Consider the following 56,565-nt stretch of genomic DNA (forward strand, 5'->3'; position numbering starts at 1 on the left):
ACGACCAGCGTGCATATTTCTTCTTTTTTATTATAAGAAGGCGACACCCAACAAGAACATCACTAGGTCGCTCGCCGGCAGCGTCAGATGTGTATAGAAGACAGGGAGAAAGCCCCCACCCGCCGCGCTCTGACGAGCGCGTCGGCCTCCCCCGCAAGCGGGAGAGGCGGAGTTCGCGGTTAGTTAGGCGCGACCCCTCACACATTCGACCCATGGATCGCGTCGATCACCGCATCCGTCACTTCCTTGGTCGTCGCCTTGCCGCCGACGTCGGGCGTCAGCACGCCGGCCGCGCAGACCTTCTCGACTGCGGTCATCAGGCGCGCCGCGGCGTCCTTCTCGCCGAGATGCTCCAGCATCTGCGCGCCGGTCCAGAAGGTCGCGACCGGGTTGGCAATGCCCTTGCCGGTGATGTCGAAGGCCGAGCCGTGGATCGGCTCGAACATCGAGGGGAAGCGGCGCTGCGGGTCGATGTTGCCGGTCGGCGCGACGCCGAGGCTGCCGGCGAGGGCGCCGGCGAGATCCGACAGGATATCGGCGTGCAGATTGGTCGCGACGATGGTGTCGAGGCTCTTCGGATGGAGTGTCATCCGCACCGTCATGGCATCGACCAGCATCTTGTCCCAGGTGACGTCGGGGAAGTCTTGCGCCACTTCGGCCGCGATTTCGTCCCACATCACCATGCCGTGGCGCTGCGCATTCGACTTGGTCACCACGGTGAGGAATTTGCGCGGCCGCGACTGCGCGAGCTGGAACGCATAGCGCATGATCCGCGTCACGCCGACCCGGGTGAAGACCGCGACTTCGGTGCCGACCTCTTCCGGCAGGCCCTTGTGGGCGCGGCCGCCCATCCCGGCATATTCGCCCTCGGAGTTCTCGCGCACGATCACCCAATCGAGATCGCCGACGCCGACATTGCGCAGCGGCGAGGCGACGCCGGGCAGGATCTTGGTCGGCCGCACATTGGCGTATTGGTCAAAGCCCTGGCAGATCGGCAGGCGAAGGCCCCACAGCGTGATGTGGTCGGGCACGTCGGGTGCGCCGACCGCGCCGAAATAGATCGCGTCGAATTTCCTGAGCTCGGCGAGGCCGTCGGCCGGCATCATCACGCCGTGCTTCTTGTAATAGTCCGAGCCCCAGTCGAAGGTCTTGACGTTGAAGCTGATGTCGCCGGAGCGCTTGGCCAGTGCCTCCAGAACGCGGACGCCCGCCGAGATCACTTCGGGGCCGATGCCGTCGGCAGGGATGGCGGCGATGGAATGGGTACGCATGGGTTGTCTCCGGATGGGTTAGCGGGTTCGCATGGGATCGGGTTGCGGTTCGGCCGCGGCCGGCGCGCCTTGCGCGCGCGACAGCAGCAGCGTGAGTACGGCCGAGAGCACCAGAAGGCCGGCGACGAAATAGAGGCCGCCCTCGAAGCTGCCGGTGCGTTCCTTGATCCAGCCGATCATCGCCGGCCCGACGAAGCCGCCGAGATTGCCGATCGAGTTGATGGTGGCGATGCCGGCCGCGGCGGCCGAGCCCGACAGGAACATGGTCGGCATGCTCCACAGTGGCGGCTTCGAGGAGGAAATGCCGATATTGACCAGCGTCAGCGCGGCGATCACGGCAACGAGCCCGGTCCACAATCCGGCAAGCGCCAATCCCGCCGCGGCCATCAGGCAGGCCAGCACCACGTGCCAGGTGCGCTCACCGGTCCGGTCGGAATGCCGCGCCCACAACACCATCGCGATCACGGCGATGGTTGCCGGCACCGCGTTGAGGAAGCCGACCTGGATCGACGACAGGCCGAACGCCTTGATGATCTGCGGCGCCCACACACCGAGCGTGTAGAGCCCGGCCGAGGTGCCGAAATAGACCAGCGCCAGCGCCAGCACGCGCGGATCGGCGAGGCCGCGCCAGATGCTGTGGCTCGCGGTCGCGGCCTTGCCGTCAGTCTCGGCCTTCATGGTCTTGACCAGCCAGGCGCGCTCGTCGTCGGCGAGCCATTTCGCCTGCTCCGGCCGGTCGGTGAGGAAGCCCAGCACCACGAAGCCGAGCAGCACGGCGGGCACGGCCTCAAGCACGAACAGCCATTGCCAGCCCTTGAAGCCGAGCATTCCGTCCATCTCCAATAGCGCGCCGGAGACAGGCGAGCCGAGCACGGTCGAGAGCGGCGCCGCAGCCATGAACAGCGCGGTGACGGCCGCGCGCTGCCGCGCCGGGAACCAGTAGGAGAGGTAGAGGATGATCCCGGGGAAGAAGCCGGCTTCGGCGGCGCCGAGCAGGAAGCGCAGCACGTAGAAGCTGGTCGCGCCCTGCACCAGCGCCATCGCCGCCGACACGATACCCCAGGTGATCATCACCCGCGCGATCCAGATCCGCGCGCCGACCTTGTGCAGGATGATGTTGGAGGGCACCTCGAACAGGAAGTAGCCCCAGAAGAAGATACCGGCGCCGAAGCCATAGACCGTCGGCGACAGCCCGATGTCCTTGTTCATGGTCAGCGAAGCGAAGCCGATATTGACGCGGTCGATGAAGGCCACGAAGTACAGCAGCATGATGAACGGCACGATGCGCAGTGAGATCTTGCGCAACACGCGCGTGCCAAGCTGGCTTTCCATGGGCTTCCCCGGTGCTTGTCTTGTTGTTGGGACGGCGCGTGTCGCCGCACCACCGCGAAGCCTAGAAGGCCGCGCCCTTCCGGTTCAATCCGTGTGGGTTTATACAAAAAAATGATATAATCGCCGCAGCCGTCGAATGGCGGATGAGAACGCACAGGAACACGCCTTGGAACTGCACCAGCTTCGCTGCTTCGTGGCGGCTGCCGAGGAACTGCATTTCGGCCGCGCCGCGCAACGTCTGCAGATGATGCCGTCGGCGCTGGGCCGTCACATCAAGCTGCTGGAAGAGGACCTCGGGGTGCGGTTGTTCGCGCGCACCACGCGTGCGGTGTCGCTGACCGAGGACGGCGCAACGTTGCTGCGCGAGGCACGCGCACTGCTCGGCCGCGCCGAGGCGATCGAGGATGGCTTTCGCCGCCGGCTGCGCAAGCCGCAGGCGCGGCGCTTCCGGATCGGCGCGATCGACAGCGCCGCGGCCGGCCTGCTGCCGCCGCTGCTGCGCGACGTCCGTGCCATCCATCCCGACGTTGCCGTGCAACTGCTCGAGGAGAAGACGATCCGGCTGCTGCCGAAGCTATTGTCCGGTGCGCTCGATCTCGCGTTCGTGCGCCCGCCGGAGCGGCCCGACCGCCGCATCGAGTTTTTTCCTCTGCTGCAGGAGACCGCCGTGGTGGCGCTGTCGCACAAGCATACGCTGGCGCGGCGCAAGCAGATCGTGTTGCCCGATATCGCGGATCAGCCCCTGATCGTGCCCGAGCGGCGCTCACGGCCGCATAGTCACGATCTCACGACCAAACTGTTCGACGAGGCCGGGCTGACGCCGCGCATCCAGGAGATCGCCGACGAGAAGCAGACCATCGTCAACATGGTCGCGGCAAGGCTCGGGGTCGCCATCGTGCCGCGCTGGACCGCGCGGATGGCGATCCCGGGCGTGCGTTTCGTTCCCCTGAGGCTCAAGCGCGGAAGCGCCGCCGGCCGCCTGCCGCTCGCCGCCGCCTGGCTGAAAGGCTCCCGCGATCCGGTCCGCGACCAGGTGATCGCGGTGCTCGAGGCGCGACTGAAGAGTTACGCGCGAGACGCCTGAAGTGGAACCGAACCTGGTGACGTCTCGCCTGCACAAAGACTCGCAGGGCCTGCTCGGATACCTGCGAACGGACGAGACCGCCATGGATGCCTGGACGAAATCCCTGCTTGGCGCGACGGTGGTCGCGATCGTCGGCTATTTCGCGATCGTCTATGGCGGCTGTGCGCTGGATCCAGGATGCCATCTGCGCACCTGCTACGGGCATCGCGCTTGCGGTGTGATCTATGACAAGACCAATGCCGCGTCGGCGCATTGACGCGGCGGTTGGTCCCCTAACGCTCCCGGCGTTCTGACGCCCCGGTTTCCGGTGCAGGATAGAGGGCAGCCGCTGCGATCGCGCCGGCGACCGCGCCAATGGCCGCGAGGACGAATGGAGCCGCAAACGCCGATGCCACCTCCGTTGTCACGAGCATCGCCCCCAGCGCGGCGATGCTGATGGCAAAACCGGCCTGGCGGACGATCATTGTCATCGCGGAGGTCATGCCGGCCTGCGCCGGCGGCGCGAGCGCCAGCGCGACGCTCCCCAGTTGCGGGTTCGCCAGCGCCGCCCCAACGCCGATCGTCAGCATGCCGGCGACCGTTGCGATGCCGCGCATCGCTGTTTCGGCGGACAACGCCGCGATCACCAGCAACACATCTCCGGAAGCGATGATGCCGAAGGCGGCCATGAAGAAACGCCGCCAGCCCCATTGGGTGACGAAGCGGCCACCCAGCAGCGGGACCAGCAGCATCGGCAATGTCGCCGCGAGCAAGGCCATGCCGGCCACTTCCATGCTGACATGCAGGCCCGTGCTCAGGAACAGCGGCAGATAGACCAACACCGCCCAGTAGCCGAACTGAATCGAAGTCAAGGACGCGCCGACCCCGATCATCGGCGCGGCCGCGAACACGCGCGGGTCGAGCACCGGATTGCGGCTGCGCCACTGCTGCCGGACGAATGCGAATGCTGCCGCTGCGCTCGCGATCAGGCCGGCCGCCCTGACGGTCGGCGGCGCGTCGTGCCTCAACAGCGCGTCGATCGCGAGACCCAGCGACAGTGTCAGCAGCGCGATACCCCAGGGATCGAGCGGGCGTCCGCCGGGCTCGCGCGTCTCCGTGACGACCCGAGGCACAGCGAAGGCCAGCGTCAGGCAAAAAGGGATGTTGGCATAGAAGATCCAGCGCCAGCCGAACCAGGCGGCAAGCAATCCACCCAGCGTAGGGCCCAGAGCCATGGCAACGCCCGAGATCGTCCCAATGGTGGCGAAGGCTTGCGCCCGCCGATGCTGGTGCGGGAATGCGCCGGCGACCAGCGCGAGCGCGCCTGTACCCAGGAAGGCGGCACCCACGCCTTGCAGCGCACGTGCCGTGAGCAGCAACGGACCGCTCGTCGCCGCGCCGCAGCCGATCGAGGCCAGCAGAAACACGATGTTGCCGCCAAGCATCGCGCGGCGGCGGCCGAAGCGATCCGCAAGCGCGCCTGATGCCAGCAGCGCGCCGGTGAAGGCAAGGCTGTAGGCGTCGATGACCCAGGCGGAGCCGGCGACGGCAAATCCGAGATCGCCGGCAATGCCCGGCATCGCGACCACGACCGCGGTCACATCGAACAGGATCAGGAATGCGCCCAGGCCAAGAACGAAGGTGATCAGATTCGATCGCTCGCGGGCGACCTCGGTCGAGCGATCGTGCATGTCACGCTGCCTCCCAATCCCTGCCCGGGGTTGCACCCGCACGAGGTCTCCGTACGCCCGTCCTGCTGCCAGCATGGTGTCAGCAGGGCCGGCTGCCTGAACCTGTTTGCGATCGGGGCGCACCAACTTGCAAAGCGAGTGTCATATTGGCCTGCTAGTTGCGCCTTGCCCTTGCGCATCCTGCGCCGGAAGTCGCCCGACGCTTCGCAGGGATTTTTTGACCGGAGGGATCATGCTCCGCATCGTCACGTGTCTGACGCTTTTGATTTCCCTTCATGCGGCCGCGGCCCAAGACAGGGCGCCGGGCGCCCCACCGCAACCCTATCTTGGCGGCTCCACAACGCCGCCGACTGATTTGCCGTCCGGGATCGGCAGTTATTGCATCTACGACAACCTCATCTACTCGATTGGCTCGCCCATCTGCGTCGGCAAGACGAGCTACGTCTGTGCTCCTGCGACAAACGAAGCGGAGCTCAATCAGCGGGCGTATTGGTCAGCAAGACCAGCTGACCCAAAACTGACCGCGCCGGTGTGCCAGTAGCACGCGAAGCTGCATCCTCATCCTCACGTGTCATCGCCCGGCTCGGCCGGCGATCCAGTACGCGGCGGCCTCTCGGCTCAAGCACAGTCGTCTCTGGAATACTGGATCACCCGCTTTCGCGTGTGATGACACCGCGTGTTTGACATCTTGCAGCGAGAACCATCCGCATCGTCGTCCTGGCGAAAGCCAGGACCCATTTCCCAAACTGCGAATTGTTGCTCCGCGCTGGGGCCGCTGTCCCGCTCATCACCGACGGCGGTGGTTATGGGTGCTGGCTTTCGCCAGGACGACGTCGGAGAGCTGTATATGGCCCACCGGCGGTTCCTCCCGGTGGATCCGGTGCCGACGCAGCTCAAATCTCCCCCGGTTTTGCGGATCGGCCATGAGTTCCCTGTCGGTAGACTCGCGTTATGTTATAATATAACAGTCTGTCTAATGGCGCATACGCACACCCACGACCACCACCATCACGGCCACGCCCATCCCCATGGGCACAGCCATGGCCCGGCCGCGCATCCGGCCCAGACCGCGCACTGGTCGATCCTGCGCATGCCCGTGCCGGCCCGGCTGCTCGCCGCCCTCGCGGTCTCTGCCGGCCTGTGGGCCGTGGTCTGGCTGGCGATGAGGTGAGACCCGTGGCTGCTCTTGTCACCTTCCGCGACGTCACCCTCGGCTATGACCGCCACCCGGCGGTGCACCATCTCAACGGCACCGTCGAGGCGGGCGCGCTGCTGGCCGTGATCGGACCGAACGGCGCCGGTAAGTCGACGCTGCTGCGCGGCATTGCCGGCGTGCTCAAGCCGCTGTCGGGCGTGATCGATCTCGACGGGCTTGAGCACCGCGACATCGCCTATCTGCCGCAATCCGCCGACATCGACCGGACGTTTCCGATCTCGGTGTTTGATTTCGTCGGCACCGGGCTGTGGCGCTCGACCGGCTTCTTCGGCGGTATCGGCAAGGCCTCGCGCGGCAAGATTTTGGCGGCGCTCGCCGCGGTCGGCCTCAACGGCTTCGAGAACCGGCCGATCGGCACGCTGTCCGGCGGCCAGATGCAGCGCATGCTGTTCGCGCGCGTGCTGCTGCAGGACGCCCGCCTGATCGTGCTCGACGAACCGTTCAACGCCATCGATGCCAAGACCACCGCCGATCTGCTTGATCTGGTGAAGCGCTGGAACGGCGAGGGCCGCACCGTGCTGGCGGCGCTGCACGACCTCGACATGGTGCGCAATAACTTCCCGGAAACGCTGCTCCTGGCGCGCGGCCCGGTGGAATGGGGCCCGACCGCGCAGACGTTGACGGCTGACAATCTGACGGTCGCGATGCGGATGTGCGAGGCCTTCGACGACAGTGCCGCGGCCTGCGCCGCCGATCCGCGCTCGAGGGCTGCCTGACGCCGATGCTGACCGACGCACTGATCTCGCCCTTCACCGAATTCGAGTTCATGCGCCGCGCGCTGGCGGCCGTGATCGCGCTGTCGCTCGGCGGCGCGCCGATCGGCGTATTCCTGATGCTGCGGCGGATGAGCCTGGTCGGCGACGCCATGGCGCATGCGATCCTGCCGGGCGCCGCGATCGGCTTCCTGATCTCAGGGCTCAATCTGTTCGCGATGACGACCGGCGGCCTGATCGCGGGCTTCACCGTCGCGCTGCTCGCGGGCCTCGTCGCCCGCACCACCGAGCTGAAGGAAGACGCCTCGCTCGCGACCTTCTATCTGGTCTCGCTCGCGCTCGGTGTCACCATCGTCTCGATCAAGGGCACCAATATCGACCTGCTGCACGTGCTGTTCGGCAACATCCTCGCGATGGACGACCAGACGCTGCTGGTGATCGCGTTCAATGCCACGCTCACGCTGCTGGTGCTCGCGGTGATCTATCGGCCGCTGGTGATCGAATGCGTCGATCCGGTGTTCCTGCGCACCGTGAGTCGGGCCGGCGCGCCGGCGCATCTCGCCTTCCTCGCGCTGGTCGTGGTCAACCTCGTCAACGGCTTCCACGCGCTCGGCACGCTGCTCGGCGTCGGGTTGATGATCCTGCCCGCGGGCATCGCGCGGTTCTGGTCGCGCGACATCACCACCATGATCTGCATCGCGGTCGCGAGCGGGATGCTGTCGGGCTATGCCGGGCTGGTGCTGTCGTATCAGACCCGGATTCCCTCCGGTCCCGCGATCATCCTGGTTGCGGCGGGGCTCTATATCGTGTCGCTGCTGTTCGGCAATGTCAGCGGCCTGGTGCGGCAGCTGTTTCCTGGTCGCCATCTCGAGGCATGATCATGCGCCGTCTGTTTGGGCTGATTTGTCTGGCGCTGGTGCTGGCGAGCGGCACGGCGCGCGCTGCCGACCGCATCAATGTGGTGGCGAGCTTCTCGATCCTCGCCGACATGGTGCGCAATGTCGGAGGCAATGACGTCGACGTGGCAGCGCTGGTCGGGCCCGATGGCGACGCACATGTCTATGCGCCGACGCCGGCGGACGCCAAGAAAGTCGCCGATGCCAAGCTTCTCGTGATCAACGGCCTTGGCTTCGAGGGCTGGCTGCCGCGGCTGCTGCAGGCGTCCGGCAGCAAGGCACCGGTCGCGGTGGCGACCAAGGGGATCATGCCACGGAAAATGGGCGGCCATGACGATCCGCATGCCTGGCAATCCGTCGCCAATGCCAAGATCTACGTGGTCAATATTCGCGACGGGCTGATCGCCGTGGCGCCGGACCGGGCGGCCACCTTCAAGGCCAACGCCGACGCCTATCTGGCCAGGCTGGAGGCGCTCGACCGCGACGTGCACGAGGCGGTGGCGAAAATACCGGAGGCGCGGCGCAAGGTGATCTCGACCCACGGTGCATTCGGCTATTTCGCCGACGCCTACGGGATCACGTTCTTCTCGCCGCTCTCGGTCTCCACGGATTCCGAGCCCAGCGCGCGCGACATCGCCGCCATCATCGCCCAGATCAAGGTTGCGAAAATTCCGGCAGTTTTTCTCGAAAACATCAGCGATCCGCGCCTGATCGAGCGGATCGCGGCCGAGACCGGCGCCCGGGTCGGCGGCACCCTGTATTCGGACAGTTTGACGGGCGAAAAGGGCCAGGCACCCACTTACATTGATATGGTCAGGCACAATATAAAGGCCCTGACCAGCGCGCTCGCCGAGTAGGGGCAGGGGCCTCCCTGCCGGGGTTGAGCGCGAACCCAAGTTCCCGGAGTTGTTATGGCTGAAGCTTCGCAAAAAATTCCTGTGACCGTGCTGACGGGCTATCTCGGCGCCGGCAAGACCACGCTGTTGAACCGCATCCTGTCGGAAAACCACGGCAAGAAATACGCCGTCATCGTCAACGAGTTCGGCGAGATCGGCATCGACAACGACCTCATCATCGGCGCCGATGAGGAAGTGTTCGAGATGAACAATGGCTGCGTCTGCTGCACGGTGCGCGGCGACCTCGTCCGTATCATGGACGGCCTGATGAAGCGCAAGGGCAAGTTCGACGCCATCATCGTCGAGACCACCGGCCTTGCCGATCCGGCGCCGGTCGCACAGACCTTCTTCGTCGACGAGGACGTGCAGAAGAACGCCCGGCTCGATGCAGTGGTGACCGTCGCCGACGCCAAGTGGCTGAGCGACCGCCTCAAGGATGCGCCGGAAGCCAAGAACCAGATCGCGTTCGCCGACGTGATCGTGCTGAACAAGACCGATCTGGTCTCGAAGCCCGAGCTCGCCGAGGTCGAGGCCCGCATCCGCGGCATCAATCCGTACGCAAAACTGCACCGCACCGAGCGTTGCCAGGTCGGGCTGACCGACGTGCTGGAGCGCGGCGCGTTCGACCTCGACCGCATCCTGGAGATCGAACCGGATTTCCTCGAGGCCGGCGACGATCACGACCATGATCACGATCATCATCACCACGACCACGATCATCACCACCATCACCATGATCACGACCATGGCCATGGCGGGCTGAAGCACTATCACGACGAGGACATGCAATCGCTGTCGCTGCGCTCGGAGAAGCCGCTCGATCCGACCAAGTTCATGCCCTGGCTGCAGAACCTCGTTGCCACCGAAGGCCAGAAGATCCTGCGCTCGAAGGGCATCCTCGCCTTCACCGGCGATGATGACCGCTATGTGTTCCAGGGCGTCCACATGATGCTGGAGGGCGACCACCAGCGCAAATGGAAGGACGGCGAGAAGCGCGAGAGCCGCGTCGTGTTCATCGGTCGCGAACTGCCGGAGCAGGCGATCCGCGACGGCTTCGAGCAGTGCATCACCACGTGATGAAAGAGTTCGATCCGGGCGAGGCCCCTTCTTCCATCGTTTCGATCACCGACCGCGTCAAGCCGCTTCCGCTCGGCGCGGCGGTTGGCTCCGTGCATTTCCTCGGCGACCGCGCGTTCTTCGTCGGCGCCGAGGAGAGTGTCGCGATCGCGACCGCCGACGGCGAGATCACGCGGACCGAGACGCATTTCGGCGCCATCCTGTGCGCGGCCTCCGACGGCAAGCGGCTCGTCACCGGTGGTGACGACGGCAAGCTGATCGCGATCGATGCCAAGGGCGAGACCTCGACGGTCGCAACCGACGCCAAGCGGCGCTGGATCGACAATGTCGCGCTGCATGGCGACGGCACCGTGGCGTGGTCGGCGGGCAAGACCGCCTTCGTGCGCAATCCCAAGGGCGAGGAGAAGACCTTCGAGGTGCCGTCGACCGTCGGCGGGCTGGCGTTCGCGCCGAAGGGGCTGCGGCTCGCGATCGCGCATTACAACGGCGTGACCTTGTGGTTTCCCAACATGGCCGCCAATCCGGAATTCCTGGAATGGGCCGGCTCGCATCTCGCGGTCACCTTCAGCCCGGACAACAAGTTTCTCGTCACGGCGATGCACGAGGCCGCGATGCACGGCTGGCGGCTCGCCGACAACCGGCACATGCGGATGAGCGGCTATCCCGGCCGGGTGCGCTCGATGTCGTGGAGCGTCGGCGGCAAGGGTCTTGCGACCTCGGGCGCCGATACCGTGATCGTCTGGCCGTTCACCAGCAAGGACGGGCCGATGGGCAAGGAGCCGGCGATGCTGGCGCCGATGCCGGCGCGGGTCGCCGTGGTCGCCTGCCATCCGAAGAACGACATCATGGCGGTCGGCTATGCCGACGGCACCGTGCTGATGGTCCGGCTCGAGGACGGCGCCGAGATCCTGGTGCGGCGGAATACCGGCACGGCGGTGTCGGCGCTGGGCTGGAATGCCAAGGGCACGCTGCTCGCCTTCGGCACGGAAGATGGTGACGCGGGCATCCTGGAAATGTAAGAGATCGCTGCATCCGAGGCGTATTCGAGCGAACTGGGTACCGGCAGCGTCATGCGATTCCTCACGACATTCCAGCTCGCCGACTTCCTCGACACGCTGGTCAGCCTGACGTCAGCCTTCGTGCTCGGCACCCTGATCGGCGCCGAGCGGCAGTACCGGCAGCGCACCGCGGGCCTGCGCACCAACGTGCTGGTCGCGGTCGGCGCGGCCGCCTTCGTCGACCTCGCGATGCATCTGGCGGGCGCCGACGGCGCGGTGCGGGTGATCGCCTATGTGGTGTCGGGGATCGGCTTCCTCGGCGCCGGCGTCATCATGAAGCAGGGCATGGACGTGCGCGGTCTCAACACCGCGGCGACGCTGTGGGCTTCCGCCGCGGTCGGCTCCTGCGCCGGCGCCGACCTCGTGGCGCAGGCAGCCGCGCTGACCGTGTTCGTGATCGCCGGCAATACGCTGCTGCGTCCGCTGGTCAACGCCATCAACCGCATCCCGCTCAACGAGAAGGCGCTGGAGGCGACCTACTACTTCAAGGTCGTGGTCACCGCGGAGGTGCTACCTGATGTGCGCGACGCCGTCGTGGAGAAGCTCGAGGCCGCGAACTATCCGGTCGCCGATGTCAACGTGGTCGAGGCCGGCGACGACTTCCTCGAGATCGTGGCGGAGCTGGTCTCGACCGCGGTCGAACCCAACGAGCTGAACGCGGTGGTGGTCGACATGCAGCATCAGCCCGGCGTGCGCCACGCGACCTGGGAAATCAGCACCACGGATTGAGGCGGTTCCCCGCAGGCGGCGCCCAGGAACCATGCGGTGGCCGGATCGTTGACCTCGCTGACACGACGCGGGGTGAACGAGATGGCTGCGGATCGAAGCAAGTTGCGGGCGGACGTGGTGATCGCCTCCACGCTGGTGGCGGCAGGCGTCGCGATCGCGGTGCTGTCGCTGCACGCAATCAACGCATCGTCGCCGCAAGAGCTGGCGCAGGCGACCCAGCCGCTACAGGCATCGCCGACGCCGGAGCCGCCGAAGACCGCGCCGCCGGCCGAGTCAAAACCCGGCGGCGAGCGGCCGACCACGCCGGCGCCGGAGCCGGCGCGTCCCGATGCCGAGGCGCAGAAGGCCGGCGCCAAGCCGGTGCTGCCGCCGGCGCCCGCCGAGAAGACCGCACCACCGATCGAGAAGAAATAGGCTCTCCGGTCAGCGCATGTGACGCGCATTTGACTGACGCTGCCGATTATACGGTCTCGCCTCCGTCATCCCCGCCCGCCATAATCCGTCGTCTTGCCAACGACAGATGGGGCTATCCATGAAGATCGAAGACGTCCGGCGCACCGCCTATTCGATGCCGCTCACCAACCCGTCGTTTCCGCCGGGGCCGTACCGGTTCTTCGACCGCGAATATTTCATCATCACCTACAAGACCGACCCGGAAGCCCTCGCGGCCGTGGTGCCGGAACCGCTCGAGGTTGCCGAGCCCGTGGTGAGGTATGAATTCATCCGCATGCCGGACTCGACCGGCTTCGGCGACTACACCGAGACCGGGCAGGTGATCCCGGTCCGCTACAAGGGCGAATTGGGCGCCTACACCCACGCGATGTATCTCGACGACGAGGGCCCGATCGCCGGCGGCCGCGAGCTGTGGGGATTTCCGAAGAAACTGGCAAAGCCGAAGATCGAGGTCGAGAGCGACGTCCTGGTCGGCTCGCTGCATTATGGCTCGGTGCTGTGCGCCTCCGCCACCATGGGCTACAAGCATCGCAAGGTCGACCACGACACCGTGCTGAAATCGATGACGGCGCCGAACTTTATTCTCAAGATCATCCCGCATGTCGACGGCAGCCCGCGGATCTGCGAGCTGGTGCGGTTTCATCTCGAGGACATCACCTTGAAGGAGGCATGGACCGGCCCCGCCGCGCTCGGCCTGTTTCCTCACGCACTGTGCGACGTCGCCCGTCTGCCGGTGCGCGAGGTGGTCTCGGCGCTGCACTACAAGGCCGATCTGACGCTCGGCCTCGGCTCGGTGGCGTTCGACTACATGGCGAGATGACGAGGTGACGGGGTGCGCCATGGCGCACCCCAATGTGTTGCGGCTAGTGCGCGTTGTCCTTTGGCAACAGCGCCGCGAAACTCTGATCGAGTGCGGCGTCGGCCTTCGCAAGCTTGTCGCGCTGCGCGGCAAGCCAGGCCTTGTCGGCATCGAGGCGCTGCTGCGCTTGCTTGAGCATGCGCGCGGTCTCGGCCGGCTGCGGTCCGCCCACGCCCTTGGTGTGCGTCACGATCCATTCCGGAGACATCACCTCCCTGAATTCGGCTTCGCTCATCGGGAACGGCTGCGCGGGCATGTTGAACTTGGCGAGCGTCTTGGCGAACAGGTCGGTCACTTCGCTGAACGGAATGGTCTTGGGCGTGAGGTCCAGTGGCCGTGCGTAGCTGACCATCTGCGAGGCGAAGCCGTGTCCGACGCGGAACGGAATCTTGTGCGCTTCGAGCAGTAGCTCGGCGAGGTTCATCGTCGAGGTCCAGTCGCTCTCCAGCTCCTCCTTGGCGCGCGCCTTGTTGACCACGATCGCATCGAACACCCGGTCGGTGGCGGTGACCATCTTGATGGCACGCGGGAACAGGCCGATATCCTCGAACTCGGCCTTGGAGTCGACCATGCCCGACATGACGTTGTGCGCGCGGATCGACACCGCACCCGACAATCCCACCACGTCCGAAGCGGCGATCCTCGCCTGCATGATCAGGCCTGGATTGCGTTTCTGCGGCATCGAGCTGCTGGTGTAGGTCGAGCCCTCCTGCAGCAATAGCCACGGTCGCACCTCGGCGTATTGCGTATGCAGGTCCTGCATCATCACGCCGATACGAATGGCGGCTGAATTGGCGATCGCGGTGGCCTCGAGCTGGTTGTCGAAAGGGATCACCTGGTTGGCATCCATCGAATTCTCGGCGATGCCGTCGAAGCCCAGCAGCTGGGCGAGCCGCGCGCGATTCAGCGGCCAGATCGAATCGGACATCACGCCGACTCCCATCGGGCTGAGGTTGAGCCGGCGATAGGCCTCGCTGACGCGCTGCTGGTCGCGCTCGAACGATTCCTCATAGGCCAACAGGTAGTGACCGTAGGTGACCGGCACCGCCTGCACGCCGTTGGTATAGCCAGGCATCAGCGCATCGAGATTGTCGGCCGCCCTGGCGAGCAGCTTGCCACGCAAGCCGAGCAAAGCATCGGCAAAATCGAGCGTCTGGTTGCGCAGCTTGGCGGCGCGGAAGGTCGCGTACATATCCTGGCGGCTGCGTCCGGCATGGATGACGGAGGCTTGCTCGCCGACCTTGTCGGTCATGATCTTCTCGATCTGGAGCACGTCGCTCGGGCGTTTGCCGTCCGGCTGCTGGGCCTGCTTGATCGTATAGTCCACGCCCTTGGCGATCAGCTGGCCGACGTCCTTCGGGAAGATGTTCTCTTCCACCAGCATGACGGTGGAAGCCTTGTTGATCTTGTTGAGCCAGTAGAACTGGTCCTCGGCGGCGTCCGCCTTGCTGGTCGAGGGCAGCGCGCCGCTCGGCGCGTTGGCGCCGATCTTGGCGGCGTTTTCGTTGCACTCCTGCGTGGTCTTGCAGGGCAACTGCCCGGTGTCCGCGGCCAGAGCGCTGGACGCGATCAGGAGGCCAGCGGCTCCCGCGATGCAGGCAAGTTTCTTCATGCGATCCTCCCAGATGGCTTGCGGCCGGCCGGTTCGCTAGCACCGCGGCCGGCCGAAGGCCATACGCCGAAAGGCAATCGTGGGAGGCGAAAGGTGCGCTTGTCAGCGCACCAGGATGTTCTTGAACTGCCAGGGATCGCTGGTGTCGATGTCTTCCGGGAACAGGCCCGGACGATCCGTCAGCGGGGTCCAGTCGGTGTAGAAACCCTTCACCGGGCCGAGATACGGCAGCTGGATTTCCAATAGACGATCGAAATCCATCTCGTCGGCCTCGACGATGCCTTCGTTCGGATTTTCCAGCGCCCACACCATGCCGCCGAGCACGGCGGAGGTGACCTGCAGGCCGGTCGCGTTCTGATAGGGCGCGAGCTCGCGGGTCTCCTCGATCGAGAGCTGCGAGCCGTACCAGTAGGCGTTGTTGTCATGGCCGAACAGCAGCACGCCGAGCTCGTCGATGCCGTCGACGATCTCGTTTTCATCGAGGATGTGGTGCTTCTCCTGCATCTTCGCGGCGCGGCCGAACATCTCATGCAGCGACAGCACGGCATCATCGCATGGATGATAGGCATAGTGGCAGGTCGGCCGGTAGACTGCCTTGCCCGATGCGTCCCGCACCGTGAAGTAGTCGGAGATCGAGATCGACTCATTGTGGGTGACGAGAAAGCCGTACTGCGCGCCGCGGGTCGGGCACCAGGTGCGCACCCGCGTGTTGGCGCCGGGCTGCATCAGGTAGATCGCGGCGCCGCAGCCGGCTTCGTGGGTATGGGCATTCTCGGGCATCCATTTTTCATGGGTACCCCAGCCGAGCTCGGACGGCTGCACGCCTTCCGACAGGAAGCCTTCCACCGACCAGGTGTTGACGAAGACATCGGGCTCTTTCGGCGACTTGGCGCGCTGGGTGTCGCGCTCGGCGATGTGGATGCCCTTGATGCCGGCCTGCCGCATCAGGTCCGCCCATTCGGCCTTGGTCTTCGGCCTCGGCGCGTTGAGCTTCAGATCGGCGGCGACATTGAGCAGCGCCTGCTTGACGAAGAACGAGACCATGCCGGGATTGGCGCCGCAGCAGGAGACGGCCGTGGTCGAGCCCGCCGGGCGCGCCTTCTTGGCGGCCAGCGTCACTTCGCGAAGCGCGTAGTTGGAGCGCGCTTCCGGCCCCTTCGACGCATCGAAATAGAAGCCGAGCCAAGGCTCGTTGACGGTGTCGATATAGAGCGCGCCGAGCTCGTTGCAGAGCTCCATGATGTCGGTCGAGCCGGTATCGACCGAGAGATTGACGCAAAAGCCCTGGCCGCCGCCTTCGGTGAGCAGCGGGGTCAGCAGCTCGCGATAATTGTCCTTGGTGACGGCCTTCTGGATGAACTTGACGTTGTGCTTCTCGCAATGGGCCTTGCGGCCCTCGTCCTTGGGATCAATCACGGTGATGCGCGACTTGTCGTAGTCGAGATGCCGCTCGATCATCGGCAGCGTGCCTTTGCCGATGGAGCCGAAGCCGACCATGACGATCGGGCCGGTGATCTTCGCGTAGATCTGCGAGGAGGAACTCATCATTTTCTCCAGGAGAGCGCCTAGCGGCGGGTAGAGTGGATCAGGGGTTACGTCGCTTTGCGGTGACTTCGATTTCGACCTTCATCTCGGGCTTGTAGAGCCCTGCGACGATCAGCAGCGTTGCGGCCGGGCGGATGTCGCCGAGAACCTCGCCGCAGACCGCGAAATGGGCATCCACATCACGGGCGTCGGTGAGGTAGTAGGTCGCACGGACGATGTCGGCCATCGTGAAGCCACCCTCCTTGAGGGCGGCCTCGATGGTCTTGAAGCAGTTCCGTGACTGGCTCGTGACATCTGCCGGCATGGTCATCGTGGTGTAGTCGTAGCCGGTGGTTCCGGCGACGAAGGCGAAATCGCCGTCGATCACGGCACGGCTGTAGCCGGCGGTCTTCTCGAAGGGCGAGCCGGTGGAAATCAGGCGGCGGGGCATGCTGGACCTCGACGGAAAAAGGCGTTTCGCGGGGTTTACGGGGATTTTCGCTGCCCGCGCAACCCCTCGAATTCCGACCTTGGATTCTGGCCTGACGGCCGGCGGTTAACGGGACTGCTGCGTGGCGTCCGGCGGTGACGGCGGCGAGCCGGCCCAGCGTCGGATCAGGATGTCCCTGACGATCATCACCGAGATCAGGACCAGCATGACCGTGGTGACGAGGCCGCGCCAACGCGGGCGCGCGCCGTCGATTGCGGGAAGGTTCTCTGCCATGGCGCCCGCCTTACGCCGCGTGCGGCACGGCGAGCGGTGCCTTCCGGGTCCGGGTTGCCTTGCCTTCGGGCAGCGCCGCGCCGGTTGGCGTGATCATGCCCCAGGCGCCGTCCAGCGCCCCCTCGACCAGCTCGAGGCCGAGCAGCCGCTCGCGCGCGAAGGCGCCCGGCAGCGACAGTTCGCCGGTCTTGGCGGCCGTGAAGCCGAAACGGGCATAATAGGGCGCGTCGCCAAGCAGGATCACCGCGCCATGGCCGCGGGTCTTGGCGACAGCCAGCGCGCGCCGCACGAGCGCGGCGCCGACGCTGAGGCCGCGGCAGTCGTCGTCGACTGCCAGCGGCCCCAGCATCAGCGCGCTGCGGCCCCCCGCGCTGACGTGCCACAGCCGCACGGTTCCAACCAACCGGCCGTCCTGGCGCACGGCCGCAAGGCTCAGGCCTTGGGCGGGCGCGCGTCCGTCACGCAGGCGCTGGCAGGTGCGCGTATGGCGGTCCTCGCCAAAGCAGGCATCCAGCAACGCTTCGCGCGCGACGACGTCCGAGGCACGCTCCGCACGGATCGCGAACGGAGCGGCTTTTCGGATGAAGGCAACGGGGTCGTTCCGTTTTGCAGTCATGGCACGTCAGTCCCCGCTTGCAACGGCATGGCGCACGCCGCGGCAAGCGTCGTTCAGAAAAATCAAAAATGATCGGGAAGGAGCCGGCTGGGCCGGCTCCCGGTTCATCAGGCCTCGATCGGGAGGCGGCTTAGATGTGGTAGGTCTTCAGCGGCGGAATGCCGTTGAACGCCACCGACGAGTAGGTCGACGTATAGGCGCCGGTGCCTTCGATCAGCAGCTTGTCGCCGATCTCGAGCGTCACCGGGAGCGGATACGGCAGCTTCTCGTACAGCACGTCGGCGCTATCGCAGGTCGGGCCCGCGAGCACGCACGGCGTCATGTCCGCCCCGTCATGCGGGGTGCGGATGGCGTAGCGGATCGACTCGTCCATCGTCTCGGCGAGACCGCCGAACTTGCCGATGTCGAGATAGACCCAGCGCACCTCGTCCTCGTCGCTCTTCTTCGAGATCAGCACGACCTCGGTCTCGATCACGCCCGCATTGCCGACCATGCCGCGGCCCGGTTCGATGATCGTCTCCGGGATCTGGTTGCCGAAATGCTTGCGCAGCGCGCGGAAGATCGACCGGCCATATTGCAGGACCGGCGGAACGTCCTTGAGATACTTGGTCGGGAAGCCGCCGCCCATGTTGACCATGGTGAGGTTGATCCCGCGCTCGGCGCAGTCACGGAACACGGTCGACGCCATCGCCAGCGCGCGGTCCCACGCCTTCACCTTGCGCTGCTGAGAGCCGACATGGAACGAGATGCCGCACGGCTCGAGCCCGAGGCGCTTGGCGAGGTCGAGCACCTCGACCGCCATCTCCGGGTCGCAGCCGAACTTGCGCGACAGCGGCCACTCGGCGCCGGCGCAGTCATAGAGGATGCGGCAGAACACCTTGGCGCCGGGAGCGGCGCGGGCGACCTTCTCGACCTCGGCGGCGCAATCGACCGCGAACAGGCGAATGCCGAGCGCGAAGGCGCGCGCGATGTCGCGCTCCTTCTTGATCGTGTTGCCATAGGAAATGCGGTCCGGCGTCGCACCGGCGGCCAGCGCCATCTCGATCTCCGCGACGGTCGCGGTGTCGAAGCAGGAGCCGAGCGAGGCGAGCAGGGACAGCACTTCGGGCGCCGGATTGGCCTTGACCGCGTAGAACACGCGGCTGTCCGGCAGCGCCTTCGCAAACGTCTGGTAGTTGTCGCGCACGACTTCGAGGTCGACGACGAGGCACGGCTCGGTGTCGAGTCCATCCTGGCGGCGGTTGCGCAGGAATTCCTGGATACGTTCAGTCATGGCACTCTCCAACGGTCCCAGCGACGGGATCCGCATCAACGTGACGTCGGGTGAGAGCGCTCCGGCCACATCGCGCGATGGAGGCGCAACGAAGCCACGAGACTCAAACCAGACTGTGCTGCCGTGGATTGGTTGGGAGAGTTTCCCGCCCGCTCACCTGGCAATGAAGGACAAGCCTTTTCAGTAGCCCGCGCCGGCGTTGGACCGCCGGTAGAGACCAAAAAAGCCCGATCCGTCGTTGCTTTAAGTCGCGTCCCCCGTGGAGAGCGGGGTGCGCCGGTTCGCCTCCGGCTGCCAGTCACGGTTGCAAAGAGTGGCGAGACCTTCAACAAGGCATCTCTGGAGAGAGATGCTGGCCGCCTCGTGTCCTCTCGGACGTAAGCGACCCTCGGTTCTTCCACCCCTTGGCGGCTGTCCGGCCTCTTGTCCGGATACCTACCGACTGACACACGACCACAGGCACGTGCGAAATTGGGCAAGGCAGGAAATAAGTCTTTTGACTTCGCGGCGCAAGAATTTTTTTGCGATAGCGACAAATTTCCCTAACGCGTGCTTGCGATCTCGCGCGCAGCACGCGTTGGACGCGCTGAAGATGAATGGCTGTTAAGAATGTCTAACGAAGCGTGTGCGTTTTAGCCCTGTGCCGCAGCGCTTTCTTGAATCGCGTCAAGTTCACGCGCGACGCGTGAACGGCTCGACGCGCTGCGCGGCGCGGATGAAGGCGATCATGATCAGGACGCCGAGGCCGAACAGTACGGCCTGCAGGATGTGCGTGCCGGTGTCGTTGAGCCCGAACAGGATCGCCAGCGCCCAGCCGCCGGCGAACGCCGCGCCGAACACTTCGGCGCCGATCAGGATCGCCGCCGAGATGACGGTGATGACGCTCGGCCAGGCAATGCTGCGGTTGCCGGAGGTGGAGGGCTGCATGGTCATGGAATAGGTCCTGTTCAGGGGGCGCAATCTCTCCGAAAAGGGCCCATCTATCAAGCGCAAAAGGCCCAAAAATGCCGTATCGCGTGATATAGATTGGGCCGTATTTTCAAGGCGAAAAACGGGACATTCGATGTCAGAAACCAGCGCAGAGGCTATTGCCAACCCCCTCCTGAAGGCGTGGCAGACGCCGCTCGAGACACCGCCCTTCGCCGAGATCAAGCCGGAGCATTTCCTGCCCGCCTTCGAGCAGGCCTTCGCCGACCATTCGGCGGAAGTGGCTGCGATCACCCATGATCCGGCGCTGCCCGACTTTGACAACACCATCACGGCGCTGGAGCGCTCCGGCAAGCTGCTGTCGAAGATCTCGGCCGTGTTCTACGACCTGGTCTCGGCCCACTCCAATCCGGCGATCCTGGAGATCGACAAGGAGGTGTCGCCGAGGATGGCGCGGCACTGGAATCCGATCATGATGAACGCTGTGCTGTTTGGCCGCATCGCCATGCTGCACGAAAAGCGCGCCTCGCTCGGCCTGACCGGCGAGCAGATGCGGCTCTTGGAGCGCACCTATACCCGCTTCCACCGCTCCGGCGCCGGGCTCGACGAGGCCGCCAAGGCGCGCATGGCCGAGATCAACGAGCGGCTCGCCCATCTCGGCACTTCGTTCAGCCACCACCTCCTCGGTGACGAGCAGGAGTGGTTCATGGAGCTCGGCGAGGGCGACCGCGCCGGCCTCTCCGACACATTTGTGGCGGCCGCCAAGGCTGCGGCGGAAGAGCGCGGCATGGCCGGCAAGGCGATCGTGACGCTGTCGCGTTCCTCGGTCGAGCCGTTCCTGCAGAGCTCGCAGCGGCGCGACCTCCGCGAGAAGGTCTACAAGGCCTTCACCGCCCGCGGCGACAATGGCAACGCCAACGACAACAACGCGACCATCGTGGAGATCCTCAGGCTCCGCGAGGAGACCGCGAAGATCCTGGGCTTCCCGACCTACGCGGCCTACCGCCTCGAGGATTCCATGGCCAAGACGCCGGAGGCGGTGCGCGGCCTGCTGGAGCGGGTCTGGAAGCCGGCACGGGCGCGCGCGCTCGCCGACCGCGACGCGCTGCAGGCGCTGATCACTGAAGAAGGCGGCAATTTCACTCTGGCGGCCTGGGACTGGCGCTACTACGCCGAGAAGCTCCGGCAGGCCAAAGCCAATTTCGACGATTCCGCGATCAAGCCGTATCTGGTGCTCGACCATATGATCGAGGCCGCCTTCGACTGCGCCACCCGCCTGTTCGGCGTCACCTTCGCGGAGCGCAAGGACATCCCGGCCTGGCACCCGGACGTCCGGGTCTGGGAGGTCAAGGGCCGCGACGGCCAGCACAAGGCGCTGTTCTATGGCGACTACTTTGCGCGGCCCTCCAAGCGCTCCGGCGCCTGGATGACCTCGCTGCGCGACCAGCAGAAGCTCGACGGCGATGTCGCGCCGCTGGTCATCAATGTCTGTAACTTCGCCAAGGGCGCCGACGGCGCGCCGTCGCTGCTGTCGCCCGACGATGCGCGGACCCTGTTCCACGAGTTCGGCCACGGCCTGCACGGCATGCTGTCGAATGTGACGTATCCGTCACTGTCGGGCACATCCGTGTTCACCGACTTCGTCGAGCTGCCCTCGCAGCTCTACGAGCACTGGCAGGAGCGGCCCGAGGTGCTGCAGCGCTTCGCCCGCCACTACCAGACCGGGGAGGCGCTGCCGGACGATTTGCTCAAGCGCTTCCTCGCCGCGCGCAAGTTCAACCAGGGCTTTGCCACCGTCGAGTTCGTCTCCTCGGCGCTGGTCGACCTCGAATTCCATACCCAGCCGGCGGCGGCGAGCTGGGACGTCCGCGCCTTCGAACAGAAGGAGCTGGAGAAGATCGGCATGCCCGCCGAGATCTCGCTGCGGCACCGGCCGACCCAGTTCGGCCATATCTTCTCCGGCGATCACTATGCCTCCGGCTATTACAGCTACATGTGGTCGGAGGTGATGGACGCCGACGCGTTCGGCGCCTTCGAGGAGGCCGGCGACATCTTCGATCCCGCCACCGCCAAGCGGCTGCATGACGACATCTACTCGTCGGGCGGCTCGCGCGATCCGGAGGAGGCCTATGTGGCCTTCCGCGGCCGCGAACCCGAGCCGGACGCCCTGCTGCGCCGGCGCGGCCTGCTCGAGACGCCAGAGGCGGCCTGAAGGTGAGGCTGTCCCTCAGCCGGCCGATCGCCTGGCTCGTGCTCGTGGTGTCCGCCGTGCTCGGCACGGCGGAGGCCTCGGCCCATCCGCATGTCTGGATCGTCGCCAGGAGCGAAGTGATCTACGCGCCTGACGGCACCATCACCGGCGTCCGCCACGCCTGGACCTTCGACGACATGTTCTCGACCTACGCGCTGCAGGGCATCGAGACCAAGGTGAAGGGCGCCTACAGCCGGGAGGAGCTGGCGCCGCTGGCGCAGACCAATGTCGAGTCGCTGAAGGAATACGCCTACTTCACCTTCGCCAAGGGCGACGGCAAGAAGCAGAAGTTCACCGAACCGGTCGACTACTTCCTCGAATACAAGGATTCGGCGCTGACGCTGCACTTCACCCTGCCGGTCAAGACGCCGTTCAAGGCCAGCAAGCTCTCGCTCGAAGTGTTCGACCCGACCTATTTCATCGACTTCCAGTTCGCCGACAAGGAGCCGGTCAAGCTGGTCGGCGCCGCGGCCGACTGCAAGATGCAGTTCGAGCGGCCGAACAGTGACGGCACTGCGGCCGCGCAGAAGCTCGGCGAGCAGAACTTCCTCGACGGCGGCAACGCCAATTTCGGCATGATGTTCGCCAACAAGATCACGGTGGATTGCCCATGACGCCGATCGCCTCCCGCCTGATGCGGGGCTTCGCCGTATCGGCCGCGGTGCTGGCAGCAGTCGTGGTGCTCGACGGTGCGGTCCATGCGCTGCTGGCGCAAAATCCGTTCGGCGCGCCGCGCGCGGCGGAGCCGCAGGGCGGCATCGTCGGCTGGCTACTGGCAAAGCAGTCGGAATTCTACCGCGAGATGTCGCAGACCATCCGCGCCGCGAAGTCCGACGGCTCGGCGGTCTGGACGCTGCTTGCGATCTCGTTTGCCTACGGGATTTTCCACGCCGCAGGTCCCGGCCACGGCAAGGCGGTGATCTCGTCCTACATGGTCGCCAACCGCGAGACCGCGCGGCGCGGCATCGTGCTGTCGTTCGCCTCGGCGCTGATGCAGTCGCTGGTCGCCGTTCTGATCGTCGGCGTCTGCGCCTGGCTGCTCAATGCGACGGCGAAGACGATGTGCGGGGCGGAGAAGGCGATCGAGATCGCCAGCTACGCGTTGATCGCAGCGTTCGGCGCCCGGCTGGTCTGGGTCAAGGGCGGTGGCTTTCTCCGCGCGCTCCGGCTGCCGCGTCCGGCGCTGGCGATGGCCGGCGCGCAGCCGCACGGTCACGACCATGATCACGCCCACCACGACCATGGCCATGATCACCATCGCCACGCGCATGACGATCACGATCACCATCATGACCACGATCACGATCAGGGTCATGACGCTGGGCACGTCCATGACGAGCATTGCGGCCATTCACACGGACCGACGCCGGCCGAGCTTGGCGGGCCCGGCGGCTGGCGGCGCGGCCTCAGTGCCATCCTCACGGTCGGGATCCGGCCGTGCTCGGGCGCCATTCTGGTGCTGGTGTTCGCGCTGGCCCAGGGCCTGTTCTGGGCCGGTGTTGCCGCGACCTTCGTGATGGGCCTCGGCACCGCGATCACGGTGGCGGCGATCGCGCTGGTTGCGGTGTCGGCGCGCGGTGTGGCGGAGCGCTTGAGCGGCGCGCGCGACGGCGGCAGCCTGGTGATCATGCGCGGCCTGGAGTTCGCCGCTGCGGCGCTCGTCCTGCTGTTCGGGCTCGGGCTGCTGTTCGGCTATGTCGCAGCCGAACGCGCGACGTGTCTGTGAGGTCACCTCGCGTGCTTGCGAGGAGAGGGAGCCTGACCGGCGTACTCACCTCACGTGAGAACGGAGGCGGGGAGAGAGGCAAATCACCGCGTCAGATATCCCCTGATGGCCGGCAACAGGAAGATCGCGATGTTGATCGCGAAACCGATGCTCCAGAGGATCGAGCGCAGCGTCGGGCGGTTGCCGATATAGGTGAAGACGTAGGCGATCCGCACGATCAGGAACAGCACCGCGAGCTCGTCGATCAGCCGCAACGGGCCGACGCGGAATTCGGCGAGCAAGACGGCGAAGGCGAAGAACGGGAAGGCTTCGATGCCGTTCTGGTGGGCGCCGAGCGCCCGCGAGCGGATCGGGTCGTCGTAGAAACCGGGATCGCGAGGTTTCGAATTGTCGAAGCCGCGGATGCCGGTCCATTTCACCGATACGATCGTCAGCAGTGAGAGCAGCAGCGTCCCGAGGACGCACCATTCGGCGATCGTCATGGTTCCTCCCGTATTCCGGCCGGGAACGTAGCCAACCCGCACTCGGCTTGACAAGGTTGGAGCAACGCGCGAAGCCCAAAGCCCCCAAGCGAAGGACTTTTGAGCGCAAGGCCATCATGAGCACGGTGATCCCGTTCGAGAGCGCGAAGCCCGCCGCGGCGCCGAAGCCGGAGCGCGTCGGCGTGCTTTTGGTCAATCTCGGCACGCCGGATACGGCTGATGCCGCGGGCGTGCGGGTCTATCTCAGAGAATTCCTGTCCGATCCGCGGGTGATCGAGGACCAGGGGCTGGTCTGGAAGCTGATCCTCAACGGCATCATCCTGCGCGTCCGTCCGGCCCGCAAGGCGCGCGACTATCTGAAGATCTGGAACACCGAGAAGAACGAGTCGCCGCTGAAGACCATCACGCGGTCGCAGGCCGACAAGCTGGCGGAGGCGATCGCCGATCACGACCACGTCGTGGTCGACTGGGCGATGCGCTACGGCAATCCGTCGATCAAGGAGCGCATCGAGGCGCTGGCGGCGCAAGGCTGCGGCCGGCTGCTGGTGGTGCCGCTCTATCCGCAATACTCCGCGGCGACGTCGGCAACCGTCTGCGACGAGGCATTTCGCGTGCTGGCCGGCATGCGCGCGCAGCCGATCCTGCGGGTAACGCCGCCCTACTACGACGACCCCGATTACATCGAGGCGCTCGCGGTCTCGATTAACCAACATCTCGCGACGCTGCCGTTCCAGCCGGAGGTCATCCTCGCCTCGTTCCACGGCATGCCTAAGGAGTATGTCGACAAGGGAGATCCCTATCAGGCGCAGTGCATCGCCACCACCAACGCGCTGCGCAGGCGGCTCGGGCTCGATGCCTCACGGTTGCTTCTCACCTTCCAGTCGCGCTTCGGCAATGCCGAGTGGCTGCAGCCCTATACCGACAAGACGGTCGAGAAACTCGCCAAGGACGGCGTGAAGCGAATGGCCGTGGTCACGCCGGGCTTTTCTGCCGACTGCCTCGAGACGCTGGAGGAGATCGCGCAGGAGAACGCCGAGATCTTCCGGCACAATGGCGGCGAGCAGTTCGCGGCCATTCCCTGCCTCAACGACAGCGACGGCGGCATGGACGTGATCCGCCAGCTCGTGCTGCGCGAGCTTCAGGGCTGGATCTAAGGCGCTGAAGCCCTTTGTTAACGATCCGTGACAACGGACACAGCGGTTCGCTGGGTCTTCGTGCATCTGGCAGTCCGACAACCGCTTCCTATGTGCTAGGGAGAACAACAGCCGGCTGAACCGGCGAAGCGGTCCTGCCGACCAATGCACGACCGTGCCTGGAGGACTTCATGACTGGCTTCGATATTTTCGCGATCGCGTTTGTTCTTCTCGTCATCGTCACGCTGTTCGCCGGGATCAAGACCGTTCCGCAGGGCTATGACTGGACCATCGAGCGGTTCGGCAAATACACCCGCACGCTGTCGCCCGGCCTCAATCTGATTGTGCCCTATTTCGATCGCATCGGGCGCAAGATCAACATGATGGAGCAGGTGATCAACATCCCCGAGCAGGAGGTGATCACCAAGGACAACGCCACCGTGACGGTCGATGGCGTCGCGTTCTACCAGGTGTTCGACGCGGCGAAGGCGAGCTACGAGGTCGCCAACCTCAACCAGGCGATCACGGTCCTGACCATGACCAACATCCGCTCGGTGATGGGCTCGATGGATCTCGACCAGGTGCTGTCGCATCGCGACGAGATCAACGAGCGGCTGCTGCGCGTGGTGGATGCTGCGGTGTCGCCGTGGGGCGTCAAGGTCAACCGCATCGAGATCAAGGACATCGTGCCGCCGGCCGACCTCGTCGAGGCGATGGGCCGGCAGATGAAGGCCGAGCGCGTCAAGCGCGCCGACATATTGCAGGCGGAAGGCCAGCGGCAGTCGGAGATCCTGCGCGCCGAGGGCGCCAAGCAGGGTCAGATCCTGCAGGCCGAGGGCCGCCGCGAGGCCGCCTTCCGCGACGCCGAGGCGCGCGAGCGGCTTGCCGAAGCCGAGGCCAAGGCGACCCAGATGGTGTCGGAGTCGATCGCCAAGGGCGACGTCGCGGCGCTGAACTATTTCATCGCCGACAAATACATCAAGGCGTTCGGCCAGCTTGCGGAGTCGCCGAACCAGAAGGTCCTGATGCTGCCGATCGAGACGTCGAGTGTGCTGGGCTCGCTGGCCGGCATCGGCGAGATCGCCCGCGCCACCTTCGGCGAGAGCGCTGCATCCGCCACCGCCGCAGCGCGGCGCGGCGGCTCGGTGCCGTCGGCTGGTCCGACGCCACCACCGCCGGTGCCGCCGCAGCGGTAGAGATCCAAAGATGATTGGCTCCGCATACGCTTTACACCTCTCCCCTTGTGGGAGAGGTCGGATCGCGTCAGCGATCCGAGTGAGGGGTCTCTCTCCGCGGAGAAACCGTCACCCCTCATCCCAACCTCCCTCCCACAAGGGGAGCGGGGCTTTTGATTGTTGAGAGGTCACGTCATGGCCGAGATGTTTTCGACACTGGGTACCTGGAACTGGCTGATCTTCGGCTTCATCCTGATGGCGCTGGAACTCGCGGCGCCCGGGGTGTTCCTGTTCTGGCTCGGGCTCGCGGCGCTGCTGGTGGGCCTGTTGTCGTTCGTGTTCACGCCGTCCTGGCAGATGCAGCTCCTGATGTTCGCGGTGTTCGCCGCGCTGGCGGTGCCGGCATGGCGGCATTTTGCCAGGGGCGCGACCGAGGCCAGCAAGAGCAACCCGTTCCTCAACCGCCGCAATGAAGCCCTGGTCGGCCGCGAATTCACGCTGGAGAAGCCGATCATCGACGGATCGGGCACGGTGCGGATCGACGACACGGTCTGGCGCGTCGCCGGCCCCGATGCGCCGGCCGGCAGCCGCGTGAAGGTGGTGCGCGCCGACGGCGCCAGCCTGACGGTGGCCGCAGTCTAGCTGCCAGCCTGCCTGCTCCAGCGCTCGGCGAAACGGTTGAGCGGTGTGAAGGTCGCAAACAACTCGCGGCCGAGCGCAGTGAGGCCGTAACCATCATCCGTCAGCTCGACGAAGCCGGCCTCGCGCAGCTCGGTCAACCGCGTCTGCAGGATCGTCGGCGAGACTTCGTCGCAGGCGGCGCGCAGCGCACGCGAGGTCAGTGCGCCCTCGCGCAGCTCCCAGACGATGCGCAAGGTCCAGCGCCGCCCCAACAGATCGAGCAGCGCCATGATCGGGCGGCCGCTCCGCGAGCCGCGGACGCCGGGTCTTGCAGTCGCAGCCTGCTTCGGCATGTCGCGAATCCCTCTCGAATCTCTCTTGCGCATCGCTACAAATATTGTAGCGTGTTGCTACATTAAATGTAGCAACTGGACCAACCCATGTCACGCATTGCGCCGCTCGATCCGCCCTATGCGGCGGACGTTCAACAGCATTTCGACCGCATCATGCGCGGCAAGCCGCCGTTGGTGCTGTTCCGCATGATGGCCGGCCACCCGCGCGCCTGGGAGAAGTTTCGCGGCGGCAGCCTGCTCGACCGCGGGCCGCTCTCCTTGCGGGACCGCGAGATCGTCATCGACCGCACCTGCGCGCTCAACGCTTGCGAATATGAATGGGGCGTCCATGTCACGGCGTTCGGCGCCGCCGCCGGGCTGTCGGAAGAGCAAGTCCACGCCACCGTGCATGGGGCGACCGATGCCGGCTGCTGGTCGCCGGTCGAGCAGGCGATGATCGCGGCGGTCGACGCGCTGCACGCGCGGGCGACGCTCAATGACGCGGAATTCGCGGCACTTTCGGCGCATTATGATGCGGATCAGGTGCTGGAGATCATCCTGCTGTGCGGCTTCTACCGCACCGTGTCCTACCTCGCCAACGCGCTGGCCCTGCCGCTGGAAGCGACGGCAGCGCGGTTTCCGAAGTGAGCGTCATTCCGGGGCGACGCGAAGCGGCGAGCCCGGAATCCATGACCACCATCGTGAGTATGGATTCCGGGCTCGCGCCAAGAGACGCGCCCCGGAATGACGAATTGAAAGAGTTCTGATTACGCCACGCCGGCGCGCAGCAGATCGTGCAGATGGATGATGCCGACCGGTTTCTTGGCATCGGTCACGATCAGCGTCGTGATCTTCGAGGCATTGAGCAGCTCCAGCGCTTCGCCGGCGAGCGTATCGCGGCCGATCGTCTTCGGGGTCCTGGTCATGACCTCGTCGACCGACAGCGTCAGCAGGTCGGGGCGCGTCAGCTGCCGGCGCAGATCGCCGTCGGTGACGATGCCGGCGAGATGGCCGTGGCTGTCGACGATGCCGACGCAGCCGAAGCCCTTCGACGTCATCTCGACCAGCGCGTCCGACATCTTGGTGCCGAGCGGCTTCAGCGGCAGCGCGTCGCCGCTGTGCATCAGGTCGCGGGCATATTTCAACAGTGCGCCGAGCTTGCCGCCCGGATGCAGCACGCTGAAATCGGTCGAAGTGAAGCCGCGGCCTTCGAGCAGCGCGATCGCCAAGGCGTCGCCGAGCGCCAGCATCATCAGCGAGGACGTGGTCGGCGCCAGATTGTGCGGGCAGGCCTCGCGGGCCTTCGGCAGCGTCAGCTGCACGTCGGCGGCCTTGCTCAGCGTCGAATCCTTGTCGGCGGTCATCGCAATCAGCGGGATGCCGAAGCGCGCCGCATAGGCAATCAGGTTGCGCATCTCCGGCTGCTCGCCGGACCATGACAGCGCGAGGATCACGTCCTCGACAGTGATCATGCCGAGGTCGCCATGGCTGGCTTCGGCCGCATGCACGAAGAACGCCGGCGTGCCGGTCGAAGCGAAGGTCGCCGCGATCTTGCGGCCGATATGGCCCGACTTGCCGAGCCCGGTCACGATCAGCCGTCCCTTGGCCTTGCAGATCAGCTCGGCTGCTGCCGTGAACGGCGCGCCGAGGTCGGACTTGAGTGCCGCGGAGATTGCCGCGACGCCGCTCGCCTCGGCATCGAGGGTGCGGAGCGCCGACTGAACGGCGCCGTCATCGGGGCCGGATGATTTGGTCATCAGCGGTTTCGGTTTGGCCATTACGGATTCCAGGGGAGGGGTTTTGCACCCGGGCGTCTCCCTTAGCACGTTCGATTCCGCGATGCGACGCGCGGCGGCGGATCCTCAACGGCTCATTAACCATAATTGTTTTAACTCCATTAACGACGTTTTTCGCCGCCCGGCGAGATGCGTACGTCAAGTACATGAATTCGTTGGAGTATTTCCATCGTGTGGCGGCGGCCAGTAAGCGGCCCAAATCGGCGCGGACGCCCCGTTCGCGTGGTTTCGCCGTGTCTTTTGCTGACCGTTCTTGCGGTAACTGCGACGACCGGGCTCGCCAACGCCCAGACCGTGACGCCGGATCTGTTCAGCCCGAACCGGCAGAGCCAGGTGATCACCCCGGATTCTCCGCTGCGCCGGACCACCGCAGACGCCATGGATCCGCTCAACGGCCTGAAGCTGCCGGACGCCGATCCCAGCCGGCGCGCATCGTCGTCGGCGACAACGCGGGAGCGCGTCGGACAGATCCCGACCTACGGTCTTCCGGCTGCCAACGGCGCTTCGACATCAGGCTATGACTCGCTCAATCGAAAACGGCTGAAGCCGAAATATTATCCGGGCCAGGCCAAGCCGAAGCCGCCGCCGGGACCCGGCTCGCCGGTGCCGACGCCACCGCCGCTGACTGCGGCCGGGCAGTTGCGGCTGTCGATCCCGCCGTCGGAGACCGCCAGCAAGCCGCCGGTGCCGCCAGCGATGGCCGGCACCGTCGTCGGCCAGCCGGCGCGCAGGCGGCTCAAGCTCGACGACGATCCGTTCGGCGCGGTCGGCGACTACGCCGGCTCGTTCATGGTCAAGACCGCGGTCGAGGTGATGGCCGGCTACGATACCAATCCGGGCCGCTTGTATCAGCCGCAGGGCAAGGCGTTCTACATGGTCGCACCGGAATTCGTCGCGATGTCGGACTGGGAGCGCCACGCCGTCGTCGCCGATCTGCGCGGCTCGTTCACCGGCTACGGCTCGCAGCTCACGCCGATTGACGGCACGCCGCTGTCGGCGCCGCTCGACGTCGATCGTCCGAGCTTCACCGGCCATGTCGACGGCCGTCTCGATGTCTCGAGGGACACGCATCTTACGGCGCAGGCCCGCCTGCTGGTCTCGACCGACAATCCCGGCAGCCCGAACGTGCAGGCCGGCCTTGCCAAGTATCCGCTCTACTCTACGGTCGGCGGCACCTTCGGCATCGACCAGCATTTCAACCGCATGCAGGTCTCGCTCGGCGCCACCGTCGACCGCACCGACTACCAATGGTCGAAGCTGACCGACGGCACTTCGTCGTCGAACGACGACCGCAACTTCACCCAATATGGCGGCATCGGCCGCGTCAGCTACGAGCTCAATCCCGCGGTGAAGCCCTTCGTCGAGGTGCAGGGCGACAGCCGCGTCCACGATCTCTTCCTCGACCGCGCCGGCTATGCGCGCGATTCATCGGGCGGCTATGCCAAGGCCGGCACCTCGTTCGAGTTCACGCGACTGCTGTTCGGCGAGGTCTCGATCGGCTACGCGATGCGCGACTACGCCGACACAAGGCTCAACCGGCTCGAGGGCCTGCTCACGACGGCCTCGCTGACCTGGACCGCGACGCCGCTGACCACGGCCAAATTCTATTCCGACACCCAGCTCGGCGAGACCACGCTGCCGGGCACCTCGGGCGTGCTGTCCCGCACCTACACCGTCGAAGTCGACCACGACTTCCGCCGCTGGTTGACGGGCATCGGCAAGTTCACCTACGGCACGCTCGAGTACAAGGGCGACAACCGCAACGACACCACCTACTCGGTGTCGGCCGATTTGATCTACAAGATGACCCGCAGCCTCTGGATCAAGGGCACCCTGCGCCGCGACTGGCTGGATTCGAACCTCGCCGGACAGAGCTCGGCGTCGACGGTCGTCATGCTGGGCGTGCGGGTGCAGAACTAGCGGTGAGGATGCGCAAGTCGCGCCGCGTGAAGCGTCATGCCCCGCGCAGGCGGGGCATCCAGTACGCCGCGGCCTATCGGCTCAATCTCTAACGTCTCTGGAATACTGGATCGCCCGCTTTCGCGGGCGATGACGACTGAGTTTGTGAGATGCAGTTCGGCGTGACTGCCGGGGTACCTACCCCGGCAGATCCGTTTTCCCCATCAGGAAGCTGTCGATCGAACGCGCGCACTGGCGGCCTTCGCGGATCGCCCAGACCACGAGCGACTGGCCGCGGCGCATGTCGCCGGCCGAGAAGATCTTGGCGCGCGAAGTCTGGTAGTCCTGCAGGGAGGCGCGGACGTTGCCGCGCTGGTCGAGCTCGACACCAAGCGTCTTGAGCAGGCCCTCGTGCACCGGATGGACGAAGCCCATCGCCAGCAGCACCAGTTCGGCGTCGAGCGTGAACTCGGTGCCGGGCAGCGGCTTGAACTTGTCGTCGACCTTGACGCAATGCAGCTTTGTAACCTTGCCGTCCTTGCCTTCGAACTTGGTCGTCAGCACGGCGAATTCGCGCACCGCGCCTTCGGCCTGGCTCGACGAGGTCCGCATCTTCAGCGGCCAGTTCGGCCAGGTCACGCCCTTGTTCTCGTGCTCGGGCGGCGCCGGCATGATCTCGAGCTGGGTCACCGACTTGGCGCCCTGCCGGAACGAGGTGCCGATGCAGTCCGAACCGGTGTCGCCGCCGCCGATCACGACGACATGCTTGCCGCCGGCGAGGATGTCGGCTGCGCCGTTCAGCGGTTCGCCGGAGACGCGGCGGTTCTGCTGCGGCAGGAAGTCCATCGCGAAGTGGATGCCGGAAAGGTCGCGGCCCGGGATCGGCAGATCGCGCGGGGCTTCCGCACCGCCGGTCAGCGCCACGGCGTCATACTGCTTGGCGAGCTCCTGCGGGTCGATCGCGCCCGGTGTGCTTCCACCGACGGCCTTGCCGTAGTGGAAGGTGACGCCCTCGGCCTCCATCTGCGCCACGCGGCGGTCGATGATGCCCTTCTCCATCTTGAAGTCGGGAATGCCATAGCGCAGCAGGCCGCCGGCCTTGGCGAACTTCTCGTAGACATGCACCTCGTGGCCGGCGCGCGCGAGCTGTTGAGCTGCGGCGAGGCCCGCGGGGCCGGAGCCGATCACGGCGACCTTCTTGCCGGTCTTCTCTGCGGCGATCTCTGGCTTCAGCCAGCCATTGTCCCAGGCGCGGTCGACGATCGCGCATTCGATGGTCTTGATGGTGACCGGGTTGTCGTCGATGTTCAGCGTGCAGGACGCCTCACACGGCGCCGGGCAGATCCGGCCGGTGAATTCGGGGAAGTTATTGGTCGAGTGCAGGTTGCGCGAGGCCTCTTCCCAGTTGCCCTGATAGACGAGGTCGTTGAAATCGGGGATCTGGTTGTTGACCGGGCAGCCCGGCGTGCCCGGCGCCGTCGAGCCGGTGCCGTGGCAATAGGGGATGCCGCAATTCATGCAGCGTGCGGCCTGGTCGCGCGTGTCCTTCTCGCTCAGCGGAATGACGAACTCGCTGAAGTTCTTGAGTCGATCGGCGACCGGCTCGTACTTGCGGTCATGCCGCTCGATCTCGAGAAAACCTGTGATCTTACCCATTGAAACCCGATGCCCCTGCATCTCAGTTGTCCGTCGTTCCGGGCTGCGCTGAGGGGCGCAGACCCGAAGTCCCGAAGTGGCTTTGCGAGATTCCGGGTCGCGCCTGGCGCACCCCGGAATGACGCGCGGTAATACTACGCGCCGATCGCGATTTTCGGCTCGGCGTCGGCGTTGGCCTTCATTTCCTTCAGCGCGCGGCGGTACTCCACCGGCATCACCTTGCGGAATTTCGGCAGCCAGGCCTTCCAGTTGGCGAGGATTTCCGCCGCCTTCTTCGAGCCGGTCAGCTTGCCGTGACGCGTGATCAGGACATGCAGCCGCTCCACGTCGGAGTCGAGCAGGTTCTGGAACACGTCGACCCGGCCATGCGCCTCGAGATCGCCGGAGTGATGGTAGGTGTCGGCGTTGATCATCTCCTCCGACAGCACCGGCTCGAGCTCGACCATCGAGAGGTTGCAGAGCTTGTCGAAGTCACCGCTCTCGTCCAGCACATAGGCGATGCCGCCCGACATGCCGGCCGCGAAGTTGCGCCCGGTCTTGCCGAGCACCACCACGATGCCGCCGGTCATGTATTCGCAGCAATGGTCGCCGGCGCCTTCGACGACCGCGACCGCGCCGGAGTTGCGCACCGCGAAGCGCTCGCCGGCGATGCCGCGGAAGTAGCACTCGCCCGCGATCGCGCCGTACATCACGGTGTTGCCGACGATGATCGATTCTTCCGGCACGATGCCGGAGATCTTCGGCGGCTTGACGATGATGCAGCCGCCCGAGAGGCCCTTGCCGACATAGTCGTTGCCTTCACCCTCGAGCTCGAAGGTGACGCCCTTGGCGAGCCAGGCGCCGAACGCCTGTCCGGCGGTGCCCTTCAGGCCGACATGGATGGTGTCGAGCGGCAGGCCGGCATGGCCGTAGATCTTGGCCACCGCGCCCGACAGCATCGCGCCGGCGGAACGGTCGGTGTTGTTGATCTCTTCCTCGATCTTGACCGGCGCACCGCGGTCGAGCGCGGCCTGCGCCTGCTCGATCAGCCGGCGATCGAGCACGGCTTCCAAATGATGGTTCTGGCTCTCCGAGTGATAGATCGTCTGGCCCTTCTCCTCCTTCTGCCGCACGAACAGCTTGGAGAAGTCGAGACCCTTGGCCTTCCAGTGCGAGACCAGCGCGGTCTGGTCCAGCATCTGGACCTGGCCGACCATCTCGTCGAACGTCTTGTAGCCGAGTTGCGCCATGATCTCGCGGACTTCCTCGGCGACGAAGAAGAAGTAGTTGATGACGTGCTCGGGCTGGCCGGTGAAGCGCTTGCGCAGCACCGGGTCCTGGGTCGCCACGCCGACCGGGCAGGTGTTGAGGTGGCACTTGCGCATCATGATGCAGCCTGCCGCGATCAGGGGCGCGGTGGCGAAGCCGAATTCGTCGGCGCCGAGCAGCGCGCCGATCACGACGTCACGGCCGGTGCGGAAGCCGCCGTCGACCTGCACCGCGATGCGGCTGCGCAGCTGCTGGCGCACCAGCGTCTGGTGGGTTTCGGCAAGGCCGATCTCCCAGGGCGAGCCGGCATGCTTGATCGAGGTCAGCGGCGAGGCACCAGTGCCGCCCTCGAAGCCCGCGATGGTGACATGGTCGGCGCGCGCCTTGGCGACGCCGGCGGCAACCGTGCCGACGCCGACCTCGGACACCAGCTTGACCGAGACCTGGCCGTCCGGATTGACGTTCTTGAGGTCGTAGATCAGCTGGGCGAGGTCTTCGATCGAGTAGATGTCGTGATGCGGCGGCGGCGAGATCAGGCCGACGCCCGGCGTCGAATGCCGGACGCGCGCGATCGTCGCGTCGACCTTGTGGCCGGGCAGCTGGCCGCCTTCGCCGGGCTTGGCACCCTGCGCCATCTTGATCTGCATCATGTCGGAGTTGACGAGGTATTCCGTCGTCACGCCGAACCGGCCCGAGGCGACCTGCTTGATCGCCGAGCGCATGCTGTCGCCGTTCGGCATCGGCTTGAAGCGGTCGGACTCCTCGCCGCCTTCGCCGGTGTTCGACTTGCCGCCGATCCGGTTCATCGCGATCGCGAGCGTAGTGTGCGCCTCGCGCGAGATCGAGCCGAACGACATCGCGCCGGTCGAGAACCGCTTGACGATGTCCTTGGCCGGCTCGACGTCCTCGAGCTTGACCGGCTTGCGCTTGTCGTCCTCGGCACTCTTGATCCGGAACAGGCCGCGCAGCGTCAGAAGACGCTCGGACTGCTCGTTGAGGATCTTGGCGAACGCCCGGTAACGTTCCAGCGAGTTGCCACGCACGGCATGCTGCAATGTCGAGACCGATTCCGCGGTCCAGGCATGGTCCTCGCCGCGGGTGCGGTAGGCATATTCGCCGCCGACATCGAGCGCTGTCTTGTAGATCTGGCCCTCACCGAACGCGTCGGTGTGGCGCCGCACGGTCTCTTCGGCGATTTCTCCGAGGCCGACGCCCTCGATCCTGGTGTGGGTGCCGGCGAAATACTTGGCGACGAAGTCCGCCTTCAGGCCGACCGCGTCGAAGATCTGCGCGCCGCAATAGGACTGGTAGGTCGAGATGCCCATCTTGGACATCACCTTGAGCAGGCCCTTGCCGATCGACTTGATGTAGCGCTTGACGATCTCGTAGTCGTCGAGCGCGCCGGGCAGCCGGTCCTTCATCGCGAGGATGGTTTCGAACGCGAGATAGGGGTTGATCGCCTCGGCGCCGTAGCCGGCGAGGCAGGCGAAGTGATGCACTTCGCGCGGCTCACCGGATTCCACGACCAGGCCGACCGAGGTACGCAGGCCGGTGCGGATCAGATGATGATGCACGGCGGCGCAGGCCAACAGCGACGGGATCGGGATCCGGTCGGTGCCGGTCATGCGGTCCGACAGGATGATGATGTTGATGCCCTCGCGCACCGCGCCCTCGGCGCGCGCGCAGAGCTCGTCGAGCACCTGCTCCATGCCCGCCGCGCCGAAGCCGGCGTGGAAGGTGGTGTCGAGCGTGCGCGACTTGAAGTGGGTCTCGGCGACGTCGGAGATCGAGCGGATCTTTTCCAGGTCGGTGTCGGTCAGGATCGGTTGCCGCACTTCGAGGCGCTGGGTCGAGGCGACGCCCTGCAGATCGAACAGGTTCGGCCGCGGCCCGATGATCGAGACGAGGCTCATGACGATTTCCTCGCGGATCGGATCGATCGGCGGGTTGGTCACCTGCGCGAAGTTCTGCTTGAAGTAGGTGAACAGCTGCTTCGGCTTGTCCGACAGCGCCGAGATCGGCGTGTCGTTGCCCATCGAGCCGGCAGCTTCCTCGCCGGTCGACGCCATCGGCGTCATCAGGATGTTGATGTCTTCCTGGCTGTAGCCGAACGCCTGCTGGCGATCGAGCAACGGCAGGTTGGAGCGCACGCCCTTGGCCGGCGCGTCCGGCAGCTCCTCGAGCTGGATCTGGGTGCGATGCAGCCAGTCGGCGTAGGGGTGGCTCTTGGCGAGATCGGCCTTGATCTCGTCGTCGGGAATCAGGCGGCCCTGCTCGAGGTCGACGAGCAGCATCTTGCCGGGCTGCAGCCGCCACTTGGTGACGATCTGGTCCTCCGGAATCTTCAAGACGCCCATTTCGGACGCCATCACGATGCGGTCGTCCTTGGTGACGAGGTAGCGCGCCGGGCGGAGGCCGTTGCGGTCGAGCGTGGCGCCGATCTTGCGGCCGTCGGTGAAGGCGATCGCCGCCGGGCCGTCCCACGGCTCCATCAGCGCGGCATGATATTCGTAGAAGGCGCGGCGCTGCTCATCCATCAGCGGATTGCCGGCCCACGCTTCCGGAATCATCATCATCACGGCGTGGGGCAGCGAGTAACCGCCCTGCACCAGGAATTCGAGCGCGTTGTCGAAGCAGGCGGTGTCGCTCTGGCCTTCATAGGAGATCGGCCACAGCCGGCTGATGTCCTTGCCGTAGAGCTCCGAATGCACCGAGGCCTGCCGCGCCGCCATCCAGTTGACGTTGCCGCGCAGCGTGTTGATTTCGCCGTTATGGGCGATCATTCGGTAGGGATGCGCCAGCGACCAGGTCGGGAAGGTGTTGGTCGAGAAGCGCTGATGCACCAGCGCGAGCGCGCTGTCGAAATCGGCTTCGTGCAGGTCGGGATAGTACTTGCCGAGCTGGTCGGCGAGGAACATGCCCTTGTAGATCACGGTGCGGCACGAGAACGAGCACGGATAGTAGCCCGCCATGCCGCGGTCGCGGCGCTGGTAGATCGCCTGCGAGATCGACTTGCGCAGGATGTAGAGCCGGCGCTCGAAATCGTCCTCGTTCTTCGCCGCACCATTGCGGCCGATGAAGACCTGCATGTGGTAGGGCTCGGTCGGCTTCACGGTGACGCCGAGCGAGGAATTGTCTGACGGCACGTCGCGCCAGCCGAGCAGCTTGAAGCCCTCGTTCTTGATCTCGTCGGCGATGATGCTCTTGATCACGTTCCGCCACGCGGCGTCGCGCGGCATGAACAGCGCGCCGATGGCGTATTCGCCGGGCTGCGGCAGCTTGAAGCCGAGCTCGGAGGTCTTGCGCGCGAAGAAGGTGTGGGGAATCTGCACCAGGATGCCGGCGCCGTCACCGGCGCGCGGGTCGGCGCCGACGGCGCCGCGATGCTCGAGGTTGCACAGGATGCTCAGCGCGTCGGAGACGATCTGATGCGACTTCTGGCCCTTGATGTTGGCGATGAAGCCGACGCCGCAGGAGTCCTTCTCCAGGCTCGGATCAAACAGGCCTTCGGCTTCAGGACGCCATGTGTGCAGCTCACGCGCGGGTTCGGCGGCTTTCGAGTCCGCGGTCGCCGACAGCGTACCTGCCACGATGATTTCGCGCTCGAATTCCGACCCGCTCATGTGTCCTCTCCCTTTCGTAAGGGGCCTCACCGTATTTGGCGCACCTTGGACGTTGCGGCACCCACCGGGCCACCGCTCGTCCGCCGCGAGCCGCATTTTCCTAAATTCAGACGACGGGCGTTTCAACGTCCCCTGCGGGACGGCCCTGCCTGCAGCATTCTCGGAGCCCGGGGCGCCGAGGCCCTCCTTACGGAGGTTCTCGTTGCAATCCCCATGCCGGGATGGCCTCGAAATTGAGACAGCCTTGCTGTCCTAACCTCGACCTTGCCAAATTTTTGTCTATCACACAAGCGCGAGGAAGTCCTTGCCCGCATGCTCGGAACGAACGGCTCGGCGGGCCCGCCGCGCCCCCGATTCGAAGCAAACACGCCGTGATCTGGCCCAAGGAGCGACCAAGGACTGCCGGATTTCAAACTGAAATTTTGCCCCCGGGCAAGCCAGCAAGAGAGCGGGAACGCTCCCAGGGCGGGGCAGACAGGAGTAACGGCGATGAAGTTGTTCACAGGTTCGGTTGCGGCCGCTGCCCTCGCGCTCAGCGCAGCCTCGGCCGAGGCGCAGCTGGTGACATCAGTCCGGATCGGCAGTCCGGCTTTCGTCAGGGTCTCCGACATGGACGGGCCCTATGCCGCGATGCCCGAGGTTCCGCCGCCGCCGCGGTTTGGCCGGGTCCCGAGCCTGTTGCCGCCGGTCGAGGTCTACACCGTGCTGCGCGAGAACGGCTATTTGCCGCTCGGCGCCCCGCAGCAGCGCGGCTTCGTCTACACGATCTCGGTGATCGACCAGGGCGGCGATGACGGCCGCCTGGTGATCGACGCCCGCGACGGGCACATCATCCGCTTCACCCCGGCCTACCGGCTCGGCGACAATTACGAGGAGGAGATGAGCGCGACCTACGGCCCGGTCGGCCCGGTGCCGCGGGCGATCCAGGCGAGGGTGCCACGGCCGCCGCTCCCGATCCCGCATGTCGCAAGCCGCGTGCCGAAGCGCAGCCCGCTCAACGCCAAAGCCCAGGCTCCCGCTGCTGCTCCGGCGACCCGGCCTCCCGCGGCCCAGGCCGCAACGCCGCAGCCTGCGCCTGTCCAGGCCGCCGCACCCGCGCCGGCCGAGCAGGCCGCGGCTGCGCCGAAACCGGCCGAGATCCAGGCCGCCGCGGCGCCGAAGCCGGTCCAGCAAGCCGAGGTCCCGACCGTCGGTCAGACCGCGCCGGCGCCGCCCGCGCCCGCGATCCTGCCGACCCAGGAGATGCCGAAGGTACAGGGGTTGGAATAGCGGCAGCCGGCAACAAAAAAACGCCCCGGTTTCCCGGGGCGTTTTCGCGTTCAGCCAATATCTGCTGACGCGGGGGGCATTCCTTAGGCTGCGACCTTCGCCGAGCCGTCGACGACCTGCGGGGCCTTCTCGCCGCCGCCGATCGGAATGTTGCGGGGCTTCTTGGCTTCGGGAATCTCGCGAACGAGATCGACGTGGAGCAGCCCGTTCTCGAGCGAGGCGTTCTTCACCTGCACGAAGTCGGCAAGCTGGAAGACGCGCTCGAAGGCACGCGAGGCGATGCCGCGATAGAGCACTTCCGAGCCGTTGCCGGCGTTCTCGTTGGCGGATTTCTCGCCCTTGATCGTCAGCGTGTTCTCCTTCGCGACGATCGAAAGCTCGGCCTGCGAGAAGCCGGAGACCGCGACGCTGATCCGGTAAGCATTCTCGCCGGTGCGCTCGATGTTGTAGGGGGGATAGCCGGGGCTGCCGTCGGAGGTCACCTGATCGAGCAGGTTGAAGAGGCGGTCGAAGCCGACGGTGGAACGATAGAACGGAGTGAGGTCGTAGCTACGCATAGAATAGTCCTCCAGTGAGCGACTGTTTCAGTTACCCGCCCGCCATCGGGCCGGGCTTAGATGTGTGCAGCCTGATGTTTCGGGTCCGAAACACTGGTAGCGGCCTGCACTAGGGTGATATGGGAGGGGTCACGTCGCGTTCAAGAGGCGGAAACCGCGTCGCTTTTCTGGCGCTGGCGTCCTTGATTTCCACCCTGTCTCACCACGTCGGTTTCCCGCATGACGCTCGTCTCGATTCCCGCCAACCCGGTTCCGGACGACGTGGTCAGCGGCACTATCAAAACATCAGACGGAGCCGAGCTGCGCTTTGCGCGCTGGGCGCCGCCGCCCGGCCGCAAGGGCACGGTCTGCGTGTTTGGCGGGCGCGGCGAGATGATCGAGAAATATTTCGAGACCGTGCGCGACCTGCGCGACCGCGGCTTTGCGGTGGCGATGATCGACTGGCGCGGGCAGGGCCATTCGTCGCGGCGGCTGCGCGATCCACGCAAGGGTTATGTGCGCAACTTCGCCGACTACGAGACCGACGTCGAAGCTTTCGTGCAGCAGGTGGTGCTGCCGGATTGCCCGCCGCCCTATTTCGCGCTGGCGCATTCGATGGGCGGCGCGGTGATGCTGCGCATCGCGCATGCCGGCAAGCGCTGGTTCGACCGCATGGTGCTGTCGGCGCCGATGATCGACCTGCCGGGCCGTCGCGTTTCCTTCTTCCCGAGCGCGCTGCTTCGGATCATGCGCCTCACCGGACAGGGCAGCAATTACATCCCGGGCGGCAGCAGCGAACTGGTCGGCCTCGCGCCCTTCATTGGCAATCCCGTAACCAGCGATCCGGTGCGCCACGCCCGCAACGCGGCGATCCTGGAAGAAGACCCGACGCTCGGCATCGCCGCACCGACGATCGCATGGGCCGACACTGCGTTCACCGCGATGCGCACCTTCCGCGGCATGTCGTATCCCTCCGAAATCCGCCAGCCGATCCTGATGCTGGCGGCGAGCAATGACGAGGTGGTGTCGACGGCGGCGATTGAGGAGTTCGCCTATCATCTGCGCGCCGGCTCGCACCTCGTGATCGCGGGCTCCAAGCACGAGATCCTGCAGGAGCAGGATCGTTACCGCGCGCAGTTCTGGGCGGCGTTCGACGCCTTCGTGCCGGGCACGCCGCTGTTCAAGTGAGCGGTCAATCGGTGTGGAGCTCGCGGCTCAGCCGTTGAGCAGCGCGACGATGCGGTCCGGAAAGCGCTTCTCGACGAACAGGGTCCTGACCTCGGCGACGCTGAGATAGCGGTCCTTGCCTTCGCCCTTGCCCATGATGTCGAGCAGCACCGGCCATTCGCCGAGCATCAGGAGCGGATAGTAGCAGTGCAGGATGGCGTAGGATGGCGGATGCACGTCCTTGGCGCGCTGGAAGTTCGCAGCCATGAAGGTCTTGATCTCGGCGGCCGACAGCCCGCGTTCGACGCTGCCGTCAGGGGCCTTGTAGTCCGATCCGAAGGTGGCGAGCCGCGCGATCTCGTCCTCATGCACGACGGCATGCTGATCGAGGATGCGGGAGCCGGCGCCGTGCTTGTCGAGCGGGCCGTTGCGCAATTGGTCGAGGATCGCGCCCTGCAACAGGCTGCGCACCTGGCTGAACGGTCCGACGCCGTTGGCCATCTGCGCGACCATGAATATCTTGGCGCCGGCGCTGAGCGCCGGAAGGCCGGTCTTGCCGGTGGCGCGGTCGATGGTCTCGGTCAGCTCTCGCAGTGGCACGATGTGGCCGCCGACATAATTGCCGGCGACCAGCGCGCGCAGGAACGGGCAGGGATTGTCAGGAGAGATCTGCGGGGCAGGCGCCGCGCTTGCAGCCGTATCGGACATCAAACCACATCCTGAAAAGCATCAGCCTAAAAAGCATCCATTACCGGTGGATGAATTCGCTCAGGAATCGACGGCGAACTTCGATGCGGATGCAACCAGAGCGATTTTGCCGAACGGGAGGCCGGCTTTCAAGAGGCCGTCGCGATAATGCGCGATGTCGGCCGGATTCTTCCAGTGGAAATTGCGCAAGTGACGTTCGACCGTCAGCTTGGGATGGTTGGCGAGCAGCGCCTCGGCCGCCTGCGCGGCCTCCTCAGTGCGGCCGAGCTGGGCGAGCGCCGCGGCGCGCACCGCAAGGCCCTGCAGATGGTTCGGGTTGAGGTAGAGCGTTTCGCGCGACCACGACAGCGATGCGTCATACTGTCCGAGCAGGTAATGGCTGAACGCGTTCAAGGCGCCCCATTGATAGCGCGGGTCGCTGTTGCCGCGCTGGACCGCCGTCGAGAACAGTTCGACCGCCTGGCGATGGTCGCCGATCACCATGTGGCAGATACCGAGCACGCCGCGCGCGCCCATGTCGTAGGGGTTGAGTTCGATCGCCCGCTTGATCGCGTCCATCGCCGCTTCGTAGTGACCCTGCATCGCATGCAGATAGGCCAGCAGCGAAAATGCGAATGAGGAGCGCGGGTCGAGCCGGACGCTGCTCTCGGCCAGGCTGACCGACGACGCCCACATTTCGCGCGTGCTCGGAATCCAGCCGAACTGGATGCTCTGGATCTGGATCAGCGCGAGATAGGCGCGCGCGATCGACAGCGCGGGATCGAGCTCGATCGCCTCCTTGAAGAGCGCGATCGCGGTCTCGCAGTCGGACTGGGTCTGCTGATAGTAGTGCGACAGGCCCTTCAGGAAGCGATCCCACGCGGTCAGCTCGGAGTTCGGCGAGCGTGCCGGCGCCGAAGCCTCGGCGCGATAGATCTCCTGCGCGACCGCGGCGGAGAGATTGGCGGTGATCTCGTCCTGCATCGCGAACAGGTCGCCCATGTCGCGGTCGTAGCGGCCGGTCCACAGCTGCTCGCCCTTCTCGGGTGCGATCAGCTCGGCGGTGACGCGGATCTTGTTGCCGGCGCGCCGCACCGAACCCTGGATCAGATAGGTGGCGTCGATCTCGCGCGCGATCAGGCGGGTCGAGACGTTCTTGCCCTTGTAGGCGAAGGTCGAGTTGCGGCTCAGCACGCGATAGAAGGATTGCAGCGACAGCGCGTGGATCAGATCCTCGGTCAGGCCGTCCGAAAAATACTCGTCGGCGCTGCCGCTCAGATTGTCGAACGGCAGCACGCCGACGATCGCGGTGCGGTATTGCCCCGGCAGATGCGGCCCATCCTCCGGAGCCTGCTCCTGCGCGTCGGTCCCGGCCGGCGCCCAGGTCCAGACATTGACCGGTTCGGCGATGTTCTTGAAGCGATGCGGGCCGGCATCGACCAGGCTGACGGCAAGCCGCCGTCCCGCCTCGGTGCGGGCCTTGTCCGACACCGCGATGCCGCCGGGCGTAGCGACCGTCTCGAGACGGACTGCGATGTTGACGTCGTCGCCGAACACCTCGTCCTCGTCGGCCATGACGTCGCCCATGTGGACGCCCATCCGGAAATGCATAGCACGGTCGGCCGGCAGATGTTCGTTGCGCTCGGCCATCAGGGTCTGCATCGCGACGGCGGCCTCAATCGCGCCGATGATGCTCGGGAATTCCAGCAGGAAGCCATCGCCGGTGTTTTTGACGATTCGGCCGCCATGGTTGAGGATAATCGGGTAGATCGCACTGCGGTGTGCCTTGAACGAGGCATGCGTCCCCGCCTCGTCGACACCCATCATGCGGGAATAGCCGGCGATGTCAGCGCAAAGAATGGCAGCGAGCCGTCTTTCCATGTCTCCTGTGCCCTGGAATGGCCACTTAGCCGAGGTGACCGAATCCGATACTTACAAGACAGGCCGGGTCCGGCGGAAGCTCGGTTTGTGGGCACCTATAATGCATAGTAGCAGGAATTGGCATGCGACCAACGGATCGTACAGTCCGTTTCTCTACTGAATTCGTGTGTCGCTGGGATGGCGCAGCTTGGCTGACCGTCCTTTCCGGTTCGTTACTTACATGGGTTAATCTCGCCGCATGCTGGGAATTCACGAACTTTGGCTGTTTGTCCTGTCCGGGCTGCTGCTCAACGTCACGCCGGGGCCGGATACCGCTTATATCATTGGGCGCACAATTCAGCTCGGGTGGCGCGGCGGCGCCGCTGCGGCAATCGGTATCAGCTGCGGCTGCCTGGTCCATGTGCTGGGCGCGGCGATCGGGCTGTCGGCGCTGCTGATGGCGTCGTCGACGGCGTTCCTGGCCGTCAAGCTGATCGGCGCCGCCTATCTGGTGCTCACCGGCCTGCAGATGCTGTTGTCGCGCGCCAAGCCGATCGCCGAGATCGCGGGGCAGGCCGGCGAGACCTCGATCTCGCGCGTGTTCTGGCAAGGCGCCCTGACCAACATCCTCAACCCGAAGGTGGCGCTGTTCTTCCTCGCCTTCCTGCCGCAATTCGTAGCGGCGGACTCGGCCCACAAGACGCTCGCCTTCCTGGTACTCGGGCTGATCTTCATCACCGGCGGCACGCTGTGGTGCTTTGGCCTTGCGGCCTTTGCGGCGAAGGCCGCCGGCCGCATCCGGCAATCGGCGGGCGTGATCGCCTGGATCAACCGCTCGCTCGGCGCGCTCTTCATCTATCTCGGCGTCCGCGTCGCCATGCTGGAGTCGCGCTAGCCGTCGCCAGAGCGTTTTCGAGCGAAGTGGCTTACCGGTTCGCGTGAAGAAAACGCGTCAAACAAGAATCTAGCCGTGGATCTTGAGCAGCGCGCTACCGGCGAGATAGATGCCGAGCAGGATCATCGAGATCAGGAACCAGCGGCGGAACACGTCCGGCTGCATCCGTGTGCGGACCGCCTGGCCGATGAACATGCCGATGAACGACGCCACCATCGCCACCGCACCGGGCAGCGCGGTCGCCGCGGTCAGCAGGCCTGAGGCCGTGAGGTTGAACGCGAGCGCCAGGGTCGCGGTGGTGAAGAAGACGCCGAGCGCCTGCACCAGCTCGTCCTTGTCCATGCCGATCGCCTGCATGAACGGCATCGAGGGGATGACCTGGACGCCGGTCGCGGCCGAGATCAGCCCGGTGATGACGCCGACGATGCCGCCGACCCATTTCTCATGGCGCCGCGCGACCTTGAAGTTGAAACGGCTCAAGCCGACGATCGCGTAGATCACCAGCAGGACACCAAGCACGACGGTGCCGTACGCTGCGTACGGCCCGGTCAACAGCCCGGCATTGATCCAGATTCCGGCCACAGTGCCGAGCATCAGCGGCCATAACCGCTTGAGGATATCGCGCAGATAGGGGCCGACGAAGGTCTGCCAGATATTGGTCACGATCGCCGGCACGATCACGATCGCGATCGCTTGGCCCGGCGCCATCGTGGTTGCCAACAGCCCCATCGCGACCGTCGGCAGGCCGAGGCCGAGCGTGCCTTTGACGAAGCCGGCGAGCAGGAAGGCGAAAGCGATGAAGATCAGCAGATGGTCGACCATGGCGGGACATTGACCGATAGACGCGATCGGCACAATCTGGAGGTTACGGAGTTAGCCTTCGGGTAGCCCGAAGGGCGAGGGCGGGAAAATCATGCGGTTCGACCTGATCGACTTGCAATTGTTCATTGCGGTTGCCGACGCGCGAAGTATCACGCAGGGCGCGGTGCGCGCAAACCTCGCGCTAGCGTCCGCCAGCGAGCGGATCAAAGGCCTCGAGGAGGCGCTCGGCGTCGCACTGCTCAAGCGCGGCCGCCGCGGCGTCGAACTGACGGCGGCGGGTGAAAGCCTGCTCGGCCATGCCCGCATCGTGATTCACAATGTCGAGGCGCTGCAAAGCGATCTCGCCGCCTATGCCAGCGGGGTGCGCGCCAACGTGCTGCTGCTCGCCAACACCTCGGGCCTGTCGGAGCATCTGCCGCGCGCGCTCGCGGCCTTCCTGCACGAACATCCCGATATCAGCGTCGATGTCGAGGAGCGCGAGAGCACCGATATCGCGACCGCGATCGCCAGCGGCGCCGCTGATCTCGGTTTCGCCGCCGAGCACGCGCTGCCCGACAGCGTCGAGCGCTTCCTGTTCAGCGAGGACCGCCTGATGTTGGTGGCGTCGCGGCGCAGCGATCTCGGCAACCGCCGCCAGATCGATTTTCAGGAGGTGGTCGGGCGCGATTTCGTCGGCCTCACGGCGACGTCGGCGTTGCAGGTCCATATTTCCCGCCACGCGGCAAAGCTCGGTGCGCGGCTGCGCTTTCGCGCCCGCCTGCGCGGCTTCGACGCCATCTGCCAGATGGTTGCAGCCGATGTCGGCATTGCCGTTGTCCCGGAAACCGCGGCCCGGCGCTGCGCCGCGGCGATGCCGATCACGACGATAAGGATCCGCGACGGCTGGGCCAATCGCCGGCTCACGATCTGCGCCCGCAGCTTCAAGGCGCTGCCGCGCGCCGCCAAGCAGCTCGTGGAATATTTGCGGGCCGAAGCGCAACGCTGACGGAAGCAAGGAAAGCACCATGCTCAAGGTCTGGGGACGGCGCAGCTCGTTCAACGTGCAGAAGGTGATGTGGCTGATCGGTGAGCTCGATCTGGCGCATCAGCACATCGATGCCGGCGGCGCCTTCGGCGGGCTCGATGCGCCGGCCTTCCTGGCGATGAACCCGCATGGCCGCGTGCCTGTCATCAGGGATGACGAGGCAACCGTCTGGGAATCCCACGCCATCCTGCGCTACCTCGCCGCGCGCCATGGCAACGGCTGCTTCTGGTCCGACGATCCCGTCGTCCGGGCGCGGGTCGACGGTTGGATGGACTGGTCGCAGACCGCCCTGCAGCCGGATTTTCTCGGCGGCGTGTTTTGGGGGTTCTTCCGCACGCCTGAAGCGCAGCGCAATTGGCCGGCGATTAAGACGGCGCTCGCCCGCTGCGAGCAGCATTTCGCCAAGCTGGAGCGCCTCCTTGAAGGCAATCCGTTCCTGCTCGGCGAGAACCTGTCGCTCGCCGACATCACCGCCGGAACCTCGCTCTATCGCTATTTCGAGCTCGAGATCACGCGCCCGCCGCTGCCGGCGGTCGAGCGCTGGTATCGGACGCTGCAACAACGCCCGCCGTTTCGTAAGCACGTCATGATTCCGTTCGAGGAGCTGCGCGGCCGGCTCGACTATTAGCCCTACTTCGTCGTCACCACGCCTGCATCCGCGATCACCTTCGCCCATCGCTTGATGTCGTTGGCGATGAAGTCGCGGAAATGCTCCGGCGTGTCGCCGGCCAATGTCAGGCCTTGCTCGGCGAGCTTTGCCTTGACCGCCGGATCAGCCATCGCCTCTGCGGCGAGTTTGTTCAGCCTTGCGACGATCGCCGGCGGCGTTCCGGCGGGCGCGACCATGCCGTACCAGTTCTCGATGATCAGGTCGGGCATGCCGGCTTCCGTCGTGGTCGGCACGTCGGGCGCGGTCGGGGCGCGCTCGCGGCCGCCGAGCGCGATCGGCCGCAGCGTGCCCGCCTTGATCTGCGGCAGGATCACGGGGAGGTCGAGGAAGGTCATCTGCACCTGCTGGCCCAGCAGATCGTTCACCGCCGGCGCAGCGCCGCGATACGGCACGTGCACGATGTCGATCTTCGCGGTCAGCTTGAACAATTCGCAGGCCAGATGCGGCAGGCTGCCGGGGCCGGAGGAGGCGAAGTTGAGCTTGCCCGGCTGCGCCTTGGCGAGCGCGACCAGTTCGCTCACGTTGTTCGCCGGCACGTTGGTGGCGACCACCAGCATCTCCGGCACGGTCGCGACCAGCGTCACCGGCGCGAGATCCTTCAGCGTGTCGTAGGCGACCTTCTCCATGCTCGGGCTGATCGCCAGCGCGCCGGCGCTCGCGATCGCAACCGTGTAGCCGTCGGGCGCGGCCTTCGCGACCGCGTCGGTGCCGAGCACGCCGCCCTGGCCGGCGCGGTTGTCGACGATGATCGGCTGCTTCACCTGTTCCGACATCTTCTGCCCGATCACGCGCGCGATGATGTCGTTCGGCCCGCCCGGCGGGAACGGCACGATCAGCCGGATCGGCTTGGTCGGGAACTCCTGGGCCGAAGCCGCAACGGGCGCGAGAAGCAGGAACAATGCCGCCAGCAGCCTGCCGCAAATCGTCATGTGCGCCGATCCCTGACTTTTCTCGTTGCGGTCAGGATGGGCGTAGATCAATCGCCGGGCAACTCAAGAAATCAGGCGAAGAGAGGCTCAGGCGTTGAGCAGCTTCATCGCGGCTTCATGCACGCGCGGATCGCCGGCTGCGATGATGCGGCCGCCGCCTTGCGCCGGCTTGCCGTCCCAGGTGGTGACGACGCCGCCGGCGCCGGTGACGATCGGGATCAGACCGGCAATGTCGTAGGGCTTCAGCTCGGTCTCGATCACGAGGTCGAGGTGGCCGGCCGCGAGCATGCAATAGGAGTAGCAGTCGCCGCCGTAGCGCGACAGGCGCGCCGCTTGCTCGACCCGGCCGAACCGGGCGCGGTCATCCGGATTCATCAGGAGCGGGCTGGTGGTGAAGGTGGTCGCCTCCTTCAGCGAGGCGCAGCGCCGCACCGAGAGCCGCCGCTCGCCCGACGGCCCGGAATAATTCGCCGAGCCGTTGTCGCCGGAGAAGCGCTCGCCGATATAGGGCTGGTGCATCATGCCGAATACCGGCGTACCTTTGTGCAGCAGCGCGATCAGCGTGCCCCAGATCGGAAAGCCGGCGATGAAGGACTTGGTGCCGTCGATCGGGTCGAGCACCCAGACATAGTCGGCGTCCTCGCGCTCATTGCCGAACTCCTCGCCGACGATGCCATGCTGGGGGAAGTTCGCCTTGATCAGCCGCCGCATCACCGCCTCGGCGGCCCGGTCGGCTTCGGTGACCGGATCGAAATCGTTCGAGCTCTTGTTGTCGACCGAGAGCGAGGTGCGGAAGAAGGGCAGGATGGTTTCGCCGGATGCGGTCGCGAGGCGGCCGATGAAGGCGGTAAAGTCGATGACCGTCACGGCTTGTCCCCGAAATGCGCAACCGACGTGGAAGAGGTCGGATGCGCTCTTGCCTAGCTCAATCCAATGCGGCGCGCACGATTAACGGAGTGTTATCCCAGCCTGATGATTGATTCCGGACTTTCGATTTGGCTTCGGATTCGAAAGCCTCCCTGGCTGCGGACCGGATCACGAACTCGCGAGTTCTGGTATACAAGCTATGCGCAAACCGCCGTCCGATCGGGATTTATCCTGTAAGCCGCTGATATTGAATAATAAAAATTGCGGCCTTGGGCCTGTGACAATTTCGACAGCCTACTAACAAATACGCAGGAAATGTTTCGAAAGTTCTTGCGTTTTGTGCAGCGCGGTCGCATATTGTTGCGGTGCGGTAGCGCCTCGCGCTATCGCTGCCCTCCTTGGGCGTTTCCTCCCTAGACTTGGGCCGCTTGTTCATTCAAGCGGCCCTTTTTTCTTGGCTCGACGCTTTCCGGCATGAATGCGGAATCCAATTTCGCATCCGGTCACGCCACCAACTGAATTCCCGGTTCACGACTTCGTCGATCACCGCAGCTCGATTCAAGGACGCCGCTACTCCGCTGCCGCCTGGAACGGGCCGAGATCTCCGAACGGGATCCTTGCGAGCGCATCGGCGAGTGTCGCGAAGTCGGCGGCCACCTGGGCGAAGCGCGGTCCGCGTTCACGGTGCCGCTCATCCATATAGACCGCGCGGTTGAGCTCGATCTGCACGGTGTGCAGGCCGCTCGCTGGGTTGCCGTAATGCTCGGTGATGAAGCCGCCGGCATAGGGCTTGTTGCGGCCGATCGAATAGCCGAGCGAGCTCATGATCTCCTCGACCAGATCGGGCAGCAGTGGCGCGCAGCTCGTGCCGTAGCGGTCGCCGATCACGACATCGGGCCGGCGCGGCTCGTCGCGCGACACGCCGATCGATGGCATCGAATGGCAGTCGACCACGATCACGGTGCCGAACGCCTGGTGCGCCTTGTTGATCAGCCGGCGCAGCGCGCGGTGATAGGGCTTGTAGAGCACCTCGATCCGCCGCAGCGCGTCGTCGACGTCGAGCCGCTCGCGGTAGATCTCCTGCCCGTCGCCGACCACGCGCGGGATGGTGCCGAGGCCGCCGGCCACCCGCATCGAGCGCGTGTTGGCAAAGCTCGGCAGCCGCCCGGTGAACATCCGCGGGTCGAGCTCATAGGGCTCGCGGTTCACATCGACATAGGAACGCGGGAAATTGACCCGGACGATCGGAAAGCCGCGATCGTTCACGCCGGCGATCAACTCGTCCATGAAGCTGTCTTCGGAGCGGCGCAGCGCCGCCACATCTATACGCGACGCCTCGAGGAATTCGGCCGGGTAGACCGAACCCGAATGCGGGGAATTAAAGATGATCGGCGCGCGCCAGGCCTGCGGCTCAACGATCTCGAACGGGGGCGACAACTCGCCAGCAAATTCGGTCATTCCCTTGGCGCCGTCCCTTGCGTCCGCCTCGCCCCGCAAGAACTGATTCTGCCGGAAAAGCGGAGATTTATGGGCAGTCATTGTCGGTAATCGCGATCATTCTGCCAAGTGAAAAGAGTGTGGTGCGCCTTGGAACGCGTCTTAAAAGCGGGAAATGCCGCAGATGGTTGATTCGACGCGTGGTTCGGTCCACAAATTGGTGGTGCGCATTTGCCACTGGCTTGACGCAAATTTCACCCGAAATTTACCGTCTGTCGGGCTTACTGTTCGGACTGCTCCTCAAGCCGGATTCGACGATTCCTGCCATGCCGAAAATACTTCTCGCCGAAGACGACACCGATATGCGCCGCTTCCTGGTCAAGGCGCTCGAAAATGCGGGTTTCAAGGTCTCGCCGCACGATAACGGCATGTCGGCCTATCAGCGGCTGCGCGAGGAGCCGTTCGAAATGCTGCTGACCGACATCGTGATGCCCGAGATGGACGGCATCGAGCTGGCGCGCCGTGCCTCGGAACTCGATCCCGATATCAAGATCATGTTCATCACCGGCTTCGCCGCAGTGGCCCTCAATTCCGATTCGGAGGCACCGAAAAACGCCAAGGTGCTGGCCAAGCCCGTGCACCTCAGGGAATTGGTCAGCGAAGTGAACAAGTTGCTGGCGGCCTGATTCGCCAAAAAACCTTCACTTTGCATCCTTGCCTGCCCCGCCGCGGTCCGTTATAGGGACCCGATCCAAACATGGCTTTGGGTGCGTAGCTCAGCGGGAGAGCACTACCTTGACATGGTAGGGGTCACAGGTTCGATCCCTGTCGCACCCACCATCCTTCGCTCGCGAAGCGAGAGAAGGATGCAACGCCGAAGCCCAACGGGCGTAGGCGGGCCTTTGGCCGCGAGCTACGGCTCGGCAAGCCACGCTTTGCAATAGAGACGCTGATGCTTGAGCCGAGAAGCCGCGGCGTACTGGATCGCCCCGTCGAGCCGGGCGATGACAGCTGTGGTGGGGCACGATTCCTTCCACACGTCGTCCCTGCGAAAGCAGGGACCGATACTCCGCGGCCGGTGTTGTGAACGGGACTTGTCGTCCAGCATCGCGCAACAATAGGCATCGGTGGTTATGGGTCCCGGCCTGCGCCGGGACGACACCGCGCTTGTTGAGCGACCGGTGAATCACAGGTCTGCATTCTCGCGACGTCTGGCTGCGGGGCTTGTGCCGTCGGGCGCAGTGATCGCGAATGCATCGGCTTGCTTGATGAAAACCTTCAGCCCGTTCGCCGTCCGGTGATGTCCCGTAGAATTACGCCCCGGGCTACTACGCGTCGAATTTCGGCTTTGGTGCTGATACGTCGTGGCATCGCGATCGATCCATCGACGCCTGCCGTTCCATCGGAAATCACCGTGCACACCGCGCTGAGCCTGCTTTCGATCTGGGTGCTGATCAACATGCTGTTCGTCGTGGTGATGACGCCTGCAGACGATTCTCGTCGGCCCGAACCGGGCGCGCGTGACTGATCTCGCGTCCACCATGCGACGACCATCGCCAACCGAAGACGGCCGCTCAATGCGGCACGCCGCCGCCGCTCCACGGTGAGGGCCGCGCCGGCGCTGCCGCGGCGCCGACCAGCGGACGCCGATTCCAGTCCAGCACGGAGTCGCTGTGCAGCTGCTCGACGACCCACAGGAAATACACCGAGGCGGGAATGCCGATCAGGTCGAAGACGAGCATCGAGCCGCTGCCGTGGGTCGTGGCATCGATGAGGTGGATCAGGGCGCAGCTGAAGAACACGCCGGTCAGCGCCGCTCCGGACAGCGACCACACGCCGGTCGCAAGATAGCGGCGCACCTGATGATCACCCAGATACCAACCGACCAGGCCGTAGGTCACGGTCACGAACACATTGGCAAAGAACGTGGCTGACGCAACGTCGATCCAGCTGCCTGGCGTCGACACGCGCGCGGCAAGCTCGGCCGACGTGCAAAGGAACGGGACGTATGCACCGGGCTGGGCCATCGCCCAGGCCGAGAGCCAGCCCGCGGTGATCGCGAACCCACCGACCAGCAGCATCGCGCGATGCGGCGAGAGGGCGATCAATCGCTCGCCCTGGCCGCCCAATATCGTTTCGAATCGCAGGAACACGAATGTCAGCCCCGCCGGCAGCCCGAGCAGGGTGACGGCAAGCATCGACCAGGACACGCTCTCGCCCTGCAGCACCTGGAAGCCATGCACCAGGTGATGCGGGCCGCAGCTCGCAGCCATCATCGAAAATCCGATGCCGAAGCGGGACCAGCCGCGGTAACGATGCAGGCTGACGGTTTCCCAGGCCGACAACAGCCCAAGGCCTGCGTAGGCCAGCCCGATCGCCAGATTGCTGAGACCAATGACGAGGTACATCATCGCGAGACCGTCGCCTTGGTGCCCATCGGCGCCCCGATGTGATCCAGAAACTCGTCAATGAAATAGTGATGGCCGCGCCGCACCGGTCCTTCGACGGGCTGCGCGGCGTGCAGCGCGCGTCCCGAACTTGGATGCCAGAGCGCCTTGGTCAGCATCGGCGCAATCAGTTCGGCCGCAACCGGCCGCGAGAAGAAATAGCCCTGAGCGACGTCGCAGCCCATGCGCAGCAGCATGGCGGCCTGCTCGCTCCTCTCCACGCCCTCGGCGATGGTGTGCTTGCCCATCGCGTAGGCCAGGCTCAGGATCGATGACACGATCGCGGTATCGCCGGGCTCGCTGCTGAGACCGTCGATGAAGCTGCGGTCGATCTTCAAGACTTCGGCCGGCATGTCGCGCAGGCGCGACAGCGACGAATGATCGGTCCCGAAATCGTCGATCGCGACAAACACGCCGAGCTGCCGGATCTGATCGAGCACCTGCACGACCTCCTCCGGCGCGCTCATCATGACGCTTTCGGTGATCTCGAGGCACAGGGCGGTCGGATCGACGTTGGTCGTGGCGAGAACCTGGCGCAGCTCCTCGATGAAGGTCGGCTCCGCGATCTCACGCGGCGACACGTTGACGGTCATGGCCAGCCGGCAGCCCGGTATCTGCCTCGTCCACTCGGCGAGCTGGCGACAGGATTCCTGCAGCACCTGCCGTCCGATCTTGACGATGAGCCCGCATTCCTCGGCGACGGGAATGAAGTCGGCGGGCGAGATGATGCCGCGCTCGGGATGTCGCCAGCGCACCAGCGCCTCGACGCCCACGACGCATCCATCCTTGAGGCGGACCTGCGGTTGATACTCGACAAACAGCTGTGATTCCCGGAGCGCCGCCCGCAGATCGGATTCGATCTGGACGCGCTTCTCGGCGCGCGCATGCAGTTCGTCGTTGAACTCCGCCAAACGCGCCCGGCCGCGGACCTTTGCCGCATAGAGGGCGGTATCCGCCTCGCGCAGCAATTGCTCGGCGCACTTCGTGCCGGGCTTGCAGTGCGCGAGCCCCACACTTGCCGAGACCACGACCTCCTTGCCGGAGAGCAGGATCGGCTCGGCCAGCGCGGCGAGGATCCGCCTGCCCAGTGTCGCTCCAGAAGAATCCGAGGCACGCGGATGCAGGACGACCATCTCGTCGCCGCCGAACCGGCTCGCGGTGTCGTCCGGTCCGAGGCATGCAACGATGCGCCGGGCCATCTCGATCAGCACCTTGTCGCCGCTGCTGTGGCCGAGTGAATCGTTGACGAGCTTGAAGTTGTCGAGATCGACGAACAGCACCGCGACCCGCGCGCCGTCATCGGCCTCGCGCGCCAGTTCACGATCCAGCCGTTCCAGCAGCAGGCTGCGTGTCGGAAGCCCGGTCAGCTGGTCATGCGCCGCCGTGTGCATTAGGCGTGCAATGACGCCACGCAGGCGCTCGACCTCCGAACTTGTCCCGGCCGACGCAACGGCGGGATCATTCTCGACGCCAGAATGCAGTTCCCTGATCGTGGCCCCGAGCCGCATTGAAACATTGGGCCGCGGTCCAACCATCTACTCGTCCCCACTACCATCATCAAAATATTCGGCGACGGTAGGCAGTTTGGAGTTTGCAAAAGGTTGCGTGAAGGCCGTCCGCGACTTTTGCGCGATAACGATTTGCAAGATGGTTACAAATCTACGATGGTGGCGCAGTCCATTTATCGAGACTTTCGTCGACGGTAGAACTACCGAGTTCCGGCGCATGGCCCGGCTCCCTGCCAGCAACCAACGTCTGGGAGCGGACATCTTCCTCAGATGTCTGGAGCGCATTTCCGATCGGCGGCAGCGCTCGCCTCCTGCCGATGAGCCTGATGCCCGTGGCCTGGCTCGCGCCGCCGCTCATGTTCTCCCGTGAATCTGGTGGGCCGTGACTTTCGTCATCTCGACCGCCATCCGAGAGTTCCGCAACATGCGCGCGCGTGTGCGGTCCGCGCCGTACGTGCTCCGTCTGCACGGATTGCGTTCGTGTCGCTCGCGGTGAATTGCCGCATGATTAGGCACGCGTCCTGCGTCGCCAACGAAATGCTGCGTCGGAGATTCTGCGATATGTCATCTACCGTGCTTAGATCGCGCAGCACTTGCGGCAGTCGTTTCGTCCCGGCGTGGAGATCGAGAGAATTTTCTGAAGACTCTGCGAGCATGCGTTGCCGGATCGCATCGTACGAATGTTATTCTCGCTTTCTTCACGGTGCCGCGTTGCCGCCGCTCTGGTTCTCGCGCAGATTGTTGTCTAGATCAGTTAAACCAGCTCGGTGACGGAGCTTCCGAGTCGGATTCGGCTGTGACGCGACTACGCAATGACGCGACAATGATGAATGCCATGTGTGAGCACGACTGCCGCAGGAACCATCGGCCCTATCAGGAGCGGCCGGCATAAGCGGGTGATGTCCGCATCCAGACAATGCTGCTTCCTCGTCCGCCAGAAATTCATCCGCCAGAAATTCGCCAGCCCGTCAGTGGCCGGCGACGCAACCTTGGGAATGCCCCCTCGTTGAGACGACGTTCGTCGTTTGCGACAGCGGGGGACGAAAGTACATGCAACAAGACGACAACACGCCGGTGAGCGCAGCGAAGCTCCTGGAACAAGTTCCCTTGCCGCGCGAACCCCGAGACATCAGGGACATAGCCCCGGCGCCGCCGCGGCTTTTCACGACACGACCCTATCCGCCGTCGGAGCAGTTCGAAGTCTGGAAGACGCGCATGGCCTCGCTGATCGACGTTGCGCCACCGGAAAGCCACCGCCCCGAGCACGGGTTCGAGGTGGAGTACCTGACCTGCAACATGGCCGATGTCGTCTTCACATCCGGGCGCTTTGCCGCGCAGACATTCGCGCGCGCCGCCGCGCCGTTGCAGGGCGCGCCGGTCGATATCTGGTGGCTGTTTCGCGTGCGCGCCGGCGAAGCCCGCTTCGAAACCGTCGATCGGCGGATTCACGCGGGTCCAGGCGCGATGTTTCTGATCTCGCTCGACGACGATTTCCGCGGCAGCATCACCAACTATGATGGCCTGGTGCTGGCCTTGCCGCGTAGGTCATTCACGGGCGTGGCGGATCAGCTCAACGACGCCTGCAACATTCTGCTCTCTGGCAATCTGGTCGAGCTGTTGACCGATTATCTCGACAGGCTGGAGACGCGCCTGATCCTGATGTCCCCGGAGGAGTTGCGGCAGGCCGGACGGGCGACCGCGCAGATGATCGCCGCGTGCATTCAGCTGTCCTCGGACCGGTTGGAGCAGGCGCGCGGCGCGATCGAGTCGGTGCTGTTCGAGCGTGCGCGTCTTTATATAGAGACACATCTCGGCGACTTCGATCTGACGCCGGATCGCATTGCGCAGCAATTGCGGATATCGCGCTCTGCCCTCTACCGTGCATTCGAGAGCGTTGGCGGCGTCGCCGGTTACATCCTGCGCAAGCGGCTGCGCGCGGCGCATGCCGAACTCGTCGCGTCCACCGACCGGCAAGTGCAGGAGATCGCCTATCGCCACGGCTTCAAGCTGGCATCGGATTTCACGCGCGCGTTTCGCCGTGAGTTCGGTGTCAGCCCGCGCGAGATGCGCGAACGCGCGCGTCGACGATCAACTGCCGGTTGAGAACCTGAGACATCACCACACGGTGCATCGGATAAATCATTCAACTTGTGAGACGATCTGCCCGCTATTTGGACGGCCTGCTGAGTGACGTTGTCAAATATGTGTCTATCATTTTCCGTTATGACGACTCGGGGCAAATTGGTGGGGCAGTCGAGCGAGCGCTGGGTGGCAAGATGCGCTCGCTGAGTTCGACACATCGTTCGCCAGGACCGGAAGACGAGCGCGGATCGCGCGCTCATGATGTCTCCATATGCGTGTCCGATGGGACGCATTCGGTCTGCTGCGGCACAGCACCCCCGACGTCTGGACCAGATGTCATAAAGGGGAAGCACCATGGCTGTCGCACAGACTCCAACCGCGTTGCTGAAGCGTCAAGGCCGCACCGGCTTCGTGCGGAGCTGGGTTGCGTCTGGTGACGTGGACAGCCGCTCGCTGCGGCGCCGGTTGCTCACCGTACTGCGTCAGGCGCATC

At 65.3% G+C, this 56,565-nt stretch carries 52 protein-coding genes and 1 tRNA gene; 29 read left to right on the forward strand and 24 right to left on the reverse strand.

Annotated features, from left to right (window positions below):
- Positions 1-197: 197 nt before the first annotated feature.
- On the reverse strand, positions 198-1,271 hold the full coding sequence (locus CK489_RS11805; protein WP_050630592.1) for a tartrate dehydrogenase: 1,074 nt from the start codon (positions 1,269-1,271) through the stop codon (positions 198-200).
- A gap of 18 nt (positions 1,272-1,289) precedes the next feature.
- On the reverse strand, positions 1,290-2,603 hold the full coding sequence (locus CK489_RS11810; RefSeq protein ID WP_095732448.1) for an MFS transporter: 1,314 nt from the start codon (positions 2,601-2,603) through the stop codon (positions 1,290-1,292).
- Positions 2,604-2,769: 166 nt separating this feature from the next.
- On the opposite strand from CK489_RS11810, the gene CK489_RS11815 reads away from it, so the two are divergent.
- Both CK489_RS11815 and CK489_RS11820 read left to right on the forward strand, forming a co-directional pair.
- Complete coding sequence (locus CK489_RS11815; RefSeq protein WP_095732512.1) at positions 2,770-3,687, forward strand: LysR family transcriptional regulator; 918 nt, start codon at positions 2,770-2,772, stop codon at positions 3,685-3,687.
- A 1-nt stretch (position 3,688) separates the two neighbouring features.
- A complete protein-coding gene (locus CK489_RS11820) occupies positions 3,689-3,943 on the forward strand; it encodes a hypothetical protein (RefSeq protein WP_050630595.1) in 255 nt (84 codons plus the stop codon).
- Between the two features lie 16 nt (positions 3,944-3,959).
- On the opposite strand, the gene CK489_RS11825 is transcribed toward CK489_RS11820, so the two are convergent.
- Positions 3,960-5,480 (reverse strand): MFS transporter, encoded by a 1,521-nt coding sequence (locus tag CK489_RS11825; protein ID WP_158226430.1) that lies wholly within the window; start codon positions 5,478-5,480, stop codon positions 3,960-3,962.
- Between the two features lie 109 nt (positions 5,481-5,589).
- Between CK489_RS11825 and CK489_RS40675 the strand changes: the two genes are divergently transcribed.
- From CK489_RS40675 to CK489_RS11870, 10 genes are all read left to right on the forward strand, one after another.
- A complete protein-coding gene (locus CK489_RS40675; RefSeq protein WP_128089634.1) occupies positions 5,590-5,898 on the forward strand; it encodes a hypothetical protein in 309 nt (102 codons plus the stop codon).
- Positions 5,899-6,333: 435 nt separating this feature from the next.
- Positions 6,334-6,528 carry a hypothetical protein gene (locus tag CK489_RS11830; RefSeq protein ID WP_050630597.1) on the forward strand — a complete coding sequence of 65 codons (195 nt, stop codon included), beginning with the start codon at positions 6,334-6,336 and terminating at the stop codon, positions 6,526-6,528.
- A gap of 5 nt (positions 6,529-6,533) precedes the next feature.
- Positions 6,534-7,289 (forward strand): metal ABC transporter ATP-binding protein, encoded by a 756-nt coding sequence (locus tag CK489_RS11835; RefSeq protein WP_095732450.1) that lies wholly within the window; start codon positions 6,534-6,536, stop codon positions 7,287-7,289.
- Positions 7,290-7,294: 5 nt separating this feature from the next.
- The gene (locus CK489_RS11840; RefSeq protein ID WP_095732451.1) at positions 7,295-8,164 is read left to right on the forward strand and encodes a metal ABC transporter permease; all 870 of its coding nucleotides are present in this window, start codon (positions 7,295-7,297) and stop codon (positions 8,162-8,164) included.
- A gap of 2 nt (positions 8,165-8,166) precedes the next feature.
- Complete coding sequence (locus CK489_RS11845) at positions 8,167-9,039, forward strand: metal ABC transporter substrate-binding protein (protein WP_050630662.1); 873 nt, start codon at positions 8,167-8,169, stop codon at positions 9,037-9,039.
- A gap of 54 nt (positions 9,040-9,093) precedes the next feature.
- Complete coding sequence (locus tag CK489_RS11850; RefSeq protein WP_095732452.1) at positions 9,094-10,155, forward strand: CobW family GTP-binding protein; 1,062 nt, start codon at positions 9,094-9,096, stop codon at positions 10,153-10,155.
- On the forward strand, positions 10,155-11,174 hold the full coding sequence (locus CK489_RS11855) for a WD40 repeat domain-containing protein (RefSeq protein WP_198960907.1): 1,020 nt from the start codon (positions 10,155-10,157) through the stop codon (positions 11,172-11,174). The genes CK489_RS11850 and CK489_RS11855 overlap by 1 nt, the downstream gene beginning before the upstream one ends.
- Positions 11,175-11,225: 51 nt before the next feature.
- The gene (locus tag CK489_RS11860) at positions 11,226-11,942 is read left to right on the forward strand and encodes an MgtC/SapB family protein (protein WP_095732454.1); all 717 of its coding nucleotides are present in this window, start codon (positions 11,226-11,228) and stop codon (positions 11,940-11,942) included.
- A gap of 81 nt (positions 11,943-12,023) precedes the next feature.
- Positions 12,024-12,356 carry a hypothetical protein gene (locus CK489_RS11865; RefSeq protein ID WP_095732513.1) on the forward strand — a complete coding sequence of 111 codons (333 nt, stop codon included), beginning with the start codon at positions 12,024-12,026 and terminating at the stop codon, positions 12,354-12,356.
- A gap of 118 nt (positions 12,357-12,474) precedes the next feature.
- Positions 12,475-13,215: an acetoacetate decarboxylase gene (locus tag CK489_RS11870; protein ID WP_198960908.1), complete on the forward strand. Its 741-nt coding sequence runs from the start codon at positions 12,475-12,477 to the stop codon at positions 13,213-13,215.
- A gap of 43 nt (positions 13,216-13,258) precedes the next feature.
- Here CK489_RS11870 and CK489_RS11875 read toward each other — a convergent pair whose 3' ends face one another.
- The 7 genes from CK489_RS11875 to CK489_RS11905 form a co-directional block, all read right to left on the reverse strand.
- On the reverse strand, positions 13,259-14,866 hold the full coding sequence (locus CK489_RS11875) for a lyase family protein (protein ID WP_095732456.1): 1,608 nt from the start codon (positions 14,864-14,866) through the stop codon (positions 13,259-13,261).
- A gap of 102 nt (positions 14,867-14,968) precedes the next feature.
- Entirely contained in the window at positions 14,969-16,411 is a 1,443-nt protein-coding gene (locus CK489_RS11880) for a homospermidine synthase (protein WP_094194225.1), read from the reverse strand.
- 40 nt (positions 16,412-16,451) lie between these two features.
- Entirely contained in the window at positions 16,452-16,841 is a 390-nt protein-coding gene (locus tag CK489_RS11885; RefSeq protein WP_095732457.1) for a RidA family protein, read from the reverse strand.
- Positions 16,842-16,946: 105 nt separating this feature from the next.
- Positions 16,947-17,114 carry a hypothetical protein gene (locus CK489_RS41695; protein WP_167350183.1) on the reverse strand — a complete coding sequence of 56 codons (168 nt, stop codon included), beginning with the start codon at positions 17,112-17,114 and terminating at the stop codon, positions 16,947-16,949.
- Between the two features lie 10 nt (positions 17,115-17,124).
- Entirely contained in the window at positions 17,125-17,730 is a 606-nt protein-coding gene (locus CK489_RS11890) for a GNAT family N-acetyltransferase (RefSeq protein ID WP_095732458.1), read from the reverse strand.
- A gap of 130 nt (positions 17,731-17,860) precedes the next feature.
- Positions 17,861-19,003, reverse strand: coding sequence for a type III PLP-dependent enzyme (locus tag CK489_RS11895; protein WP_050630607.1), 1,143 nt, complete (start codon positions 19,001-19,003; stop codon positions 17,861-17,863).
- A gap of 672 nt (positions 19,004-19,675) precedes the next feature.
- A complete protein-coding gene (locus CK489_RS11905) occupies positions 19,676-19,936 on the reverse strand; it encodes a hypothetical protein (protein ID WP_502694118.1) in 261 nt (86 codons plus the stop codon).
- 130 nt (positions 19,937-20,066) lie between these two features.
- On the opposite strand from CK489_RS11905, the gene CK489_RS11910 reads away from it, so the two are divergent.
- From CK489_RS11910 to CK489_RS11920, 3 genes are read left to right on the forward strand one after another with little or no spacing between them, the layout of a single operon-like run.
- On the forward strand, positions 20,067-22,142 hold the full coding sequence (locus tag CK489_RS11910) for a M3 family metallopeptidase (RefSeq protein WP_050630608.1): 2,076 nt from the start codon (positions 20,067-20,069) through the stop codon (positions 22,140-22,142).
- A gap of 26 nt (positions 22,143-22,168) precedes the next feature.
- Positions 22,169-22,795 (forward strand): DUF1007 family protein, encoded by a 627-nt coding sequence (locus CK489_RS11915; RefSeq protein ID WP_050630664.1) that lies wholly within the window; start codon positions 22,169-22,171, stop codon positions 22,793-22,795.
- Positions 22,792-23,907, forward strand: a complete 1,116-nt coding sequence (locus CK489_RS11920) for a nickel/cobalt transporter (protein ID WP_198960909.1) — start codon at positions 22,792-22,794, stop codon at positions 23,905-23,907. The genes CK489_RS11915 and CK489_RS11920 overlap by 4 nt, the downstream gene beginning before the upstream one ends.
- Before the next feature lie 83 nt (positions 23,908-23,990).
- Here the strand turns inward: CK489_RS11920 and CK489_RS11925 are convergent, their stop codons facing one another.
- The gene (locus CK489_RS11925; RefSeq protein WP_095732460.1) at positions 23,991-24,389 is read right to left on the reverse strand and encodes an MAPEG family protein; all 399 of its coding nucleotides are present in this window, start codon (positions 24,387-24,389) and stop codon (positions 23,991-23,993) included.
- Between the two features lie 116 nt (positions 24,390-24,505).
- Here CK489_RS11925 and hemH point away from each other — a divergent pair, with 116 nt between their 5' ends.
- From hemH to CK489_RS11940, 3 genes are all read left to right on the forward strand, one after another.
- A complete protein-coding gene (gene hemH / locus CK489_RS11930) occupies positions 24,506-25,543 on the forward strand; it encodes a ferrochelatase (RefSeq protein WP_095732461.1) in 1,038 nt (345 codons plus the stop codon).
- A gap of 170 nt (positions 25,544-25,713) precedes the next feature.
- A complete protein-coding gene (locus CK489_RS11935) occupies positions 25,714-26,718 on the forward strand; it encodes an SPFH domain-containing protein (RefSeq protein ID WP_095732462.1) in 1,005 nt (334 codons plus the stop codon).
- Between the two features lie 174 nt (positions 26,719-26,892).
- On the forward strand, positions 26,893-27,339 hold the full coding sequence (locus tag CK489_RS11940; protein ID WP_050630612.1) for an NfeD family protein: 447 nt from the start codon (positions 26,893-26,895) through the stop codon (positions 27,337-27,339).
- Here the strand turns inward: CK489_RS11940 and CK489_RS11945 are convergent.
- Positions 27,336-27,671 carry a winged helix-turn-helix transcriptional regulator gene (locus CK489_RS11945; protein ID WP_050630613.1) on the reverse strand — a complete coding sequence of 112 codons (336 nt, stop codon included), beginning with the start codon at positions 27,669-27,671 and terminating at the stop codon, positions 27,336-27,338. The genes CK489_RS11940 and CK489_RS11945 overlap by 4 nt on opposite strands.
- 87 nt (positions 27,672-27,758) lie before the next feature.
- Between CK489_RS11945 and CK489_RS11950 the strand changes: the two genes are divergently transcribed.
- Entirely contained in the window at positions 27,759-28,298 is a 540-nt protein-coding gene (locus tag CK489_RS11950) for a carboxymuconolactone decarboxylase family protein (RefSeq protein WP_095732463.1), read from the forward strand.
- Positions 28,299-28,417: 119 nt separating this feature from the next.
- Here CK489_RS11950 and CK489_RS11955 read toward each other — a convergent pair whose 3' ends face one another.
- Entirely contained in the window at positions 28,418-29,428 is a 1,011-nt protein-coding gene (locus CK489_RS11955) for a KpsF/GutQ family sugar-phosphate isomerase (protein ID WP_050630615.1), read from the reverse strand.
- Between the two features lie 261 nt (positions 29,429-29,689).
- Here CK489_RS11955 and CK489_RS11960 point away from each other — a divergent pair, with 261 nt between their 5' ends.
- Positions 29,690-31,366 carry an outer membrane beta-barrel protein gene (locus tag CK489_RS11960; RefSeq protein WP_094194227.1) on the forward strand — a complete coding sequence of 559 codons (1,677 nt, stop codon included), beginning with the start codon at positions 29,690-29,692 and terminating at the stop codon, positions 31,364-31,366.
- 177 nt (positions 31,367-31,543) lie between these two features.
- Here CK489_RS11960 and CK489_RS11965 read toward each other — a convergent pair whose 3' ends face one another.
- Together CK489_RS11965 and gltB are read right to left on the reverse strand one after the other, a co-directional pair.
- On the reverse strand, positions 31,544-33,001 hold the full coding sequence (locus tag CK489_RS11965; protein WP_095732464.1) for a glutamate synthase subunit beta: 1,458 nt from the start codon (positions 32,999-33,001) through the stop codon (positions 31,544-31,546).
- Between the two features lie 134 nt (positions 33,002-33,135).
- A complete protein-coding gene (gene gltB / locus CK489_RS11970) occupies positions 33,136-37,872 on the reverse strand; it encodes a glutamate synthase large subunit (RefSeq protein WP_095732465.1) in 4,737 nt (1,578 codons plus the stop codon).
- A 489-nt stretch (positions 37,873-38,361) separates the two neighbouring features.
- On the opposite strand from gltB, the gene CK489_RS11975 reads away from it, so the two are divergent.
- On the forward strand, positions 38,362-39,141 hold the full coding sequence (locus CK489_RS11975) for a hypothetical protein (protein WP_095732466.1): 780 nt from the start codon (positions 38,362-38,364) through the stop codon (positions 39,139-39,141).
- Between the two features lie 83 nt (positions 39,142-39,224).
- Here CK489_RS11975 and CK489_RS11980 read toward each other — a convergent pair whose 3' ends face one another.
- Entirely contained in the window at positions 39,225-39,698 is a 474-nt protein-coding gene (locus CK489_RS11980) for an Hsp20 family protein (protein WP_050630619.1), read from the reverse strand.
- A 219-nt stretch (positions 39,699-39,917) separates the two neighbouring features.
- On the opposite strand from CK489_RS11980, the gene CK489_RS11985 reads away from it, so the two are divergent.
- On the forward strand, positions 39,918-40,865 hold the full coding sequence (locus CK489_RS11985) for an alpha/beta hydrolase (RefSeq protein ID WP_050630620.1): 948 nt from the start codon (positions 39,918-39,920) through the stop codon (positions 40,863-40,865).
- Between the two features lie 27 nt (positions 40,866-40,892).
- Here CK489_RS11985 and CK489_RS11990 read toward each other — a convergent pair whose 3' ends face one another.
- Entirely contained in the window at positions 40,893-41,552 is a 660-nt protein-coding gene (locus tag CK489_RS11990) for a hypothetical protein (protein WP_095732467.1), read from the reverse strand.
- Positions 41,553-41,612: 60 nt separating this feature from the next.
- A complete protein-coding gene (locus CK489_RS11995) occupies positions 41,613-43,412 on the reverse strand; it encodes an adenylate/guanylate cyclase domain-containing protein (RefSeq protein ID WP_095732468.1) in 1,800 nt (599 codons plus the stop codon).
- A gap of 238 nt (positions 43,413-43,650) precedes the next feature.
- On the opposite strand from CK489_RS11995, the gene CK489_RS12000 reads away from it, so the two are divergent.
- Positions 43,651-44,286, forward strand: coding sequence for a LysE family translocator (locus CK489_RS12000; RefSeq protein WP_095732469.1), 636 nt, complete (start codon positions 43,651-43,653; stop codon positions 44,284-44,286).
- Positions 44,287-44,355: 69 nt separating this feature from the next.
- Here CK489_RS12000 and CK489_RS12005 read toward each other — a convergent pair whose 3' ends face one another.
- Positions 44,356-45,108, reverse strand: coding sequence for a sulfite exporter TauE/SafE family protein (locus CK489_RS12005; RefSeq protein WP_095732470.1), 753 nt, complete (start codon positions 45,106-45,108; stop codon positions 44,356-44,358).
- A 91-nt stretch (positions 45,109-45,199) separates the two neighbouring features.
- On the opposite strand from CK489_RS12005, the gene CK489_RS12010 reads away from it, so the two are divergent.
- Positions 45,200-46,093 carry a LysR family transcriptional regulator gene (locus CK489_RS12010; protein ID WP_050630623.1) on the forward strand — a complete coding sequence of 298 codons (894 nt, stop codon included), beginning with the start codon at positions 45,200-45,202 and terminating at the stop codon, positions 46,091-46,093.
- 19 nt (positions 46,094-46,112) lie between these two features.
- Positions 46,113-46,760: a glutathione S-transferase family protein gene (locus tag CK489_RS12015; RefSeq protein ID WP_095732471.1), complete on the forward strand. Its 648-nt coding sequence runs from the start codon at positions 46,113-46,115 to the stop codon at positions 46,758-46,760.
- A 2-nt stretch (positions 46,761-46,762) separates the two neighbouring features.
- Here CK489_RS12015 and CK489_RS12020 read toward each other — a convergent pair whose 3' ends face one another.
- From CK489_RS12020 to CK489_RS12030, 3 genes are all read right to left on the reverse strand, one after another.
- Complete coding sequence (locus tag CK489_RS12020) at positions 46,763-47,731, reverse strand: Bug family tripartite tricarboxylate transporter substrate binding protein (RefSeq protein WP_095732515.1); 969 nt, start codon at positions 47,729-47,731, stop codon at positions 46,763-46,765.
- A gap of 87 nt (positions 47,732-47,818) precedes the next feature.
- Entirely contained in the window at positions 47,819-48,598 is a 780-nt protein-coding gene (gene hisN, locus CK489_RS12025) for a histidinol-phosphatase (RefSeq protein WP_095732472.1), read from the reverse strand.
- Between the two features lie 570 nt (positions 48,599-49,168).
- Positions 49,169-50,056 (reverse strand): N-formylglutamate amidohydrolase, encoded by an 888-nt coding sequence (locus tag CK489_RS12030; RefSeq protein ID WP_050630666.1) that lies wholly within the window; start codon positions 50,054-50,056, stop codon positions 49,169-49,171.
- Between the two features lie 305 nt (positions 50,057-50,361).
- On the opposite strand from CK489_RS12030, the gene cpdR reads away from it, so the two are divergent.
- The 3 genes from cpdR (at position 50,362) to CK489_RS12045 (ending at position 51,563) form a co-directional block, all read left to right on the forward strand.
- Positions 50,362-50,721 carry a cell cycle two-component system response regulator CpdR gene (cpdR, locus tag CK489_RS12035; protein ID WP_016843340.1) on the forward strand — a complete coding sequence of 120 codons (360 nt, stop codon included), beginning with the start codon at positions 50,362-50,364 and terminating at the stop codon, positions 50,719-50,721.
- Positions 50,722-50,800: 79 nt separating this feature from the next.
- A tRNA-Val gene (locus CK489_RS12040) sits at positions 50,801-50,875 on the forward strand.
- Between the two features lie 421 nt (positions 50,876-51,296).
- Positions 51,297-51,563 (forward strand): hypothetical protein, encoded by a 267-nt coding sequence (locus tag CK489_RS12045; RefSeq protein WP_143278125.1) that lies wholly within the window; start codon positions 51,297-51,299, stop codon positions 51,561-51,563.
- 46 nt (positions 51,564-51,609) lie between these two features.
- Here CK489_RS12045 and CK489_RS12050 read toward each other — a convergent pair whose 3' ends face one another.
- Complete coding sequence (locus tag CK489_RS12050) at positions 51,610-52,446, reverse strand: hypothetical protein (protein ID WP_095732474.1); 837 nt, start codon at positions 52,444-52,446, stop codon at positions 51,610-51,612.
- On the reverse strand, positions 52,443-54,017 hold the full coding sequence (locus tag CK489_RS12055; RefSeq protein ID WP_095732475.1) for a putative bifunctional diguanylate cyclase/phosphodiesterase: 1,575 nt from the start codon (positions 54,015-54,017) through the stop codon (positions 52,443-52,445). Before CK489_RS12055 ends, CK489_RS12050 begins: the two co-directional genes overlap by 4 nt.
- Positions 54,018-55,205: 1,188 nt before the next feature.
- Here CK489_RS12055 and CK489_RS12060 point away from each other — a divergent pair.
- Positions 55,206-56,093, forward strand: coding sequence for a helix-turn-helix domain-containing protein (locus CK489_RS12060; protein WP_245350332.1), 888 nt, complete (start codon positions 55,206-55,208; stop codon positions 56,091-56,093).
- The last annotated feature ends 472 nt before the right edge of the window (positions 56,094-56,565 follow it).

The organism is Bradyrhizobium sp. UFLA03-84 (genome assembly GCF_002289535.1).
GTDB lineage: Bacteria > Pseudomonadota > Alphaproteobacteria > Rhizobiales > Xanthobacteraceae > Bradyrhizobium > Bradyrhizobium viridifuturi.

Excerpts from the sequence above, each read along its gene's own strand:
- CK489_RS11805 (WP_050630592.1), bottom strand. The coding sequence starts at position 1,271 with ATGCGTACCCATTCCATCGCCGCCATCCCTGCCGACGGCATCGGCCCC.
- CK489_RS11810 (WP_095732448.1), bottom strand. The coding sequence starts at position 2,603 with ATGGAAAGCCAGCTTGGCACGCGCGTGTTGCGCAAGATCTCACTGCGC.
- CK489_RS40675 (WP_128089634.1), top strand. The coding sequence starts at position 5,590 with ATGCTCCGCATCGTCACGTGTCTGACGCTTTTGATTTCCCTTCATGCG.
- CK489_RS11830 (WP_050630597.1), top strand. The coding sequence starts at position 6,334 with ATGGCGCATACGCACACCCACGACCACCACCATCACGGCCACGCCCAT.
- CK489_RS11840 (WP_095732451.1), top strand. The coding sequence starts at position 7,295 with ATGCTGACCGACGCACTGATCTCGCCCTTCACCGAATTCGAGTTCATG.
- CK489_RS11845 (WP_050630662.1), top strand. The coding sequence starts at position 8,167 with ATGCGCCGTCTGTTTGGGCTGATTTGTCTGGCGCTGGTGCTGGCGAGC.
- CK489_RS11850 (WP_095732452.1), top strand. The coding sequence starts at position 9,094 with ATGGCTGAAGCTTCGCAAAAAATTCCTGTGACCGTGCTGACGGGCTAT.
- CK489_RS11855 (WP_198960907.1), top strand. The coding sequence starts at position 10,155 with ATGAAAGAGTTCGATCCGGGCGAGGCCCCTTCTTCCATCGTTTCGATC.
- CK489_RS11860 (WP_095732454.1), top strand. The coding sequence starts at position 11,226 with ATGCGATTCCTCACGACATTCCAGCTCGCCGACTTCCTCGACACGCTG.
- CK489_RS11865 (WP_095732513.1), top strand. The coding sequence starts at position 12,024 with ATGGCTGCGGATCGAAGCAAGTTGCGGGCGGACGTGGTGATCGCCTCC.
- CK489_RS11870 (WP_198960908.1), top strand. The coding sequence starts at position 12,475 with ATGAAGATCGAAGACGTCCGGCGCACCGCCTATTCGATGCCGCTCACC.
- CK489_RS11875 (WP_095732456.1), bottom strand. The coding sequence starts at position 14,866 with ATGAAGAAACTTGCCTGCATCGCGGGAGCCGCTGGCCTCCTGATCGCG.
- CK489_RS11880 (WP_094194225.1), bottom strand. The coding sequence starts at position 16,411 with ATGAGTTCCTCCTCGCAGATCTACGCGAAGATCACCGGCCCGATCGTC.
- CK489_RS11885 (WP_095732457.1), bottom strand. The coding sequence starts at position 16,841 with ATGCCCCGCCGCCTGATTTCCACCGGCTCGCCCTTCGAGAAGACCGCC.
- CK489_RS41695 (WP_167350183.1), bottom strand. The coding sequence starts at position 17,114 with ATGGCAGAGAACCTTCCCGCAATCGACGGCGCGCGCCCGCGTTGGCGC.
- CK489_RS11890 (WP_095732458.1), bottom strand. The coding sequence starts at position 17,730 with ATGACTGCAAAACGGAACGACCCCGTTGCCTTCATCCGAAAAGCCGCT.
- CK489_RS11895 (WP_050630607.1), bottom strand. The coding sequence starts at position 19,003 with ATGACTGAACGTATCCAGGAATTCCTGCGCAACCGCCGCCAGGATGGA.
- CK489_RS11905 (WP_502694118.1), bottom strand. The coding sequence starts at position 19,936 with ATGACCATGCAGCCCTCCACCTCCGGCAACCGCAGCATTGCCTGGCCG.
- CK489_RS11910 (WP_050630608.1), top strand. The coding sequence starts at position 20,067 with ATGTCAGAAACCAGCGCAGAGGCTATTGCCAACCCCCTCCTGAAGGCG.
- CK489_RS11920 (WP_198960909.1), top strand. The coding sequence starts at position 22,792 with ATGACGCCGATCGCCTCCCGCCTGATGCGGGGCTTCGCCGTATCGGCC.
- CK489_RS11925 (WP_095732460.1), bottom strand. The coding sequence starts at position 24,389 with ATGACGATCGCCGAATGGTGCGTCCTCGGGACGCTGCTGCTCTCACTG.
- hemH (WP_095732461.1), top strand. The coding sequence starts at position 24,506 with ATGAGCACGGTGATCCCGTTCGAGAGCGCGAAGCCCGCCGCGGCGCCG.
- CK489_RS11935 (WP_095732462.1), top strand. The coding sequence starts at position 25,714 with ATGACTGGCTTCGATATTTTCGCGATCGCGTTTGTTCTTCTCGTCATC.
- CK489_RS11940 (WP_050630612.1), top strand. The coding sequence starts at position 26,893 with ATGGCCGAGATGTTTTCGACACTGGGTACCTGGAACTGGCTGATCTTC.
- CK489_RS11945 (WP_050630613.1), bottom strand. The coding sequence starts at position 27,671 with ATGCCGAAGCAGGCTGCGACTGCAAGACCCGGCGTCCGCGGCTCGCGG.
- CK489_RS11950 (WP_095732463.1), top strand. The coding sequence starts at position 27,759 with ATGTCACGCATTGCGCCGCTCGATCCGCCCTATGCGGCGGACGTTCAA.
- CK489_RS11955 (WP_050630615.1), bottom strand. The coding sequence starts at position 29,428 with ATGGCCAAACCGAAACCGCTGATGACCAAATCATCCGGCCCCGATGAC.
- CK489_RS11965 (WP_095732464.1), bottom strand. The coding sequence starts at position 33,001 with ATGGGTAAGATCACAGGTTTTCTCGAGATCGAGCGGCATGACCGCAAG.
- gltB (WP_095732465.1), bottom strand. The coding sequence starts at position 37,872 with ATGAGCGGGTCGGAATTCGAGCGCGAAATCATCGTGGCAGGTACGCTG.
- CK489_RS11975 (WP_095732466.1), top strand. The coding sequence starts at position 38,362 with ATGAAGTTGTTCACAGGTTCGGTTGCGGCCGCTGCCCTCGCGCTCAGC.
- CK489_RS11980 (WP_050630619.1), bottom strand. The coding sequence starts at position 39,698 with ATGCGTAGCTACGACCTCACTCCGTTCTATCGTTCCACCGTCGGCTTC.
- CK489_RS11985 (WP_050630620.1), top strand. The coding sequence starts at position 39,918 with ATGACGCTCGTCTCGATTCCCGCCAACCCGGTTCCGGACGACGTGGTC.
- CK489_RS11990 (WP_095732467.1), bottom strand. The coding sequence starts at position 41,552 with ATGTCCGATACGGCTGCAAGCGCGGCGCCTGCCCCGCAGATCTCTCCT.
- CK489_RS11995 (WP_095732468.1), bottom strand. The coding sequence starts at position 43,412 with ATGGAAAGACGGCTCGCTGCCATTCTTTGCGCTGACATCGCCGGCTAT.
- CK489_RS12000 (WP_095732469.1), top strand. The coding sequence starts at position 43,651 with ATGCTGGGAATTCACGAACTTTGGCTGTTTGTCCTGTCCGGGCTGCTG.
- CK489_RS12005 (WP_095732470.1), bottom strand. The coding sequence starts at position 45,108 with ATGGTCGACCATCTGCTGATCTTCATCGCTTTCGCCTTCCTGCTCGCC.
- CK489_RS12010 (WP_050630623.1), top strand. The coding sequence starts at position 45,200 with ATGCGGTTCGACCTGATCGACTTGCAATTGTTCATTGCGGTTGCCGAC.
- CK489_RS12015 (WP_095732471.1), top strand. The coding sequence starts at position 46,113 with ATGCTCAAGGTCTGGGGACGGCGCAGCTCGTTCAACGTGCAGAAGGTG.
- CK489_RS12020 (WP_095732515.1), bottom strand. The coding sequence starts at position 47,731 with ATGACGATTTGCGGCAGGCTGCTGGCGGCATTGTTCCTGCTTCTCGCG.
- CK489_RS12030 (WP_050630666.1), bottom strand. The coding sequence starts at position 50,056 with ATGACCGAATTTGCTGGCGAGTTGTCGCCCCCGTTCGAGATCGTTGAG.
- cpdR (WP_016843340.1), top strand. The coding sequence starts at position 50,362 with ATGCCGAAAATACTTCTCGCCGAAGACGACACCGATATGCGCCGCTTC.
- CK489_RS12050 (WP_095732474.1), bottom strand. The coding sequence starts at position 52,446 with ATGATGTACCTCGTCATTGGTCTCAGCAATCTGGCGATCGGGCTGGCC.
- CK489_RS12055 (WP_095732475.1), bottom strand. The coding sequence starts at position 54,017 with ATGGTTGGACCGCGGCCCAATGTTTCAATGCGGCTCGGGGCCACGATC.
- CK489_RS12060 (WP_245350332.1), top strand. The coding sequence starts at position 55,206 with ATGGCCTCGCTGATCGACGTTGCGCCACCGGAAAGCCACCGCCCCGAG.